59 protein-coding genes and 2 tRNA genes (1 of these 61 cut by a window edge) are annotated in these 49770 nt (G+C 39.3%); 10 read left to right on the forward strand and 51 right to left on the reverse strand.

All coding sequences use genetic code 11. The features are described from left to right. Nucleotides 1-188 carry the end of a galactose/methyl galactoside ABC transporter permease MglC gene (gene mglC, locus BKK47_RS02105; RefSeq protein WP_077493272.1) on the forward strand. The gene continues 823 nt to the left of window position 1, outside the view, so only the last 188 of its 1011 coding nucleotides appear in the window; its start codon lies off the left edge, out of view; it ends in the stop codon at nt 186-188. Nucleotides 189-263: 75 nt separating this feature from the next. On the opposite strand, the gene BKK47_RS02110 is transcribed toward mglC, so the two are convergent. The 12 genes from BKK47_RS02110 to ccmA all read right to left on the reverse strand — a co-directional run bounded on the left by BKK47_RS02110 (nt 264) and on the right by ccmA (nt 8389). Further along, nucleotides 264-557: a hypothetical protein gene (locus BKK47_RS02110; protein ID WP_077493273.1), complete on the reverse strand. Its 294-nt coding sequence runs from the start codon at nt 555-557 to the stop codon at nt 264-266. Beyond that, on the reverse strand, nt 554-1114 hold the full coding sequence (locus BKK47_RS02115; protein ID WP_077493274.1) for a DUF8095 domain-containing protein: 561 nt from the start codon (nt 1112-1114) through the stop codon (nt 554-556). The genes BKK47_RS02110 and BKK47_RS02115 overlap by 4 nt, the downstream gene beginning before the upstream one ends. Nucleotides 1115-1130: 16 nt before the next feature. Continuing rightward, the gene (gloA2, locus tag BKK47_RS02120; protein WP_077493275.1) at nt 1131-1523 is read right to left on the reverse strand and encodes an SMU1112c/YaeR family gloxylase I-like metalloprotein; all 393 of its coding nucleotides are present in this window, start codon (nt 1521-1523) and stop codon (nt 1131-1133) included. A 2-nt stretch (nt 1524-1525) separates the two neighbouring features. Continuing rightward, nucleotides 1526-2443: a c-type cytochrome biogenesis protein CcmI gene (gene ccmI / locus BKK47_RS02125; protein WP_077493276.1), complete on the reverse strand. Its 918-nt coding sequence runs from the start codon at nt 2441-2443 to the stop codon at nt 1526-1528. Continuing rightward, a complete protein-coding gene (locus BKK47_RS02130; RefSeq protein WP_077493277.1) occupies nt 2444-2908 on the reverse strand; it encodes a cytochrome c-type biogenesis protein in 465 nt (154 codons plus the stop codon). Continuing rightward, nucleotides 2905-3453, reverse strand: a complete 549-nt coding sequence (locus tag BKK47_RS02135; RefSeq protein WP_077493278.1) for a DsbE family thiol:disulfide interchange protein — start codon at nt 3451-3453, stop codon at nt 2905-2907. The genes BKK47_RS02130 and BKK47_RS02135 overlap by 4 nt, the downstream gene beginning before the upstream one ends. A 129-nt stretch (nt 3454-3582) precedes the next feature. Further along, nucleotides 3583-5529 carry a heme lyase CcmF/NrfE family subunit gene (locus BKK47_RS02140; protein ID WP_077493279.1) on the reverse strand — a complete coding sequence of 649 codons (1947 nt, stop codon included), beginning with the start codon at nt 5527-5529 and terminating at the stop codon, nt 3583-3585. Then, nucleotides 5526-6050, reverse strand: a complete 525-nt coding sequence (gene ccmE, locus BKK47_RS02145; protein WP_077493280.1) for a cytochrome c maturation protein CcmE — start codon at nt 6048-6050, stop codon at nt 5526-5528. Before ccmE ends, BKK47_RS02140 begins: the two co-directional genes overlap by 4 nt. Then, a complete protein-coding gene (gene ccmD / locus BKK47_RS02150; protein WP_077493281.1) occupies nt 6047-6253 on the reverse strand; it encodes a heme exporter protein CcmD in 207 nt (68 codons plus the stop codon). The genes ccmE and ccmD overlap by 4 nt, the downstream gene beginning before the upstream one ends. 26 nt (nt 6254-6279) lie before the next feature. Next, the gene (locus BKK47_RS02155; RefSeq protein WP_077493282.1) at nt 6280-7023 is read right to left on the reverse strand and encodes a heme ABC transporter permease; all 744 of its coding nucleotides are present in this window, start codon (nt 7021-7023) and stop codon (nt 6280-6282) included. Between the two features lie 57 nt (nt 7024-7080). Further along, nucleotides 7081-7746 (reverse strand): heme exporter protein CcmB, encoded by a 666-nt coding sequence (ccmB, locus tag BKK47_RS02160; RefSeq protein WP_077493283.1) that lies wholly within the window; start codon nt 7744-7746, stop codon nt 7081-7083. 4 nt (nt 7747-7750) lie between these two features. Further along, the gene (ccmA, locus tag BKK47_RS02165) at nt 7751-8389 is read right to left on the reverse strand and encodes a cytochrome c biogenesis heme-transporting ATPase CcmA (protein ID WP_077493284.1); all 639 of its coding nucleotides are present in this window, start codon (nt 8387-8389) and stop codon (nt 7751-7753) included. A gap of 294 nt (nt 8390-8683) precedes the next feature. On the opposite strand from ccmA, the gene sodA reads away from it, so the two are divergent. Continuing rightward, nucleotides 8684-9331 (forward strand): superoxide dismutase [Mn], encoded by a 648-nt coding sequence (gene sodA / locus BKK47_RS02170; RefSeq protein WP_077493285.1) that lies wholly within the window; start codon nt 8684-8686, stop codon nt 9329-9331. Between the two features lie 40 nt (nt 9332-9371). On the opposite strand, the gene BKK47_RS02175 is transcribed toward sodA, so the two are convergent. From BKK47_RS02175 to rlmN, 7 genes are all read right to left on the reverse strand, one after another. Continuing rightward, entirely contained in the window at nt 9372-9815 is a 444-nt protein-coding gene (locus tag BKK47_RS02175) for a methyltransferase family protein (RefSeq protein ID WP_143529568.1), read from the reverse strand. Between the two features lie 30 nt (nt 9816-9845). Continuing rightward, complete coding sequence (locus BKK47_RS02180) at nt 9846-10460, reverse strand: YfgM family protein (protein WP_077493287.1); 615 nt, start codon at nt 10458-10460, stop codon at nt 9846-9848. 18 nt (nt 10461-10478) lie between these two features. Beyond that, nucleotides 10479-11750 (reverse strand): histidine--tRNA ligase, encoded by a 1272-nt coding sequence (hisS, locus tag BKK47_RS02185; protein ID WP_077493288.1) that lies wholly within the window; start codon nt 11748-11750, stop codon nt 10479-10481. 9 nt (nt 11751-11759) lie between these two features. Then, a complete protein-coding gene (ispG, locus tag BKK47_RS02190; RefSeq protein ID WP_077493289.1) occupies nt 11760-12866 on the reverse strand; it encodes a flavodoxin-dependent (E)-4-hydroxy-3-methylbut-2-enyl-diphosphate synthase in 1107 nt (368 codons plus the stop codon). A gap of 12 nt (nt 12867-12878) precedes the next feature. Continuing rightward, nucleotides 12879-13868 carry a RodZ domain-containing protein gene (locus BKK47_RS02195; protein WP_077493331.1) on the reverse strand — a complete coding sequence of 330 codons (990 nt, stop codon included), beginning with the start codon at nt 13866-13868 and terminating at the stop codon, nt 12879-12881. Between the two features lie 70 nt (nt 13869-13938). Then, the gene (gene pilW / locus BKK47_RS02200; protein ID WP_077493290.1) at nt 13939-14484 is read right to left on the reverse strand and encodes a type IV pilus biogenesis/stability protein PilW; all 546 of its coding nucleotides are present in this window, start codon (nt 14482-14484) and stop codon (nt 13939-13941) included. A 24-nt stretch (nt 14485-14508) separates the two neighbouring features. Continuing rightward, nucleotides 14509-15663 (reverse strand): dual-specificity RNA methyltransferase RlmN, encoded by a 1155-nt coding sequence (gene rlmN, locus BKK47_RS02205; RefSeq protein ID WP_077493291.1) that lies wholly within the window; start codon nt 15661-15663, stop codon nt 14509-14511. A gap of 211 nt (nt 15664-15874) precedes the next feature. Between rlmN and BKK47_RS02210 the strand changes: the two genes are divergently transcribed. The 5 genes from BKK47_RS02210 (at nt 15875) to BKK47_RS02230 (ending at nt 20433) form a co-directional block, all read left to right on the forward strand. Further along, on the forward strand, nt 15875-16756 hold the full coding sequence (locus tag BKK47_RS02210) for a D-alanyl-D-alanine carboxypeptidase family protein (RefSeq protein WP_077493292.1): 882 nt from the start codon (nt 15875-15877) through the stop codon (nt 16754-16756). A 233-nt stretch (nt 16757-16989) separates the two neighbouring features. Next, nucleotides 16990-17871 carry a metal ABC transporter substrate-binding protein gene (locus BKK47_RS02215; protein ID WP_077493293.1) on the forward strand — a complete coding sequence of 294 codons (882 nt, stop codon included), beginning with the start codon at nt 16990-16992 and terminating at the stop codon, nt 17869-17871. Continuing rightward, the gene (locus BKK47_RS02220) at nt 17871-18776 is read left to right on the forward strand and encodes an ATP-binding cassette domain-containing protein (protein WP_077493294.1); all 906 of its coding nucleotides are present in this window, start codon (nt 17871-17873) and stop codon (nt 18774-18776) included. Before BKK47_RS02215 ends, BKK47_RS02220 begins: the two co-directional genes overlap by 1 nt. A gap of 3 nt (nt 18777-18779) precedes the next feature. Continuing rightward, nucleotides 18780-19628: a metal ABC transporter permease gene (locus BKK47_RS02225; protein ID WP_077493295.1), complete on the forward strand. Its 849-nt coding sequence runs from the start codon at nt 18780-18782 to the stop codon at nt 19626-19628. Continuing rightward, the gene (locus BKK47_RS02230) at nt 19621-20433 is read left to right on the forward strand and encodes a metal ABC transporter permease (protein WP_077493296.1); all 813 of its coding nucleotides are present in this window, start codon (nt 19621-19623) and stop codon (nt 20431-20433) included. Before BKK47_RS02225 ends, BKK47_RS02230 begins: the two co-directional genes overlap by 8 nt. Nucleotides 20434-20462: 29 nt before the next feature. Here BKK47_RS02230 and rlmC read toward each other — a convergent pair whose 3' ends face one another. From rlmC to rpmH, 11 genes are all read right to left on the reverse strand, one after another. Continuing rightward, nucleotides 20463-21635: a 23S rRNA (uracil(747)-C(5))-methyltransferase RlmC gene (gene rlmC / locus BKK47_RS02235; protein WP_077493297.1), complete on the reverse strand. Its 1173-nt coding sequence runs from the start codon at nt 21633-21635 to the stop codon at nt 20463-20465. Next, nucleotides 21632-22678 carry a beta-N-acetylhexosaminidase gene (nagZ, locus tag BKK47_RS02240; protein ID WP_077493298.1) on the reverse strand — a complete coding sequence of 349 codons (1047 nt, stop codon included), beginning with the start codon at nt 22676-22678 and terminating at the stop codon, nt 21632-21634. Before nagZ ends, rlmC begins: the two co-directional genes overlap by 4 nt. A gap of 3 nt (nt 22679-22681) precedes the next feature. Then, a complete protein-coding gene (locus BKK47_RS02245; RefSeq protein ID WP_077493299.1) occupies nt 22682-23032 on the reverse strand; it encodes a DUF1425 domain-containing protein in 351 nt (116 codons plus the stop codon). After that, nucleotides 23032-23382 carry a purine nucleoside phosphoramidase gene (gene hinT, locus BKK47_RS02250; protein WP_077493300.1) on the reverse strand — a complete coding sequence of 117 codons (351 nt, stop codon included), beginning with the start codon at nt 23380-23382 and terminating at the stop codon, nt 23032-23034. Before hinT ends, BKK47_RS02245 begins: the two co-directional genes overlap by 1 nt. Nucleotides 23383-23708: 326 nt before the next feature. Beyond that, nucleotides 23709-25571 (reverse strand): SurA N-terminal domain-containing protein, encoded by a 1863-nt coding sequence (locus BKK47_RS02255; RefSeq protein ID WP_077493301.1) that lies wholly within the window; start codon nt 25569-25571, stop codon nt 23709-23711. A gap of 62 nt (nt 25572-25633) precedes the next feature. Continuing rightward, on the reverse strand, nt 25634-26200 hold the full coding sequence (locus tag BKK47_RS02260; protein ID WP_077493302.1) for a manganese efflux pump MntP: 567 nt from the start codon (nt 26198-26200) through the stop codon (nt 25634-25636). Between the two features lie 12 nt (nt 26201-26212). Continuing rightward, nucleotides 26213-27571 (reverse strand): tRNA uridine-5-carboxymethylaminomethyl(34) synthesis GTPase MnmE, encoded by a 1359-nt coding sequence (gene mnmE, locus BKK47_RS02265; protein ID WP_077493303.1) that lies wholly within the window; start codon nt 27569-27571, stop codon nt 26213-26215. 140 nt (nt 27572-27711) lie between these two features. Beyond that, nucleotides 27712-29331: a membrane protein insertase YidC gene (gene yidC / locus BKK47_RS02270; protein ID WP_077493304.1), complete on the reverse strand. Its 1620-nt coding sequence runs from the start codon at nt 29329-29331 to the stop codon at nt 27712-27714. After that, nucleotides 29331-29591, reverse strand: a complete 261-nt coding sequence (gene yidD, locus BKK47_RS02275) for a membrane protein insertion efficiency factor YidD (protein WP_077493305.1) — start codon at nt 29589-29591, stop codon at nt 29331-29333. Before yidD ends, yidC begins: the two co-directional genes overlap by 1 nt. Then, on the reverse strand, nt 29555-29914 hold the full coding sequence (gene rnpA / locus BKK47_RS02280) for a ribonuclease P protein component (RefSeq protein ID WP_077493306.1): 360 nt from the start codon (nt 29912-29914) through the stop codon (nt 29555-29557). Before rnpA ends, yidD begins: the two co-directional genes overlap by 37 nt. A 12-nt stretch (nt 29915-29926) precedes the next feature. Then, nucleotides 29927-30061: a 50S ribosomal protein L34 gene (gene rpmH, locus BKK47_RS02285; protein WP_005539760.1), complete on the reverse strand. Its 135-nt coding sequence runs from the start codon at nt 30059-30061 to the stop codon at nt 29927-29929. 323 nt (nt 30062-30384) lie between these two features. On the opposite strand from rpmH, the gene dnaA reads away from it, so the two are divergent. Genes dnaA through recF form a run of 3 tightly spaced genes read left to right on the forward strand, consistent with a single transcriptional unit; the run spans nt 30385 to nt 33952 of the window. Then, nucleotides 30385-31749, forward strand: a complete 1365-nt coding sequence (gene dnaA / locus BKK47_RS02290; protein WP_077493307.1) for a chromosomal replication initiator protein DnaA — start codon at nt 30385-30387, stop codon at nt 31747-31749. Nucleotides 31750-31758: 9 nt separating this feature from the next. After that, nucleotides 31759-32859 carry a DNA polymerase III subunit beta gene (dnaN, locus tag BKK47_RS02295; protein WP_077493308.1) on the forward strand — a complete coding sequence of 367 codons (1101 nt, stop codon included), beginning with the start codon at nt 31759-31761 and terminating at the stop codon, nt 32857-32859. A 1-nt stretch (nt 32860) separates the two neighbouring features. After that, entirely contained in the window at nt 32861-33952 is a 1092-nt protein-coding gene (gene recF / locus BKK47_RS02300; RefSeq protein ID WP_077493309.1) for a DNA replication/repair protein RecF, read from the forward strand. A 121-nt stretch (nt 33953-34073) separates the two neighbouring features. Here the strand turns inward: recF and iscX are convergent, their stop codons facing one another. From iscX to BKK47_RS02405, 21 genes are all read right to left on the reverse strand, one after another. Further along, nucleotides 34074-34268 carry a Fe-S cluster assembly protein IscX gene (gene iscX, locus BKK47_RS02305; RefSeq protein ID WP_077493310.1) on the reverse strand — a complete coding sequence of 65 codons (195 nt, stop codon included), beginning with the start codon at nt 34266-34268 and terminating at the stop codon, nt 34074-34076. Beyond that, on the reverse strand, nt 34268-34609 hold the full coding sequence (gene fdx / locus BKK47_RS02310) for an ISC system 2Fe-2S type ferredoxin (RefSeq protein ID WP_077493311.1): 342 nt from the start codon (nt 34607-34609) through the stop codon (nt 34268-34270). The genes iscX and fdx overlap by 1 nt, the downstream gene beginning before the upstream one ends. 86 nt (nt 34610-34695) lie before the next feature. Next, a complete protein-coding gene (hscA, locus tag BKK47_RS02315; protein ID WP_077493312.1) occupies nt 34696-36555 on the reverse strand; it encodes a Fe-S protein assembly chaperone HscA in 1860 nt (619 codons plus the stop codon). A gap of 25 nt (nt 36556-36580) precedes the next feature. After that, a complete protein-coding gene (locus BKK47_RS02320; RefSeq protein ID WP_077493313.1) occupies nt 36581-37267 on the reverse strand; it encodes a DUF2625 domain-containing protein in 687 nt (228 codons plus the stop codon). A gap of 47 nt (nt 37268-37314) precedes the next feature. Next, complete coding sequence (hscB, locus tag BKK47_RS02325) at nt 37315-37833, reverse strand: Fe-S protein assembly co-chaperone HscB (RefSeq protein ID WP_077493314.1); 519 nt, start codon at nt 37831-37833, stop codon at nt 37315-37317. Nucleotides 37834-37850: 17 nt separating this feature from the next. Then, a complete protein-coding gene (gene iscA, locus BKK47_RS02330; protein ID WP_077493332.1) occupies nt 37851-38174 on the reverse strand; it encodes an iron-sulfur cluster assembly protein IscA in 324 nt (107 codons plus the stop codon). Between the two features lie 54 nt (nt 38175-38228). Further along, nucleotides 38229-38612 carry a Fe-S cluster assembly scaffold IscU gene (gene iscU, locus BKK47_RS02335; RefSeq protein ID WP_077415449.1) on the reverse strand — a complete coding sequence of 128 codons (384 nt, stop codon included), beginning with the start codon at nt 38610-38612 and terminating at the stop codon, nt 38229-38231. 65 nt (nt 38613-38677) lie between these two features. Next, entirely contained in the window at nt 38678-39892 is a 1215-nt protein-coding gene (locus BKK47_RS02340) for an IscS subfamily cysteine desulfurase (protein ID WP_077493315.1), read from the reverse strand. A 60-nt stretch (nt 39893-39952) separates the two neighbouring features. Then, nucleotides 39953-40408, reverse strand: a complete 456-nt coding sequence (iscR, locus tag BKK47_RS02345; protein WP_077493316.1) for a Fe-S cluster assembly transcriptional regulator IscR — start codon at nt 40406-40408, stop codon at nt 39953-39955. A 48-nt stretch (nt 40409-40456) separates the two neighbouring features. Further along, nucleotides 40457-41191 carry a tRNA (cytosine(32)/uridine(32)-2'-O)-methyltransferase TrmJ gene (gene trmJ, locus BKK47_RS02350; protein WP_077493317.1) on the reverse strand — a complete coding sequence of 245 codons (735 nt, stop codon included), beginning with the start codon at nt 41189-41191 and terminating at the stop codon, nt 40457-40459. A gap of 184 nt (nt 41192-41375) precedes the next feature. After that, nucleotides 41376-41451: transfer RNA gene (locus BKK47_RS02355), tRNA-Lys, on the reverse strand. A gap of 20 nt (nt 41452-41471) precedes the next feature. Then, nucleotides 41472-41547, reverse strand: a tRNA-Lys gene (locus BKK47_RS02360). Nucleotides 41548-41718: 171 nt separating this feature from the next. Next, a complete protein-coding gene (gene pal, locus BKK47_RS02365; RefSeq protein WP_018355289.1) occupies nt 41719-42189 on the reverse strand; it encodes a peptidoglycan-associated lipoprotein Pal in 471 nt (156 codons plus the stop codon). 22 nt (nt 42190-42211) lie between these two features. Beyond that, a complete protein-coding gene (tolB, locus tag BKK47_RS02370; RefSeq protein WP_077493318.1) occupies nt 42212-43495 on the reverse strand; it encodes a Tol-Pal system beta propeller repeat protein TolB in 1284 nt (427 codons plus the stop codon). Nucleotides 43496-43539: 44 nt separating this feature from the next. Beyond that, a complete protein-coding gene (gene tolA, locus BKK47_RS02375; RefSeq protein WP_077493319.1) occupies nt 43540-44658 on the reverse strand; it encodes a cell envelope integrity protein TolA in 1119 nt (372 codons plus the stop codon). A gap of 15 nt (nt 44659-44673) precedes the next feature. Beyond that, nucleotides 44674-45093: a colicin uptake protein TolR gene (gene tolR / locus BKK47_RS02380; protein ID WP_077493320.1), complete on the reverse strand. Its 420-nt coding sequence runs from the start codon at nt 45091-45093 to the stop codon at nt 44674-44676. 69 nt (nt 45094-45162) lie between these two features. Further along, the gene (gene tolQ, locus BKK47_RS02385) at nt 45163-45855 is read right to left on the reverse strand and encodes a protein TolQ (RefSeq protein WP_077493321.1); all 693 of its coding nucleotides are present in this window, start codon (nt 45853-45855) and stop codon (nt 45163-45165) included. Between the two features lie 4 nt (nt 45856-45859). Then, nucleotides 45860-46282: a tol-pal system-associated acyl-CoA thioesterase gene (gene ybgC, locus BKK47_RS02390; RefSeq protein ID WP_077493322.1), complete on the reverse strand. Its 423-nt coding sequence runs from the start codon at nt 46280-46282 to the stop codon at nt 45860-45862. 89 nt (nt 46283-46371) lie between these two features. Then, nucleotides 46372-46656, reverse strand: a complete 285-nt coding sequence (gene ybgE, locus BKK47_RS02395) for a cyd operon protein YbgE (protein ID WP_077493323.1) — start codon at nt 46654-46656, stop codon at nt 46372-46374. Nucleotides 46657-46766: 110 nt separating this feature from the next. Next, nucleotides 46767-47903, reverse strand: coding sequence for a cytochrome d ubiquinol oxidase subunit II (cydB, locus tag BKK47_RS02400; RefSeq protein ID WP_077493324.1), 1137 nt, complete (start codon nt 47901-47903; stop codon nt 46767-46769). A 14-nt stretch (nt 47904-47917) separates the two neighbouring features. Continuing rightward, complete coding sequence (locus BKK47_RS02405; protein ID WP_077493325.1) at nt 47918-49483, reverse strand: cytochrome ubiquinol oxidase subunit I; 1566 nt, start codon at nt 49481-49483, stop codon at nt 47918-47920. Between the last annotated feature and the right edge of the window lie 287 nt (nt 49484-49770).

A 49770-nucleotide genomic window follows, 5' to 3' on the forward strand; every position in this document is an offset into this window, starting at 1 on the left:
GCGGTGTATCATTTGCCGGAGGTGTGGGTACAGTAATTGGCGTAGTTACCGGTGTTATCATCTTTACCGTAATTAACTATGGTTTAACCTATATAGGCGTAAACCCTTATTGGCAATATATCATCAAAGGTAGCATCATTATTTTAGCCGTCGCAATAGATTCCTTAAAATACGCGAAGAAAAAATAACAAAACAATAATAAAACAAACCGCACTTTTAGTGCGGTTTGTTTTATTAAACTGAAGTAAGAAAGCCGTTTTTCATTACCAATGATGATAACCTCTGTAATAACCAAATCCGATGCTTGGCACAATAACAGGTGCACGTTGGTAAATAACTTTCTGACGACTATCACTAGCATTCATTTTAATCGGATCAGAAATATCCTTTGCCGCTCTCGCTTTTTGTTCGGCAGTTACCGTGTTACCACTGGCTACACGAGCCTGATATTCTTGTACGGTTTTCATATCATAGATGCCCGAATCCTGCTGTGCGGGGGGGTGAGAACTACAAGCGACAAGAAATAATGCTGAACATATCATTAATAATTTTTTCATTTTTTACCCTTTTTGCAGACCATTTTATCCAAAAGTTGTTTATTGCTATCCACCTTATCTTTAATAGTTTGCTTTGTTTGACTTTCTTCCCGCTCACGAATTTCCTTCTCTAATTGAGGGTTATTAATGACGTAAACAGGCACATACTGCACATTTTTAGGTTCATTTTTCCGATAAAGCGAGGCCGCCATAATTCCACCATAGTACTGGCTATCATCATTCGGTTTTATGTAATTATTCGTAGAGTTTGTAAAATCTACTCCATTATTTCCCTCAAAACCATTACATACCCCCTCACCTGATACAAAAACACTTCTGGAAGAAAAATCTTCATTTACCATATATACTTCAAACTCAACACTATTAGCTAAATTTTTTGCATCTTGCGCTGAAGTAGTCGGATCTAAAACTCCTCGTTCTTTAATATGAATATAACGAGTGAACTTTTTTTGAGCATCGCCTTCTTTTTCCCCTGCAATCGTTTTTGCACTAGAAAAAGCCGATAAAGGCAAGAAAGATAATATAGAAAAACATAAGAGATAAGTATAATATTTCATATTCATCCTTATATTATTAATAAGTTTGATAGAATTCTATAGGTAAACCGTCCGGATCTTTGCAGAAAGTATACTGCATTCTAGTTAATTTATCGACCCTGACAGATTCACAGGAAACACCCTTATTAGTTAAATAAGAAATACATGATTCCATATTTTTAACTTTAAACGCCAGATGGCGTAAACCACAAGCCTCCGGATAATTTAGCCTTTTGGGTGGATTTGGAAAGGAGAAAAGTTCAATTTTACTCCCATCAGGAAATTCTAAATCTAATTTATAACCGCCACGTTCAACCCGATAAGTTTCAGCAATAACTTTTGCCCCTAAAATTTCTGTATAAAACAGCTTAGAACGAATGTAATCTGAAACAATGATTGCAACATGATGAACACCTTCAATTTCAAACATAATTAATTTTTTTCCGGTGTAATACTTTTTGATTTTTCCTGTTCTTGAATTTCTAACGCATCACGTGCCGCCCGAATACTTTTTTCAATTAATACTACCCGCTCATCATCTTTCGGCATTAAACGTAACATCATCGCCCAAGTTACTGCCGCCATTTTATAATCTTCCGTTTCAAAATAACGAAATGCCAATAAACTTAATGCCTCAATATTGCTATGATCTTTGCGGATAACTTCTCGTAATAAATCACTGCCTTTTAGTTTATCCGTCGTGTCTTCTGAAAACATTAATACACGGGCATAGCCCAACTTATATTGCAAATTATCAGGCTCAAGTTTATTTGCTTTTTGATAGCTGTCGAATGCTAAACGGGCATCACCTAAATTCATACCAATTTGTCCCAACAACCACCATTTTTTTGCATCTTGCGGATTTTTCTGTAAATCTATACGAAGTGCGGTAGAAAATTGTTGCATTTCACTATCAGAAAGAGGATTCGTCTCTTCTTCTTTCATTCGATCATAAAAATAAGGCAATTTTGCATAAGTCTGCTCTAACATTGATTCTGCCTGCCAAGATCCAACCATAAAGTAACTTGTCCCTGCAATAATCCCGATTGCCAACACCCCTGAAGCAAACCAAATTTTGCCGTAGGACTTTTCACTTTGGATGTTTTTTTCTTCCTGATGGGGGACATCATCCAATAAGGTTTTCTGTAATTCTTGTTTAAGTAATTCTACATTTTCCACCAACCCTTGAGCATCATCTTGCTCAATTTCTTGCAGTCGTGAAAAATAAAGCGCCTTATTCAGTTCATCACGTTTTTGTTCATTTTTTGTTTTAAACTGGCGCAACAAAGGATAAAAACAAATTAACGCTACTAACAACGTAATTGCGACTAAACTTAATGCAAAACTCATCTATTCATCCTTTTGATTTAATAATTCCGCTAAACGTGCATTTTCTTCTTCCGTTAAAACAGAGTCGTTTCTGACCGCACTTTGCTTTTTAGGTTTTCGTTGCAATAGGAAAAAAATGCCGAATAATATGAGAAATAATGGGGCAATCCATAAAATTAAGGTGCTTGACGTCATCGGTGGTTCATAGGTCACAAAATTACCGTACCTTGCCACCATATATTCCACGATGTCATTTTTTGACTTCCCTTCTTGTAGCAACTCAAATACTTTGTTACGCATATCTACTGCTATCGTTGCATTAGAATCCGCAATATTGTTATTCTGGCATTGTGGGCAGCGCAAAGACTGTGCAAGCTGGTGGTAATCGCTTTCTTGCTGCTGCGAGCCAAAGTTCAGAGCATCAATGGCGGAAAATGCCACTGAGCTAAATAAAAGTGCGGTTAAAAAAAGCCCTAATTTTTTCATTGTGATTGCTCCGCGAGTTTGTCATAAATCGGTTTCAAAGTTTCCAACCACACTTTTTCGTTTACATCTCCGGCTAAACGATAATGAATAATGCCCTTACCATCCACAATAAAAGTTTCCGGCGCACCATATACCCCCAAATCCAAACCAAAAGATCCTTTATCATCTTTCAACACAACTTGATAGGGATTACCTAAATCCTTTAGCCACTTTATTGCTTTTGCCGAATCATCTTTATAGTTCAACCCAATAATACTCACGCCTTGTTGCGCAAGTTTATTTAAGTATTGATGCTCTGCGTAACAGGTTGGACACCAAGTCGCCCATACATTCAGCAAAATCGGTTTGCCTTGTCGGAATAACGCATCATCATAGGTCTTATTTTCAAAGAGTTCCGTTAACGTTTTCACTGGAATCGGTTTGCCAACCAATGCAGACTCCAAAGCTTTGATATCTTCACCTTGAGCATTACGGTTAAGTTGCACTAAAAAGGCAATAACCACCGCTAAAAAGAGAACAAGGGGAATCAATAATTTTTTTTTCATTTCTACCGCTCTTTTAAGTAAATACCGTTTCTTGTTGAAAAGCTAAAGAGAAGAGGTTAATTACGCCATCTTTTCCAAGTACTTCCATTTTCTTAAGGAAGATCAAAAAGAATCACTATTGGAAATAAATTATTTTTTTAATAATTTACTAAACCGATAACGTCTATCAAACATACACAACAAACCACCTAATGCCATAAACACGCCGCCAATCCAAATCCAGCGGATAAAAGGTTTGTAATACAAACGCAACGCCCACGAATTATCATCGAGTTTTTCACCGAGTGCCACATATAAATCACGGGTTAAACTACCATCGATGGCTGCCTCTGTCATTGACATACGACTCACCGTGTAAAAACGTTTTTCAGCGTACAGTGTCGCTTCCGGTTTTCCGTCTTTTGTAATATCAATCTGCGCTTTGCCTCCAATGTAGTTAGGACCATTGGCATCACTGATACCGGAAAATTTGAAATCGTAATGACCGATCTGCGCACTATCCCCCACCTGCATCCGCACATCACGTTCCACACTAAAATTTTGGCTAAAAGCAATGCCCCATACTGACATTGCTACGCCTAAATGTGCAAACAACATTCCCCAATGGGAACGGGACAATTTACGCACGCCGACAAAAAATGATTCACGGTGAGTTGCCCGTTGTTGCAATTCGTAAAGTGCAAGCAACAAGATGATTATCGTCATCATTGAACCAAGAACAGAACTTACCGTAATTTTATCTTGTAAGATATAAGGTAAAACAAACCCCATAACCAGCATGATAAGAACACTGATTACAACGGGCATTCTAATCGCCGAGAATTGATCCCGCCGCCATTTTACTAAGGGTCCAATACCAAGCAATAATGCAAACGGTGTCATAATGATCAAGAACATTTGATCAAAAAACGGCGCACCGATTGAAATTGTTCCTAAGCCCAACTGCTTATGCACCAACGGTAGTAATGTGCCTAAGAACACCACACAAAGTGCGGTCATTAATAGAATATTATTTAATAACAGCATACTTTCACGAGAATAACGTTCTGCATTATCACGTGAACGAATTTGGCTCCCCTTGTAGGCATAAAGCGCAAGAGATCCGCCAATAACAATAACAAGATACGCCAAAATATATAAACCGCGTGTCGGATCAGAAGCAAAAGCATGAACAGAGACCAAAATCCCCGAACGCACCAAGAACGTGCCAAGTAAACAAAGAGAAAAAGCTAAAATTGCGAGGAGTACCGTCCAAGCCTTAAATGAACCACGTTTTTCTGTCACTGAAAGAGAATGAATTAAAGCTGTGCCGGCTAACCAAGGCATAAAGGACGAATTTTCAACCGGATCCCAGAACCACCAACCGCCCCAACCGAGTTCATAATACGCCCACCAAGAACCGAGTACGATACCAAGCGTTAAGAATACCCATGCAGCAAGGGTCCAAGGTCGAGACCAACGAGCCCAAGCGGAATCAAGTTTACCGGTCATTAAAGAGGCAATCGCAAAGGCGAAGGCGACAGAGAAACCGACATACCCCATATAAAGTAGCGGCGGGTGGAAAATCAATCCCACATCTTGCAACATCGGGTTAAGTTCTTTTCCATCCACAGGAAAATCAGGGAAGGTACGTGTGAATGGATTTGACGTAAATAAAACAAATAATACGAAACCCACGCTGATAATTCCCATAATGCCAAGGACTCTCGCCGCAGCTTCTTGAGGTAAATGTTTACTCAACAGCGCCACCGCCGCAGACCAAAGGGCAAGCAACCAAATCCAAAGCAATAATGAACCTTCATGAGAACCCCAAACAGCGGATAAACGATAACAAATCGGCAAAGTACTGTTAGAATTGTTCACCACATATTGCACACTGAAATCATTGACGGCAAATAAATAAAATAGCGCAACAAAGGCAATAGTGAGACTGACAAACAATCCATAAGTCATTGGTCGAGCCAATGTCATTAATTGGGTACTCCCCTTCTCTGCCCCCCATAATGGAAAAATTGCGAGCATTAACGACACGGCTAGACTCAAAGCAAGTGCATAATTTCCGATTTCAGCGATCATTTGTTGCCTTCTTGTTTCTCTTGACGATCTCGTGTACTTTCGCCTTTCAAATCAGCTTCATCTACACCCATCGGTTTATGCACCTTTTGCATTTTTTCGCCTAATTCAGGCGGTACATAATTTTCGTCGTGCTTCGCCAACACTTCAGTGGCAGTCAATACCGTTGGTTCGGTTAATACCCCTTGTGCAACAATACCTTGTCCCTCACGGAAAAGATCAGGTAAAATCCCTTCATATTCAACAGAAATTGCAGGACCGATATCATTCAAATCAAAGCGCACTTTTAAACTTTTCGGATCACGTTCTACCGTACCTTCAACCACCATTCCACCAACTCGGATACGCTGACCGACTTCCGGTTTTTGATTCGGATTATTATCTTTACCCAAAATCACTTCCGATGGGGTGTAGAATAAATCAATATTCTGACGCAACGCATACAGTACCAAGCTACTTGCAATCGCAATACCAACTACAACAAAAATAACTAATTTAAGTCTGGATTTACGTCTCGGGTTCATAGTGTGTTTCCTTTATTATTAGCTTGTTGTAAGCGAGCTTCACGTTGGGTTTCACGCAACACATTTTGCAAAATAGTTTTACGTTGTTTGAAACTTTGTATGATCAGCGCAACAATCGACACCAAACTAATGCCATAAGATAGCCATACGTAAAAACCGTAGCCACCCATATCAAAAAAATCACTCCAAGTTTGGAAAAACATTTTTATTCCTCTTAAAAAATATAAAACTATTTACTACAATCCTTTGCTAACGCCTTAACCCACGGGCGTTTTGCATCTTCTCTTAATAATTCCACACGATAACGCACAAGAGTAAGCCAAATATATAAAGCTAAAAAACCAAAGATACATAAAATCAGTGGAATCAACATAGGGGTAGCAATAGAAGGTTTTTCAAATTTTGTAATACTTGCCCCTTGATGAAGCGTATTCCACCATTCCACAGAAAAATGGATGATCGGTAAAATAACTACCGTAGTAATACATAAAATACCCGATGCTTTCGCACCAATCGCCCGATCAGAAAAACTGGAATACAGAGCGAGAATACCAAGATACAGGAAGAAGAGGATTAATTCTGCTGTCAGACGCGCATCCCATACCCACCAAGTCCCCCACATCGGTTTACCCCAAATAGCACCGGTAATCAAGGCGAGAAAGGTGAATAATGCCCCAATAGGTGCCATAGCAATCATTGCCAAATGTGCTTGTTTGATTTGCCACACTAAAGCGACTACTGCTGCTACTGCCATTGAACCATACACGCCCATCGACCAGATTGCTGTTGGCACATGCACATACATAATCCTGAAACTGTTACCTTGTTGATAATCTGCCGGCGCATAAGCCAAGCCCCATACAATGCCGACACTTAACAGTAATAAACTCAACAATGCAAATACCGGGCTCAATTTACCACAGATTCGATATTGGGTTTCCGGTTTAGCGTAGGGATGTAACCAGTTCCACATAGAAAAACCTCTCAAAAAATAAAAAGAAAACAACCGCACTTTCGTACAGTTGCCAAATTAATTATCCAAACTAATACGCAAAGCTGCTGCCACCGCAAAAGGCGAAAGCGTGATTGCACAGACCATCATCGCCCCAAGAATCGCAAGTTGCCCCATATAAGGCAAATTTAAACCTGCGGCATCAAGTACCGAAGAAGCGAAAATCAGTACAGGAATAAACAACGGCACTACAAGTAAACTGAGTAGGACTCCGCCCTTGCGTAACCCCACAGTTAATGCGACACCAATCGCACCGATACAACTCAACACCGGTGTGCCGAGAAGTAAGGTTAGCACTAACGCCCACCAAAGATGTACTTCAAGAGACAGCAACAATGCTGCAATCGGTGAAAGTAAAATTAGTGGCAAACCGGTTAAAAGCCAATGAGCAACGACTTTAGACAACGCCGTTAATACTAAAGGTTGTTTGGTTAACATTAATTGTTCAAGCGAACCGTCAATAAAATCATCACGGAACAAACGTTCAAAAGAAAGCAACGCAGAAAGTAAAACCGCTACCCAAGCAATCCCGGGCGCAATGCGTGAAAGTAATTTAGGATCCGGTCCAATCACAAGTGGAAATAATGTAATGACAATCAAAAAAAACCATAGCGGATTTAAAATTTCTGAGCGTTTACGCATCGCAATTTTTAATTCACGTTTAATTATTTCTAGAAAAATCATTCGGTTATTCCGCTTTATACTGTGCTAAATTAAGTTTTTGCAAACGCATACTCGGCACATCTTGATGACTTGTTATTAATGCAATGCCACCTTGTTTTGTATGCTCATCAAAAAGTGCGGTCAAAATTTTCACGCCTTTCTTATCAATCGCCGTAAAAGGCTCATCTAAAATCCACAATGGCACCTGTGAAAGCCATAATCTTGCCAATGCAATGCGCCGTTGTTGTCCCGCTGAAAGTTGTGCTGCCGCTAGGTCTTCACGCCCCAGAAGTCCAACTTTTTCCAATGCTTCCCAAAGCGCATCATCACTCTGCTCTGCTTGGCTAATGCGTTGATAGAATTGTAAATTCTCCAATGCTGTCAGTTCCGGCTTTACACCTGAAAAATGCCCTAAATAAAGTAAATCCTGATAATAAACTTCCCGTTGTTTAAAAATAGATTCGGAATTCCACAGTATTTCACCTTCTAACGGTTGTGCAAGCCCTGCTAAAATGCGTAATAAACTGGTTTTTCCAATGCCGTTATGCCCCTCAATTTGCACAAAATCACCACTCGTAAAATTGTGCGATAAACCGCAAAAAAGCAAGCTCTCACCACGTTGGCAAGCAAGCTCTTTGATAGATAAATTATGGGATTTAAACATAAAGAAAAACACGAATACTAAATTGGCGTCATTCTATCATAAGTGAAAAATTTCACGAGATTTTAGTCGCCAAAATGATTAACCATTTGGTAGTAGATTGTAGGTTTTATTGATTTAGAACAAGCTTCATTTAAATGCTCAATTTCTATAAAAGGGAAAACATTTAATGATCTAAATCAAGTTTTCTGCTAGTATTTGGAATTTAGTACTTTTTGGTTAAAGCTTTTATATTCTTTATTAGCGAATAGCCAGATTGGCACTCAAATAAAAACTCATTTTATAGAAGGAATGATTATGGCTTACACTCTACCTGAATTAGGCTACGCTTATGACGCGTTAGAACCTCACTTTGATGCTCAAACGATGGAAATTCATCATAGTAAACATCACCAAGCCTATGTAAATAATGCAAATGCAGCATTAGAAGGCTTACCAGCTGAATTTACAGAAATTTGCGCAGGTCAATTAATTTCTCAGCTTGACAAACTTCCGGCGGAAAAACGTGGCGCACTACGCAACAATGCAGGCGGTCATGCAAACCACAGTTTATTCTGGAAATCCTTGAAAAAAGGGACGACTTTGCAAGGCGCGTTAAAAGATGCGATTTTACGCGATTTTGGTTCAGTCGAAGCTTTTCAAGCTGAATTTGAAAAAGCGGCGGCAAGCCGTTTTGGTTCTGGTTGGGCATGGTTAGTGTTAACTACTGAAGGAAAATTAGCGGTTGTTTCTACTGCAAACCAAGATAATCCATTAATGGGTAAAGAAATTGCAGGTTGTGAAGGTTTCCCACTTTTAGGCTTAGATGTTTGGGAACATGCTTACTACTTAAAATTCCAAAATCGCCGTCCAGACTACATTAAAGAATTTTGGAATGTTGTAAACTGGGATTATGTTGCAGAGCGTTTTGAAAAGAAAGCAGCTGATTGTAATCACGCAAAATAATCCATGAAACGTAAAGTGCGGTCAAAATTGACTGCATTTTTTATATCCAACGTCTAACTTTTGTTTTATATCGGCGATATTCATCGCCAAATTTCTTTTCTAAATAGGCTTCTTCCCGAGAAATTTGGAATCGATTCATTAACCACATAAAGACAATAATACCGCTCCAAGCCAATAAATGACTCAGCCACAATGCCCAAGCTACAAGAATCAATAATAAACTCAGATACATCGGATTACGTGTAATTTGAAAAATACCTGATGTAATAAGCCGCGTAGTTTTATCCAGCCGTTGAGGGTCAATAGATAGGTTATTACGATAAAATGGCCATACGCTCACAACTGCCACAAAAACGGATAATAAAACAAAGAACCAAATGGCATAGAGAAATCTGGAATACTGTCCTATTTGAGGCAATGCATACATCACTACGCCAATAGAGAAACAAAGGATAGGGGGAGGAAGTGGAAATAAAGAATGCATAAAAATAAACGCCCTCTCGGGCGCTTTATATTAAAGATTGTTTAATTTCATTTGAGCTGCTTGTTGTTCCAATGGGCTACCTGTTTGAAGAGCTTGCTCAAAACTACTTTTTGCAGCATTAGTATCGCCTTTTGCCAATTGAATGCTACCGGTTAAAAGAGCTTTACGTGCATTAAATCCCGTACTCTTTACCTGTGCAAGCGTTGATAACGCACTATCCAATTGACCTAGCTGAAATTGTATGGCACTTAGACGCAATGCAGCAAGTGATGTTAATAATTCATCTTGAGATTGTGTTAAAACTTGCTGTAACGCAACTTCAGCACCCGCAAAATCTTGTTTTGCCACTGCATTTTTTGCTTCATCAAATAATGCAAAGACTGCATAGCTGGTTTTACTGTTCGCTTGGACGAATTCTGCTAAATTCGTTTTTTGAGCAGCGGAGTCTTGCTCGGCTGCATAAATCAAAGAATCATACCCTGCCGATGCTTCAGCAATTTGATTTGCTTGGTAAGTCTGCCAATAACGCCAACCAAGCATACCGCTCACACCTAAAATAAAAGCGACAATGATTGTTTTGCCGTTTTCTTTCCACCATTCTTTTAACTGGTTAATCTCTTGTTCTTCTTCAATAGAATATGCCATATTCTTTTCCTTTATAAATTAAAATTGAGTCTGAATATAATCAACGACTTGTCCAATTTCAAAAGTCTGTTGCTCAACCCCACCGTGCAAGTGTTTCACTACAACCTGAGCATTTTGTACTTCGCTTTCCCCTATAACTAAGGCTAAAGTTGCACCGGATTTATCTGCTCGCTTAAATTGTTTTTTAAAATTACCGCCTGAGCAATGCAGCATAACCCGTAAGTGCGGTAATTCTGAACGAATTTTTTCAGCAAGCTGTAATGCAACTAAAGTCGTATTTTCCCCTTGATGAATCACATAAATATCGACCGCACTTTTTAATGGTATGTTTGAATTAACTTCTTGCACCAATAAAACCAAGCGTTCCAATCCCATGGCAAATCCTACACCCGATGTAGCATGTCCGCCAAGTTGTTCCACCAAACCGTCATAACGACCGCCACCACATACTGTGCCTTGCGCGCCTAATGCGGAAGTTACCCATTCAAATACGGTTTTGTTGTAATAGTCCAATCCACGTACAAGTTTTGGATTAATTTCATATTGGATTCCCACCGCATCCAATAAAGCACATAATTGAGCAAAATGCGTGCGGCTTTCATCATCCAAATAATCAAGTAATTTCGGTGCATTATCTAATACTTTTTGTAATTCTTGATTTTTCGTATCTAAAATACGTAGAGGATTCTTCACTAAACGTTCTTTTTCTTCCTCGCTCATTAATTCTTGATATTTTTCCAAGAATGCGACCAAGGCGGAACGATAATTTGCTCTCGCTTCTAATGAACCGATCGAGTTTAGTTGAAGAGAAACATGTTGATCAATGCCTAATTTTTTCCAAAGTCTTGCCGTTAGAATAATTAATTCGGCATCAATTTCCGGATTCGTAATACCAAAAACTTCTACACCTGCCTGGTGAAACTGGCGATAGCGCCCTTTTTGCGGACGCTCATGGCGAAACATCGGTCCCATATACCAAAGACGTTGTTCATTATTATAAATCCAGCCATGTTCAATCGCTGCACGCACACAACCTGCCGTCCCTTCAGGGCGGAGAGTTAATTGTTCATCATTGTCCCAAAATGTGTACATTTCTTTTGAAACGACATCTGTTACTTCGCCGATAGCACGAGCAAATAACGGTGTACTTTCAACAATCGGCATACGCACTTCAGAATATCCATAACTGTTTAGGACTTCACGTACTTGCATTTCAACCCATTGCCATAATGGGGACTCTGTCGGAGAGCAATCATTCATTCCACGAATTGCTTGAATTGTTTTTGCCACAAGTTTTCCTTAAATAATACGATTTTTTGGATCTTGCAATGCGACCTTTGCACGGATCTTTGCTTCTAATTGATTGATAATATCTTCGTTATCAAACCGCTCTTTTTGACGTTCTCCATTGATATAGTAACCGCTCTTTTTATTACCGCCGGTTACTCCAAGATCGGAGACTAATGCCTCTCCCGGTCCATTAACAACACAACCGATAATAGAGACATCCATTGGTGTAATAATATCTTCAAGACGTTGTTCCAAAGCGTTTACTGTACCTATCACATCAAATTCTTGGCGTGAACAAGTCGGGCAGGCAATAAAATTAATTCCTCGGGAACGAATACGCAATGATTTTAAAATATCAAAACCGACTTTGATTTCTTCCACAGGATCTGCTGCTAATGAAACACGTAATGTATCTCCTATTCCCTCGGCAAGTAACATTCCTAAACCTATTGCTGATTTAACGGCTCCAGCACGAGCACCACCCGCTTCAGTAATCCCCAGATGTAAGGGTTGTTTGATGGCTTTTGCCAATAAACGATAAGATTCTACCGCCAAAGACACATCAGATGCCTTCACACTCACTTTAAATTGATCAAAGTTAAGACGATCTAAAATTTCGACATGACGCAATGCGGATTCAAGCAATGCTTCAGGGGTAGGTTCACCGTACTTCTCTTGAAGATCTTTCTCTAAAGAACCGGCATTAATACCGATACGAATCGGGATATTTTTATCACGGGCACAATCTACAACCGCACGAATACGATCCTCCCGCCCTATATTACCGGGATTAATACGCAGACAATCTACTCCATACTCAGCGACTTTCAATGCAATACGGTAATCAAAGTGAATATCCGCGACCAATGGTACATTAACTTGTTGTTTAATAATTTTAAAGGCTTCGGCTGCATCCATAGTCGGCACGGAAACACGCACTATATCGGCACCTACACGCTCTAAAGATTTAATCTGAGCAATCGTAGATTCAACATCCGTAGTCCGTGTATTTGTCATAGATTGTACGGCAATTGGTGCATCTCCGCCAATCGGGACATTACCCACATAAATTTTAGTCGATTCACGACGCTTAATTATCGGTTGAAAAGCTGACATTACTATTCCTTATTAAGGTTGTGAAAGTTTAAATTTTGCGACACGCCCATCTACTTTTAGAGGATAATCCTGCCCCTTATAAGTAATACGAACATTACCGGGTGCTCCCACAATCAATGAAAACTCAGTACCGTTGAAAGTTAATACTTCACCTTGCTTATATTCTTTTTGAGCAAGTACTTTTCGATTCTTATCTTTTACGCTTAACCAACTGGTATTTTTTAATACTTCCACGACTAAATCACCTTGAGCAGCAGGTGGTGGCGGAGAAACAGTTGGATTTTCGACCGCACTTTGCGTATCGGGAATAGTAACTTCGTTCTGAGTTGTATCCTCAAGAGAGGTCATTGATTTAGGCAATACATTTTGCTCAGAAACGATTTCTTGCCCTGTTTTTACCTCAACCATTGAACCCGAACTATTAGCTTGAGCCTCTTCGGTCTGAACCACTGGCTGAACAGGTTGATCCGTTTGTATTTCAGCCGGTAAGACCGATGAGTTTTCAGACGCTACTTGGGCTGTATCAGTACTTGAAACATAACTTTGCACTAAAGTATCGCGCTCTTCATTAGACTGTTGATAGTTTTGCCACCACCATAACCCCGTCATACTTAATGCAACCAAAAGTACTAATGCGGTTAGATAGCCTACCCAGCGACTGTGAGAAGAATATTGATTGACCGATCGGGTCGCGCGGGCATTTTTTCCTAAATCATTTTGTTCATCTTCGCCAAAAGAAAGATCAGACCAAAGACTTTCAGGTAAACGCAAAAATTTTCCATAATTGCGTACATACCCTTTCATGAAAGCCGCAGGCACATTTTTTTGGATAAATTGATTATTTTCGATTTGAGCTAAAATCGCTGGCCGTAGTGTAATTTTCTTATAAACATCTTCAAGAGAAAGATTTAAGGCTTCACGGGCCTCACGGAATCTATTCCCCAAAGATATCTGTTGATCTGCTTGCGTTTTCGTTTCCATTTGTTCAGCCTGAGCATTCATAATGTTTATTAATTTATGAGACATAATTAAAGGCTGAATTTTAAAGTCCAAAGCCATTTTTGGCAATGTTTTATTTGACTGGATTCAGTTTTTCCGCACGATTCACATCTATTTGCCGTAATTTATTGATTGCTTTTTGATAAGCATCCTGTTGATTGAACGCCTGTGAACAGAGTGCCATATTTTCATAAGTATCTGCTTGATGATAATAATTAGGTGAAACTAGGGCAAGCTCAAATTGTGTATTCGCTTGTTCAAATTCACCTTGCCTACATAAAAACGTGCCAAAATTATTATGTACATCACCTTGTTTTTCATCAAGTTTTATGGCTTGGAGGTAGGACTTTCTCGCTTCATTCACATCGCCTTGTAATTGATAGAAATGGGCAAATGCAGAATGAACAAGATAATAATTTCTATCATGTATTAAAGCTTTATCAAGATTTTGTTTAGCTTGAATAAAATTATTTTGCTGCAAATAACCAAGAGCTAATTCAACTCGAGCTTTTGCAGCCTGCTGTTTATTAAAATCTGAAGATGGCTCTTGTGAAACACAAGCTGAAAAAACAAGAGGAAAAATGACCGCACTTAGAAATTGAATAAAGAAAGACTTCATTTTTCCTCCAACTATATTGCTTAACTAATTAACTTGAGTTATTCCTATATTCTGCCCAAATTGACGCTTCATTGCGGTACGTTTGGTACGATCAATAACATCACCTGCAAGTTGTCCGCAAGCAGCATCAATATCATCACCTCGAGTTTTACGCACGATGACAGTAAAACCATATTCCATCAATGTTTTTTGGAAACGGTCAATGCGGGTATTTGAGCTTTTTGCATAAGGTGCTTCCGGAAACGGATTCCACGGAATTAAATTAATTTTACAAGGTGTATTTTTCAGCACTTCCGCAAGCTGATGAGCATGCTCCGTACTGTCATTTACATGGTCGAGCATTACATATTCAATCGTTACTTTGCCATGATTAGCATTGGAAACACTTAGATAACGATTTACAGAATCAATCAGCATTTTAATATTATATTTTTTATTAATAGGCACAATTTCATCACGCAATTCATCATTCGGTGCATGTAAAGAAATAGCTAATGCAACATCAATCATTTTACTTAGGTTATCCAATGCCGGTACAACTCCTGAAGTAGAAAGCGTTACACGGCGTTTAGACAAACCGTAAGCAAAATCGTCCAACATAATTTCCATTGCAGGAACAACATTTGCCACATTTAATAGCGGCTCGCCCATTCCCATCATCACCACATTGGTAATCGGGCGAACACTAGTCACACCGAAGTTACCAATAATTTTTGAGGCACGCCATACTTGACCTATAATTTCAGATACTGTCAAATTACGGTTAAAACCTTGTTGGGCGGTAGAACAAAAAGTACAAGCCAATGCACAACCAACCTGAGAAGAAACACAAAGCGTGGCTCGATCCGATTCCGGAATATAGACGGTTTCTACTTGCTGATCCCCTACTTGCATTGCCCATTTAATTGTGCCGTCTGCAGAACGTTGCTCTACAGCCACCTCAGGCACTTTAATTTCTGCAACGGATTTTAACTTTTCACGTAATTTCTTATTGATATTTGTCATATTGTCGAAATTATCTTCGCCAAAATGATAAATCCATTTTACTAACTGATCGGCTCGAAACGGTTTTTCTCCAAGTTCTTGAAAAAATTCACGCATTTGTTGGCGCGTCAAATCCATTAAATTGATTTTTTTGTTTGATATTTGTTCTAACATTAAAGCCTCGTTGCTACACATTACGGCAATAAAAATTGTAGTAATTTACTACAAAAAAGCCTGGTATAAAAATGAGCAGCGATTTTACAGATTTGTTAGAAGATAAGCTAGCAGATTTCAAAAACAAGAACATTTCTGACCGCACTTTTTACGATTCAGATCACAAAAATAAGCGTTCTTTTAGAAAAAAGTGCGGTAAAATGCGTCTCTGTTTTATTTATCGGTACTAAAAATGTTTAAAAAATGCTTTTCAGTTCTGTGTCTATGTATCCCTACAATATCAATGGCGCAATCCTATGTCGTTTACGATTTCACTCATGATAAAGTATTGGAAAGTAGCTCGCCCAACCGTGTTCAACCGATTGCATCGGTAACAAAACTAATGACTGCAAATGTATTTTTAGAAAATAATAAAAATCCTCACTGCACAACTTCTATTACAGATGATGATCATGACTATATCAAAGGTACCCGCACAAAATTACCGACGTATACACCTATTTCCTGTAATGAATTACTAAAAGCAATGCTGGTTCATTCCGATAACTATGCCGCTCATGCACTTTCCCGTTCAGCCGGAATGAGCCGTCTCCAATTTATTCAAAAAATGAATGAAAAGGCTCGTGAACTTGGTATGCGCTCTACCCGATTCACTGATAGCTCCGGTTTGTCGGACAGTAATATTTCAAGCGTGATGGATTTGGTTAAACTGACTAAATATTCCTTGAATAATCCGCAAATTAAGAATTTTTCTAATATGCCAAGTGCTTATATTCAAGCCGGCGGGCGTCAGGTATTTGTGAGAAATACCAACAAATTGGTACGAGAAGAAGTATTCGATGCCGCAATTAATAAAACCGGCTATATTCGTGAATCAGGCTACAATCTAGTATTTGTTAATAAGCACCTTTGCCGAAATTCAGCCATTGGCGTGATTAGTCTAAATAATAGTTCCTCCCAATTCCGCACTAATTTCACCAAGAACAAATTAGAAAAATACGGCTGTATTGCGGGACACCGACTCAATAATTTCACACCTGCTGATGCACAATATGAAGAAGGTTACGATGAAGAAGGGTTAAGCAATCTGATTGAACAACTTTCAAAACAATAAGTTTCTCTGTTCTACCAGCAATATGCCGGTATATTTTTATTCCTACAGCCATAAACATTTAAAAGCATAGAAAAAATCTATCGTCCTTTTTGATATGCTAATCACTATAAAATAAAATCTTAGAAGTTGATAATCATTTTTATTTGAAATCTCTACAAAAAGTAGTACTATTGTCCCTGTGAATGTAAACTCTTGTGTATTCACCTATAAATTCTACTTTATACGGAGATCTTATGCGAATTTCATTAAAAATTATGACCGCACTTGCCTTAGGTTTATTTACGATGCAAGCTAATGCAAAATTTAAAGTCGTTACTACTTTTACTGTTATCCAAGATATTGCACAAAATGTAGCCGGCGACGCAGCAACCGTAGAATCTATCACAAAGCCTGGAGCGGAAATTCATGAATACGAACCGACACCAAAAGACATCGTAAAGGCACAATCTGCCGATTTGATTTTATGGAACGGTTTAAATTTAGAGCGTTGGTTTGAACGTTTTTTCCAAAATATTAAGGATAAACCAGCCGTAGTGGTGACAGAAGGTATTACACCTCTTTCTATTTATGAAGGCCCTTACAAAGACGCGCCTAATCCGCACGCTTGGATGTCACCTTCTAATGCATTGATTTATATTGAAAATATTAAAAATGCGCTGATAAAACATGATCCTCAAAATGCCGCGGTATATGAAAAAAATGCGGCAGACTACACACAAAAAATTAAACAATTAGATGAACCACTTCGTGCTAAACTTGCACAAATTCCGGAATCTAAACGTTGGCTGGTCACCAGCGAAGGAGCTTTCAGCTATTTGGCGAAAGATTACAACTTAAAAGAAGGTTATTTATGGCCAATTAATGCCGAACAGCAAGGAACGCCTCAACAAGTTCGTAAAGTCATTGATTTGGTTCGTAAAAATAATATTCCGGTAGTGTTCAGTGAAAGTACTATTTCACCTAAACCGGCACAACAAGTGGCGAAAGAAAGCGGGGCAAAATATGGGGGAGTATTGTATGTAGATTCTCTTTCAACCAAAGAAGGGCCTGTACCAACCTATATTGACCTATTGAATACTACAGTATCTACCATCGTTAAAGGATTTGAAAAATAATGGACTCATTTTCGACATCAATTTGGGTGAATGACGTAACTGTTCGTTACAACAACGGGCATACTGCGATTCACGATATGACCTTTTCACTCAATGACGGTACGATTTGCGCACTGGTTGGCGTGAACGGTAGTGGAAAATCAACCTTGTTTAGAAGCCTAATGGGGTTGGTGAAACCACAAAAAGGTGAAATAAAACTATGCAACCTACCGATCTCTCAAGCTCTAAAACGTAATCTGATTGCTTATGTTCCGCAATCGGAAGAAGTGGACTGGCAATTCCCTGTTTCCGTTTATGATGTCGTAATGATGGGGCGTTATGGATATATGAATCTTTTACGTATCCCAAAAGCTATTGATAAACAGAAAGTGCAAGAGGCTATGCAACGTGTAAACATTGAGCATCTTGCACATCGCCAAATTGGCGAACTGTCCGGCGGGCAAAAAAAACGAGTGTTTTTAGCTCGGGCACTGGCACAACAAAGTCCAATAATTTTATTGGATGAGCCTTTCACTGGGGTAGATGTTAAAACGGAAAACGCTATTGTAGATTTATTGCAGCAACTTCGTAGTGAAGGGCATCTAATTTTAGTTTCGACTCACAATCTGGGTTCTGTGCCTGATTTTTGTGATCAGGTTGTGATGATCAATCGCACGGTCATTGCTGCCGGCAAAACCGAAGATACCTTTAACCAACACAATTTAGAGATCGTCTTTGGTGGTGTGTTGCGCCATATTAGATTACAAGGTGAAGACTTACATAATGATGAAGACAAACGCGCAGTAACAGTCCTGACCGATGATGAAAAAGCAGTAGTATTCTATGGTGAAACTAAACAAGATCCTCCCGCCACGACACAAGATTGCTATTCTGATACGTCCGCTAATAAAAAAGAGAAGGAATAACCTATGCTAGATTTACTACTCGAGCCCTTCTCTTATGACTATATGCTGAAAGCAATGATTTTGAGTACGGTTGTCGGTGGAATTTGTGCTTTTTTATCCTCCTATTTAATGCTCAAGGGCTGGTCATTAATTGGTGATGCCTTATCACACTCCGTTGTACCGGGTGTTGCCATTGCTTATGCGTTTTCCTTGCCTTATGCGCTTGGTGCATTTTTTTCAGGTATTTTAGCCGCAATTTCTATTTTATGGATTAAATCTATTTCGAAGCTAAAGGAAGATGCCGTTATCGGCTTTATTTTCAGTACATTTTTTGCGTTCGGGTTATTGATTATTTCCTTAAATCCAACTGCCGTAAATGTGCAAAGTATTATTTTAGGTAATATTTTGGGAATTGCAGATGAGGACATCTACCAAGTTTCGATCATTATCGGTATTTGTTTAGTCTTGCTTTTATTATTCTGGAAAGATCTACTACTGATTTTTTTCGATGAAACTCAAGCGATTACCGTAGGACTTTCACCACTTTTCTATAAAACCTTATTTTTTACCTTATTAAGTGCTTGTGTCGTCGCTGCATTACAGACCGTAGGAGCAATTCTTGTGATCGCAATGGTCATTACACCGGGCGCCACGGCTTACTTACTGACAGACAAATTTAAAACCCTAGCGATCATTGCCGTTATACTAGGTTCAATCACCAGTTTTGTGGGCGTTTATATTAGCTATTATTTAGACGGTGCAAGCGGGGGAATAATTGTTACACTGCAAACTTTACTTTTCTTGCTTGCGTTTTTATTTTCCCCAAAATACGGCTTACTTACTCGCAATAAAAAGGCGGTACCCAATGTTTGATTGGTTTTTCGAGCCTCTCCAATTTGCTTTTATGCAGAATGCGTTGCTCACAGCATTAATTGTCTCTACTATCTGTGCCCTACTGTCCTGTTATTTAGTATTAAAGGGTTGGTCGCTAATGGGTGACGCGATTTCTCATGCCGTGCTACCCGGAATTGTATTAGCCTATCTAGTAGGTATTCCTCTTGCTATCGGCGCATTCCTATCCGGCATTTTTTGTGCCTTCGGCGTGGGATATTTAAAAGAAAACAGTCGAATTAAAGAAGATACCGCCATGGGTATTGTGTTTTCAGGAATGTTTGCCATCGGATTGGTGATGTTTACCAAAATTCAAACCGAGCAACATTTAACCCATATTTTGTTTGGCAACGTATTAGGGGTCAGCAATATTGAATTAATACAAACTGCGGTCATTTCTACCTTTGTTTTTGTTGTTATTCTCTTTAAGCGCCGTGATTTACTACTTTATTGTTTTGATGCAAGCCACGCTCGAGTCGCCGGTCTCTCACCACAAGTTTTGCATTATAGCTTGCTTATTCTAACTGCGCTTACTATTGTCAGCACCATGCAGGTGGTTGGCGTAATTTTAGTGGTTGCCATGTTGATAGCACCGGGAATTACTGCGCTTACATTGACGAAATCCTTTGATAAAATGCTATGGGTTGCCGTCATAACCTCTGTCATTTCAAGCCTTATGGGTGTGATTTTAAGCTATCACTTTGATGCCTCAACGGGCGCTTGTATCATTTTATTGCAGGCGGCAATTTTTGTCCTTGCATTAGCCTATAGCAAAATTAAACAATAATTCAAGGCGGATATTATCCGCCTGAATCATTAATTGGTGACACGCTCTAATAATGTCAGCACCTCATAATGTGCCGTATGCGGAAACATATCAAAAAGCTGAATTTTGATAGGCTTATAATGTGTCAGATAGCGTAAATCTTTCCCCATAGAAATCGCGTTACAACTGGAATATAAAATAAAGTGCGGTCGGATTTGATTGAGAAATTCACTCAATTCCCGCCCGATTCCACGACGTGGGGGATTTACGATAACCAAATCCGGTTTTTCCCCATTTCCATTCAATGCAAAATTTGCCGCATCTAAAGATTGAAATTTCACGTTCTGTAACGCTAACTTTTGATCGGACATTTTTGCCGCCAAAATTGCCGATGGCGAAATTTCAATGCCTGTTAACTCAACGTTCTGCCCTTGTTTTTGTAATCCATAGGCACAATGCAAACCAAAACCGCCCACACCACAAAATAAATCCCATAACTTTGTGATAGGCAAACCTTTTATCCATTGTTGTGCCGTTTTATATAATCTTGCAGCAACCTGAGGATTCGTTTGGAAAAACCCTTGGGGACGGATAAAAAGCGGAATATCATTAAAATTTTCCGCCAGAAACTGTTTTTCTGTTAGAAAAATTTCTTGCTCCCCTTCCAAAATCGCAGCGTGTTGGGATTGCAAATTCACACTAACCACCTCTAATTGGGGCAATTTGCTGAGAAGCCCTGCCAGTTCCCGATAAATTAATGCCAATTTATTTTCAGAACGCAACACAAAACGTAACATTAATTTTCCTGTTGATATGCTTTCTGTCAGCAAAATATATTTAAGTTCGCCTTTCTTCTTGGCAACGTTGTACGGCACTAAACCGGCACGCCCGATAAAATCTTTCAGAATAGAAAAAATTGCGCCAAAATGCGTGGGATAAAGAGGACAATCAGACAAATCAATCGCACTATTCGGATCATTAGACTCTTGTAAAATGCCAAGAATCGGGCGTTCCACCGAACCGCTGACAACCATTTTGGCTTTATTGCGAAATCCCGACAGGCGGGATTGGAAAGGTGGCAACCAAACCAAATCATCGCAATTCAAATGGGAAAGTTGTATTTTAAGATGAGTGATTTTCTCAGAAAGTTGTTGTTCGTAGGGCATTTCAAGCCATTGACATGAACGACAATTTCCCGCTTGATAATGGTGGCAGTCAATCATGCTTTGCTCGCCAGCCATTCTTGTTGCAGTACCGCTAACTTTTTATGATTTTCCAGCCAGCGTGCTGTTTCGATTAATTCAGACCAGTTATATGATTTTTTCTTAAATAAACTTTTTAAGCGAGTTTGACGTTGAATAAAGTGCGGTTGATTTTCCGAGAGTTTTAATTGATCTAACACTTGAACCACACCTTCCCGTTCATTACAAAGTAACAATAAATCACAACCGGCATTTAATGCTTTTTCACTACGCGCGACAAAATCTCCCATAAATCCGGCACCTTTCATACCTAGATCATCGGAGAAAATTGCTCCATTGAAATTCAGTTTTTCACGTAAAATACGCTTTAACCAATATTCTGAACCACTTGCCGGCTGGCTATCACATTGGCTATAAATAACATGAGCAGGCATAATGGCATCTAATTTTTGCCGAGCAATTAATTGTTGGAAAGGTTGAATATCTTGACTAAAAATCTCAGTCTGAGGACGTTCATCATAAGGCGTTTCTAAATGAGAATCTGCCAATACCTGTCCATGACCGGGAAAATGTTTACCCGTTGTTGCCATGCCGGCCTCATGCATTCCATCAATAAAAACGCTTGCTAAATTGACTGCACTTTTCACATTAGCACTAAAGCTACGATCCCCAATAGCACGGCATTCATGCCCCAAATCCAACACTGGAGCAAAACTTAAATCAATATCAAGAGCAGCTATTTCCGTCGCCATTTGCCAGCCGGCTTCCCTTGCCCAACATTGTTGCTGCTGCAAATCATCGGACAATGAGGCAAAAGCTTGCATTGCCGGTAATTGCGTAAAGCCTTCACGGAAACGTTGCACTCGACCGCCTTCTTGATCCACTGTAATGAGTAAAGGCTTCTTCACACGCTCACGCACGGATTTCACCAATGCCTGAATCTGTTCTCGATCATAAAAATTTCGTGTAAACAAAATTAAACCGGCAACCAGAGGATGTTCCAACAGCTCGATTTCTTCTTGGCTTAATTCGTAGCCTTCAAGATCAATTAATAAAGTAGACATAATTTACTGTAAATAAAGACGATAATTGGTACTTTCTGATGTCGGTTTCATCAGCTCAATGGCTTTACTTTCTTGAGCTTGTAAGCGCAACTTTCCAACAACGCTCTCTCGTTGATCCGTCCAAACTTGAGTAATACCCTGTGCGTTATACCAAAAAAGATGATAATTCACATTAATAGGTTGGGCGCTTTTATTTTTTACCCATGCAGAATCTGCCGACACTTTCACTTCAACAACAGGAGCAAGCTCCGCTGTTATATTCAAAATTGGGTTATTTGTATGAACTAAATTCGGTCCTGAAACGGAACAAGCCGAAAGTACAATACTCGAAAAAATAATCAGTGATTTCTTCATTATTTTCCCAACATTTTGCCAAGCGGTTCGCCCCCGAGCAGGTGCATATGAATATGGAATACTTCCTGCCCGCCATGCTTGTTACAGTTAATAATTAAACGATAACCATCTTCCGCAATACCCTCTTGTTTGGCTAATTTTGCCGCCACAGTGAACAAACGACCAAGTGAAACTTCATCTTGTTCGGTTACATCATTTATGGTTGGAATTAATTTATTTGGAATAATTAAAATATGGGTTTTGGCTTGCGGTGCAATATCACGAAATGCGGTAACCAACTCATCTTGATAAACAATATTAGCGGGAATTTCTTTGCGAATAATTTTACTGAAAATGGTTTCTTCTGCCATGGGATTTTCCTTTCATCAATGAAAAAAGTGCGGTTGAAAATTATGACATTATGTCGCAGTTGCACAAATTTGATTATGGTTTATTCAGTAGGGACACACTACGTGTATCCTCTATAAAAACAAACAATTTCAATGGGTTATTAAGTGAACGCACTCAGTGCGTCCCTACATTTCATTGACATTTCTGTTTTGTGCATTCTCTGAATAATGCTAGAAAATTACCGCACTTTTTATCAGAAATCAGGCTTGATTGCAATTTACCTTTATTCTCTCAAGAAAAAAGCCTATGTTCCCTTCCCATAGGCTTCTAGGTCAGAACTCACAAATTAGTTTTCATCTTCTTGTTTGATAAAGGCTTCATTAATTTCAATTTTTGCCTTATCACGCAATGCTTGTAAAAGTTGTGTACGTAATTCAAGTTGCTGCGTTTGACGGAGTTGCTCTCCGAATTGAGCTAATTCTTGCTCATTCAGTTCGCCTTGCTCCACTTTACTCAGCGCTGCGACTATCACATCACCTTTACTATTACGCACCATTTTATACACTGTTGCGCCATTTGCCGGTTTTTCCATGGAGAAAATACCATTGGTTAAAATCGGATCTTGATTTTCAGTAAAGGCAAAAGTTTGTTCCGTACCGAAAGAAATACCCTCCGGCAATTTATTTGGATCTGTCGAAAGATCATTAACCGATTGTGTAGCCTTCGTAATCAACATTTTTTCCGCTTTTTCACGTTTTAAAAAGTTTTCAATATCCGATTTTGCTTCATCTAATGTTTTTATGCCTTCAGCTTTATGATCTAACACACGTACCAAAACAATATTTTGTTCCCCTATATTTAACGGTTCGGAATTTGCTCCTCCATTTGAAATATCGGAATCAAACATCGCAGAAACCACATTAGGTGAATTTAACGCTTCCGGTACATTTTCACGAGAAAAATAACCGCTTTCTTGCACTTTTACGCCGGCTACGTTTGCTGCACTCTCTAAAGATTTAGAGTCTTCAAAAGCTTTTTCACGTACATTTTTTTCGACTGTGTAAAAGCGGTTTTCCAATAAGTTTTTACCCACTAAATCTGTGATTTGTGTTTTCACTTCATCTAGCGGTTTTTCTTTACGCTCCTCGACTAAAATAATGTGAAAACTCCCCTCAACATTGACCGGTTCGCTAAATTTTCCGACCTGAAGCATAATTGCAGCATCTTCAAAAGCCTTTGGTAATTCATTGATATTTACCCAACCTAATTCGCCCCCCTTCTCACCTGAAACTTTATCTAGCGAACGTGTTTTAGCTAACTCGGCAAAACTTGCGCCATTCTGTAATTCTTGATAAGCAGTTTGCGCATCTTGTTCATTGGAAAATTGAATATGCGCTAATTTCTGAGTCATAAACTGTGCTTTATTATCTTGATAATATTGCGCAATTTCCACATCACTTACTTGAATATCTTTTGCTACATCGGCGCCTGAAACTTGGATATATTGTACTTTTACTTGTTCAGGTTGCACAAAAGCTTTTTGATTGGCTTCATAGTAAGTTTTTACTTCATCTTCAGTGATATTCTGTTTTGCCATTTCATCAGCAAGGGATAATGTCGCTAAACGAGCAATACGTTTTTGAAAGAAAAGTTGAGCACTATCTTTTACTTGAACAGGCACTACAAATTCACTATTTGCAATACCGTTTTGCATTTGTTCAAGTGTCAGTGCACCACGCAAAATATTCGCATAGGTATCCGAACTTAAGCCATTTTGTGCAAGAATTTGTTGATATAATCCATTGTCAAATTTTCCATTAGATTGAAAATTCGGATCAACCACAATGGCTCGTTTGATCATTTCATCGCTTACACCTAATTTCAATTCTTTCGCATATTGACGAAGCAATTCTTGATCAACCAAACGATTAATAATTCCCTGACGCAAAGTATTGACAAATTCAGGCGAATCGGACTGAGTTAAAAATGCCTCCCCTTCTTGTGCCGCACGAGCTTCAAATTCTTGGTTATAACGATTCATAAACTCTTGCTGGGAAATGGTTTCGCCATTGACCTTTGCGGCATAAGAATCATAGCTACTAAATAAATAACCGGACATCCCCCCTACTAAGAATGAAATGGTAATCAGTCCGAGAATAAATTTAGCAATTTTGGTATTTGCCATACCATTCATTTTTTCAATAAACATATTTACCCTTTTTAAAAGACAAAATTTTTCGAATTATAATCGAAAGCGAGGAAATTCGCACCTTAAAATACGAAAACATCGTGCTCAAATAAAATTTTAATCCCGATAATAATGATGACTAAACCGCCAAAAATTTCGGCTTTATTTTTAAATTTTCTTCCTAAAAAATGACCGCTCTTTATGCCGATAAAAGAAATCACAAAAGTAGTAAAACCAATAGTCCATACTGCCTCAATAATATCCACATACAAAAAAGCAAATGAAATACCGACCGCCAGCGCATCAACACTCGTCGCCAAACCTAAAGTAAGTAGTCGTTTAATATTGATTAAATCTGAAATCTGCTCTTGTTCTTCTTCGGAGAACCCCTCACGGATCATATTTGCCCCAATTAATAGTAAGAGAATAAACGCAATCCAGTGATCCCATTCCTGAATAACTTTGCTAAATTGCGCCCCTAACACATAACCGATAAGTGGCATTATTGCTTGGAAACAACCAAAGCAAAGGGCTATCATCACTGCCTGTTTCCATCTAAAAGAGAGCATAGCAAGTCCTTTAGAAATCGAAACGGCAAAGGCATCCATCGATAGTCCCAGTGCAATAATCCACAGTATATAAAATGCCATGGTTATCTGCCTTTATTTGCCAATACAAAATGAGCTGAAAATATTACTGAGTAAATCATCCGAGGTAAATTGTCCGGTAATTTCACTTAATTGCGCTTGCACCAGACGTAATTCTTCCGCCAATAATTCTCCTGCATGAAATTCCGTTAATTGAACTAAACCAATTTGCAAATGCTCCGCCGCTTTTTCTAATGCTTCTAAATGGCGACGACGGGCTAAAAATCCGCCTTCAATACCGGTTTGGAATCCCATGGCTTGTTTTAAATGATCACGGAGTAACTGCACGCCTTTGTGTGTTTGAGCTGACAAGCGAATGATTTGATAACCGTTTTCTTCACTCAATCCTTCTTGTTCATCAGTTAAATCAATTTTATTACGCACAATCGTCACAGGAATATTTGTCGGTAATTTCGCTAAAAATTCTGACCGCACTTTTTCAAGATTTTGGCTCTCCGTATCACTACTGTCGAGCATTAAAATAATACGATCCGCTTGTTCTATTTCTGTCCAAGCACGAGAAATACCGATTCGCTCCACTTCATCAGTAGCCTCACGAAGCCCTGCCGTATCAATAATATGGAGCGGCATACCATCAATGTGAATATGCTCACGTAAAACATCACGTGTGGTTCCTGCAATATCGGTTACAATCGCGGCTTCACGACCGGCAAGGGCATTCAATAGACTGGATTTCCCCGCATTCGGACGACCTGCAATCACGACCTTCATCCCCTCACGCAAAATCGCACCTTGCTTTGCTTCACGGCGTACATCATCCAGTTGGGTAATAATTCCACGTAAATTCGCTTCAATTTTGCCATCCGCTAAGAAATCAATTTCTTCATCAGGGAAATCGATCGCCGCTTCCACATAGGTTCTCAAATAAATAACCGAATCGACCAAGGCATTGACTTTATGTGAAAATTCACCTTGTAAAGACTTCAACGCCGAACGGGCTGCCTGTTCGGAAGTGGCATCAATTAAATCGGCGATAGCCTCCGCTTGCGCCAAATCCAATTTATCATTTAAAAAAGCTTGTTCGGAAAACTCCCCCGGACGAGCTAAACGAATACCATCAATTTGCAAAATACGTTTCAGTAATAAATCAAGTACAATCTGTCCGCCATGCCCTTGCAATTCCAATACATCTTCACCGGTAAAAGAATTCGGTGCTTTAAAATAAAGGGCAATGCCTTGGTCTAATACCGTTCCATCAACATCTTTGAAAGGTAAATAGTCCGCCATACGCGGTTTCGGGCATTTACCCAATACGTTGTTCGCAACTTCGCCCGCTAAAGGTCCGGAAATCCTTAAAATACCAATGCCACCCCGCCCCGGTGCTGTGGCTTGTGCAACGATTGTTTCTTTCATAAAAAACTCTTTTAAAAATGACCGCACTTGGATGCGCTAAAAAATACAATAGGGTGTATGCTATACACCCTCAGAGATATCATCAATACCCTATGATAGAAAAAGGCACCTTTCGATGCCTTTTTCCACATAATTACGAATTATTTTTTCCGAGAATGTAACCCTTTTTTCTCTAATCCACGGTAAATCAGCTGTTGCTGTACAATAGTGATTAAGTTAGACACTAACCAGTATAATACCAAACCTGCCGGGAACCAGAGGAAAAAGAACATAAAGATCAATGGCATAAAATTCATCACTTTTTGCTGCATTGGATCAGCCACCGGTGTCGGAGACATTTTTTGCAGCAAATACATCGAAATACCCATCAAAATCGGCAGAATGTAATATGGATCTTGTGCGGATAAATCTTGAATCCAACCAAAGAATGGTGCGTGACGAAGCTCAACGGCTTCCATAAATGTCCAATATAGCGCAATGAAAATCGGCATTTGCAGAAGAATCGGCAAACAACCGCCTAACGGATTAACTTTTTCCTCTTTATAGAGTTTCATCATTTCTTGGCTCATACGCTGACGATCATCACCAAAACGCTCACGCATTTCTTGCATTTTTGGCTGTAACATACGCATTTTTGCCATTGAGGTATATTGTGCTTTTGTGAGTGGATATAGAATCGCTTTAACAACAATAGTTACACAAATAATCGCCACACCCCAGTTAGAAACGATTCCTTGGATGAAAGTGAGTAACCAGAATAACGGTTTCGCAATAAACCATGCCCAACCATAATCAACAGTCAAGTCTAAGTTATTTGCCACTTTTGCCATATCATTTTGAAGTTTAGGACCTGTCCATAATGAGCTGGAAATTGTTTCTTGTGCACCTGCAGGAATTGTCACGACTGGTCCGCGATAACCAATTGAAGCCACATTATTTTTTGTATCAGTGAGGGTATAAAGTTGATTATCCACATCTTGATTCGGAATCCATGCAGAAACAAAGTAATGCTGTAATACGGCAACCCAACCGGCTTTGGTATTGATAGAAAGATTCGCATCTTTCATATCAGCGAAACTGTATTTCTTATAATTGGTTTCTGATGAAGAATAAGCACCACCGGTATAAGTTGGCATTGCTACATTGCCACTACTTTCCACTAATGTATGTTTTAATTGACCATAAGGCTCTACTTCAATGGTTTCACCGCTTTGGTTATTGATTTTATAATCTACACCAAGATCATAACTACCGCGTTTTAACACAAACACTTTTTGATAGGTTACCCCATCTTTTTCAAAAATTAATGGAATAGAAAGGGAATCTTGTCCTTCGGCTAATTTGAAATGATCACCTTCAATTTGATATTGTGCGCGACCGGATTTGGTATCAATCCCATTTTTACCAATCAAGCCACTTTGTGCGATATAAATATGTTCCGGAGAATCTTTTAGCAGCACAAATGGTGTTTTAGAATCTAACTCTGCATCATATTTTAAGAGTTCAGAACTCACTACATCACCACCTAGAATATCTACTTTTAGACGTAGAACATCATTTTCAAGGGTGATAATACGACCTTTAACCGCTGAATCAGGAGCAATTTGTGTTGATGAAGAGGAACTTGCAGGTACATCTGAAGTAATTGAAGTTGTTTGTTCAGCTGCCGGAGGTGGATTTTTATCCATTTGCCACTGCTGATAAACAAGGAAAGAAATAAACATTAGCGCTAACACTAACAGGCTACGTCTTGAGTCCATTATTTTTTCTCATCGTTATTATTGGTTTTTGGTGGAACCGGATCGAATCCACCCTCGTTCAAAGGGTGACATTTTAATACACGTTTTAGTGTAAGCCAACCACCTTTTAACAATCCGTGTGTTTTTAACGCTTCAATGCCATAACATGAACAAGTAGGAACAAATCGACAACGCGGACCGAGCAAAGGACTGATCGTCATTTGATAAATTCGGATTAAACCAATTAAGATTTTTGAGCCAAACGAATGTGTCGCTGCCATAATTTTTCTAACGTTTGACGAAATGTAACCTTATCAAGCTTCGCAATTCCACCTTTTGCGACAAAAACAAAATCACTAGCAGGTAACTGATGCTGATACAAACGAAAACTTTCACGCACTAAGCGCTTAATTCGATTGCGATCATGCGCGCGTTTCAAATGTTTTTTTGCGACAGTTAAACCTAAGCGGGGATGTTCAAGATTATTTTTTCTTGCGAGGATACTCAGTTCAGGCGTGCTAGCTCGAAACGGTTGTTCAAAGACATTTTTGAATTGAAGGGGAGTCAGCAAACGTAACTCCCTAGAAAAGTTTAGCTTAACCACTAAGAATAGCGATTATGCAGATAAACTTTTACGACCTTTAGCACGACGACGGGCTAAAACTTGACGGCCGTTTTTAGTTGCCATACGAGCACGAAAACCGTGAGTACGGCTACGTTTTAATACAGAAGGTTGGAATGTACGTTTCATTTTAATTTACCTAAATCTCAAATGTTTACTGTTTTGAATCCAAAACAAATAAGGGTTATAAAAAATAGGACGTAATTCTAATCATAAATCAGGTGTTCGTCAAACTAAGAAAGGAAATTTTTAAAAAACAATCTTGCCTCTCTCCAAAATCATCGCAATCACACATAATTCAAATAAAATATAGAATCACCTTTTTAGCTTTTTCCCGTTTCTTAAGAAGATTTTTTGCCAAGATTATTGTAGAATCTCTAAAATTTTTGATTGTACTTATATCGTATATCCAATTTATTATAAGTGGAAAGCAGCATTAAGGATAGTTTATAGTGAGCCTCTCTAATCTTTGGCAAGATTGCCTTTCTCAATTACAAGATCAAGTTTCCGCTACCGATTTAAGCACTTGGCTTCGTCCATTACAAGCTGATACGGTCTCTCAAGATAAAATCGTACTTTATGCTTCAAATATGTTTGTAAAAGGTTGGGTTGAAACCCATTACCTCAAACAAATTCATCAAATTTGCCAAACACTTTCACAAAATCCAAATTTACAAATTATCCTTAAGGAAGGGGTAAAACCAACTCCAAAAGCCATTATTAAACCTACGATACAATCGGCTGAAAGTGCGGTCAATTCCGATGATAAAACTGAAATAGAAAAATCGTTGAAATTCGACTCACATCTAAATACCAAGCATGTGTTTGAAAACTTTGTCGAAGGTAAATCAAACCAATTAGCCCGCGCAGTCGGACAAAAATTGGCACAAGCGCCCGGAGAGGCTACTGCAAATCCGTTCTTCTTATATGGAGGAACAGGGCTAGGAAAAACCCACTTATTGCACGCTATTGGTAACGGTATCTTGGCAAATAAGCCCAATGCTCGGGTACTTTATATTCACGCCAACAATTTTATGCAACACATGGTAAAAGCAATGCGTGACAATAATATGGATCAATTCAAAAAGTTCTATCGTTCACTTGATGCCCTTTTAGTGGATGATATTCAGTTTTTTGCCGAAAAAGAAAAAACTCAAGAGGAATTTTTCCATATTTTCAATAACTTATTTGAAACCGGTCGCCAAATCATTTTAACCTCTGATCGCTACCCGAAAGAAATTGAGAAAATTGAAGAGCGTTTAAAATCCCGTTTTGGTTGGGGATTAACTACCGCCATTGAGCCACCTGACTTAGAAACCCGTGTGGCAATATTATTGAAAAAAGCGGAAGAACATCAAATGCATCTACCGGAAGAGGTGGCATTTTTTATCGCTCAACGTTTACGCACGAATGTACGCGAACTGGAAGGCGCTCTCAATCGCGTGAAAGCAATGCAAGATTTTAAAGGCGGTGAGATTAATATTGATTTTGTCCGTGACACCCTGAAAGATATTCTTGCTTTACAAGAGCGTTTGGTAACCATTGATAACATTCAGAAAACAGTAGCTGAATACTATCGAATCAAGGTATCGGATTTAAAATCCAAAAGCCGTCAGCGCTCGGTAACACGTCCCCGCCAAATCGCTATGGCACTGGCAAAAGAATTAACAAATCGCAGTTTGCCGGAAATCGGTCGGGCCTTTGATCGGGATCACACCACCGTGCTGAACGCTTGCCGTGAAGTGCCAAAATTTCGTGAAAAAGATAACAGCATTCAAGAAGATTGGGCGAATTTAATTCGTACCTTATCCGCATAAGGAGCCACTATGCAATTCAGTATTTCTAGAGAAAACCTTTTAAAACCGTTACAACAAGTTTGTGGCGTATTGAGCAGTCGCCCAAATATTCCCGTATTAAATAATGTTTTGCTACAGATTAAAGACAATCGTTTAACCATTACCGGTACTGATTTAGAAGTTGAGCTTTCAACTCAAACTCAGCTTTCCTCCTCTTCCTCTAACGGTAACTTTACTATTCCGGCAAAAAAGTTCTTAGATATTTGCCGTACTTTATCCGATGAATTTGAAATTACCGTCACATTTGAAGAAGATCGCGCCATCGTACAATCAGGAAGAAGTAAATTTAACCTTGCTACTCTCCCAGCAGAAGAATATCCAAATCTAACAGACTGGCAATCAGAAGTGGATTTTGCTTTACCACAAAACACCTTACGCCGTTTAATAGAGGCGACACAATTTTCTATGGCAAACCAAGATGCCCGTTACTTCTTAAACGGAATGAAATTTGAAACGGAAGGTAATTTACTCCGCACCGTTGCAACCGATGGTCATCGCCTTGCAGTTTGTACTATTGCCCTCGAACAAGAACTGCAAAATCACGCGGTAATTTTGCCACGAAAAGGAGTATTAGAACTCAATCGACTGTTGGAAAACACAGAGGAAACGGCCCGTTTACAAATTGGTACCAATAACCTGCGCATCCATTTAAATCATATTATCTTTACATCAAAATTGATTGATGGGCGTTTCCCTGATTATCGTCGCGTACTACCACGTAATGCGGATAAAATTGTAGAAGGTAGCTGGGAAGCCTTAAAACAGGCTTTTGTTCGTGCATCAATTCTTTCTAATGAACGTGTACGTAGCGTACGTTTGAATTTAACCGAAAACCAACTCAAAATTACTGCCTCCAATCCGGAACACGAAGTAGCGGAGGAAATTGTGGACGTTATGTATTCCGGCGAAGAATTAGAAGTCGGTTTTAATGTAACTTATATTTTGGATGTATTAAATACCCTAAAATGTCAACAAGTCCGTATCCGCTTAACGGATGCCTCATCCAGCTGTCTTATTGAAAATTGTGAAGACAACAGTAGCGAATATGTGATTATGCCGATGCGTCTATAAGATGGCAATTTCCCGTTTACTGATTGAAAAATTTAGAAATTTAAATGCCGTAGATCTTGAATTAGATCGCGGCTTTAACTTTTTGATCGGCAATAACGGGAGTGGGAAAACCAGCCTGTTAGAGGCAATTTTCTATTTAGGTCACGGGCGCTCCTTTAAAAGTGCGGTCACAAATCGCATCATTTCTTATGACGAACCACATTTTACTTTGTTTGGAAATATTCAAGAAAAGCAACATCAGTGGTCAATAGGATTACAAAAACTTCGTCAAGGCAACACAATTGTAAAAATCAACGGTGAAGATGGAAACAAAATTTCCGATCTTGCTCACCTCCTTCCTATGCAACTTATCACCCCGGAAGGCTTAACTTTACTCAATGGCGGTCCAAGCTATAGGCGAGCATTTTTAGATTGGGGTTTATTCCATCATCACACTCATTTTCATTCTGCTTGGCGCAACCTAAATCGCCTATTAAAACAACGCAATGCGGCACTCAATCAGCATCAACCTTATTCTGCAATAAAAATTTGGGATATTGAATTATCAAAACTTGCTCACGATGTCAGTGATTGGCGCACAGAATATGCGGAAGCTTTACGTACAGATATTGAAAAAACCTGCCAACTTTTTTTACCTGAATTAGACATTAGCGTCAGTTTCCATCAGGGTTGGGATAAAGATACCGAATATAGCGATTTACTGGAACAAAATTTTGATCGAGATAAAGCCCTTGGCTATACTTTTTCCGGTCCGCAAAAAGCAGATTTTCGTTTCAAAGCGAATGGATTGCCTGTCGAAGATGTACTTTCTCGCGGACAATTAAAATTACTCATGTGTGCTTTACGCCTCGCCCAAGGGGAACATTTAATGAAAGAAAAGCAACGCCATTGTATTTTTTTAGTTGATGATTTCGCCTCGGAATTGGATCCGTTTAAACGCACATTACTCGCCGAACGTTTACAACAAAGCGGATCGCAAGTATTTGTGACGGCAATTACACAGAAACAGTTAAAAGAAATGAAAGCAGAAACTGGAAGATTATTTGAAGTAAAAGATGGTGTTATTTCTCCACTTGAAAAACAAATCAATTAGTAACTTAGCAAGATCTAAACAACCAATGATGAGATTACCCATCACATCAGTTCAAGAAGTTAAGTAAAAAAACGAAAGAATTTAATCTTTATAAAAAAGCCCGCAAAAGTGCGGGCATTTTTTACTCATATTCCTCTAACCACTTCAATAAAATGGCTTCAAGAATCGTCTCGTTAGATTTTTGTGGATCATCATCAAAATCTTCTAATTCACAAATCCACTGATGTAAATCCGTAAAACGGACAGTTTTAGGATCAAGATCAGGGTTGCGATCATACAATTCTTCCGCAATAAGTTGTGAATCCGTCCATTTCATTAGTGTGCCGCCTCATTTGCATGATTAAGATTATATTTTGGGATTTCCACTACTAAATCATCATTCCCCACCACACACTGACAAGAAAGACGGCTATCCATTTCCAAACCCCAGGCTTTATCCAGCATATCTTCTTCTTGATCGCTGGTTTCATTTAAAGAATCAAATCCTTCACGAATAATCACATGACAGGTCGTGCAAGCGCAAGAACCGTCACAAGCATGATGAATCTCTACCCCGGCATTATGAGCCACTTCTAATAAGTTATCACCGGCAGCCGCATCCACGACCATACCTTCTGGGCAAAATTCTTCATTTGGTAAAAAAATCACTTTTGGCATAATACTTTCCTTAAATCACAATGATTAAAAAACAGCTTACGTTAAACAATAGGTTAAAACTCACCTCAATTTAACCGCACTTTTATTTACAGTTTTTCCATATCCGATACATTCTTACCGGTTAAAGCACGATTAATACTGACATTCATTCGTCTTGCGGCAAACTCTTGTGTGGCAGCATCTAAGGCTTTAATGCCTTGTGCAATGGCATGACGATCACTCCCCAGTTTCACCTCCATCAATTGTTTCAACACTGCTTCAATATGATGAAATTCTTCAGTGCTAAGCAATGCGGAACCATCTGCCTGTAATGCCACAATCACACTCTCAATCACACGATCAGCTTCCACACGTTGCTCTGCCAACTCACGGGCCTGCAAATCTTCTTGTGCATGATCAAAGGAAGATTTGATCATCGCCGTCACTTCCTCATCGGTTAAACCATAAGATGGCTTAATTTGAATTGATGCTTGCACTTTGGTGGATTTTTCCATCGCTGTAACACTTAATAAACCATCGGCATCCACTTGGTAAGTCACACGAATATGCGCCGCACCGGCTGCCATTGGCGGAATACCGCGTAAAGTGAAGCGTCCAAGTGAACGGCAATCCGCCACTAATTCACGCTCACCTTGCACCACATGCACGGTCATTGCTGTTTGACCGTCTTTAAAGGTGGTAAATTCTTGTGCTCGAGCAACAGGAATGGTGGTATTGCGTGGAATAATTTTTTCCACCAAGCCGCCCATGGTTTCAATACCGAGTGAAAGTGGTACCACATCAAGCAATAGCATATTGGCATCGGTTTTATTGCCGACTAAAATGTCCGCTTGAATCGCCGCCCCAAGTGCCACCACTTTATCCGGATCGATAGAAGTGAGTGGGTTTTTGCCAAAAAATTCGCCTACTTGCTCACGAACATAAGGCACACGTGTTGAACCGCCCACCATCACCACTTCTTGGATTTCATTTGCATCGATATTGGCATCTTTTAATGCTCGGCGACAAGTGAGTAACGAGTGTTTTACAAGTGGATGAATTAATTCATTAAATTGATCACGCGTCATTGTAATGGAAAAATCTTGCCAAGAAATGACCGCACTTTCCGCCTGACTCAAGGCAACTTTCGCTTGAGCAGCAAGGATTAACAGCTCTCGTTGTTGATTGACATTTTGTGGTTGGAACTGCGTTTGTGTTACGACCCAATCAGCAATGCAATGGTCAAAATCATCGCCCCCCAATGCCGTATCACCACCTGTTGCTAATACCTCAAACACGCCTTTAGATAAACGCAGGATGGAAATATCAAAGGTTCCGCCGCCTAAATCATAAACTGCAACAATCCCTTCTTGGCCACTATCCAAGCCGTACGCCACCGCGGCGGCTGTGGGTTCATTCAATAAGCGTAATACGTTCAAACCCGCCAAACGTGCCGCATCTTTCGTACTTTGGCGTTGCGCATCGTCAAAATAGGCAGGAACCGTAATAACAACGCCTGATAGTTCCCCTCCAAGACGTTGTTCTGCGATATGATTCAAATGTGCCAAAATATCGGCAGACACTTCCACAGGGCTTTTTTTCCCTTGGTTTGTAAGGATCAATGGCAAGCCATTTTCACTCGCCACAAAATCATAAGGCATATTCAGATAACGTGCCTGCACATCGGTTAAGCTTCGTCCTATTAAGCGTTTTGCAGAAACTATCGTATTTTTAGGATCAGTTGCTGCTTGAGCAAAAGCCTCTACCCCGACTTGTTTTTCCTTTTTTCCATAATGCACCACGGAAGGAACGAGGCTACGCTCCTGCTCATCATTTAAAATTACGGCTTGACCGCTTCTAACCGAAGCAATCAAGGAATTGGTTGTCCCTAAATCAATCCCTACCGCTAAACGATGCTGATGAGGCGCTGCGGTCTGTCCGGGTTCTGAAATCTGTAATAATGCCATAATATTTCTTTTCTATTTCAATAAGTTATCCCACAGAATAAGCCATTTCAAATTTATCTTTTTCAACGAAACAGGCATTATAATGGGTTTCAATATTCACTTCACGTTTTTGGCGTTGATCTATTGCTATGACTTTATCTTCATTTAAATCCGGGGTGAATACAAACACTTGGTTACCGTCAAGTTGTTTCACTTCTTCTTGCCAATTTTGCCAAAATAAGCCTTGGTAGAAAGCCTCCAGATCGCCATTTAACGCCCAAGCTAAGAATTCGGTATAAGTAAAATTCAAATTATGCCAAACTAAATCCTTTGGTGAAAAATAGTAAATTTTACCGAGATTTTCCCCTAAAGAACCGCCATTTAACGCAAAATACCCCCCAATCACATCATCTGCAACCAATAAATACTGAGGTTTTTCCCCTGATTCTTTGAAAGATTTACTAAAATTCCAATCCATCAGCCCACGTGGTAATTGAAAACTACCCGAGCCTAAAATACGCAACCAACCATAACGAATGAGAATACCACCAGTTTCATAAATCACTGCCCCCATAGGGGATGAAGTGGGCATTTGCATAGTAAACAATTCACGTTCGGCACTGGGTTGATCTTTCTTAATCATTAGACAATGATTGCGAGCCTGTTCAATCCATTTTAAAAGTGTGGGCCAAGCAGAAGCTTCTGGGGAAATCAATTGTTCGAGAGTTTGCATAATAGGATTACATCATTAAAAGTGCGTTCAATTCTCAGCACGCTTTATCATTCAAAAAAGCGTTCTTCCACACGCTCAACTTCTTCTGTAAGTTTGCGTGTAAAGCGTAATTTATCACAAAGTTGTGTAGTCTGAGCCCACTGTTGAGTTTGGATACTATAAGAAAGTGCGGTCAATAATTGCTGTGTTTCTTGACGGATTTCGGCTGCCAATGCATTCAATGCTTGTTCATCTTTTTGGCTTTCTACATTTTCCAATAGCTCACGCCATTGTAACTGCTGCATTAAAAACGCCACATCTTGCGTGCTTTTTTGTTCAATATCTTGTTGTTCACACAGATTAAGCGCAACAATCGCTTCCGCTCGAAGAATCGGATCTTTTAACGTTTTTAAGGCATCATTCACTTCCGTTGATTTTTGCATTGCTATTCTCTGCTCTGTGGCACTTGCGGAAACGAAATTATCAGGATGCAAAGCTTTTTGTAATTCCAAATAACGCACATTTAACACTTGCGTATCCAATTGGAAATCAACGGGTAAATCAAAAATTTCAAAGGGATTTAACATTATCTTTCAACTCAACATTAAACGTGGAAACTTTCACCACAACCACAGGATTCTTTCACATTCGGGTTGTTATATTTAAAGCCTTCGTTCAAGCCTTCTTTGACATAATCCAATTCAATACCATTGAGATAAACTAAACTTTTCGGATCCACAATCACCTTCACACCATGTTGTTCAAAGACTTGATCTTCCTCATTTAATACATCGACAAATTCCAATACATACGCTAAACCTGAACATCCTGATGTTTTCACGCCCAGACGCAAACCGATACCTTTTCCGCGATTATCCAAAAAAGCTTTTACACGTTGTGCTGCTTTTTCTGTTAATATAATACTCAATTCTTCCCCCAAGAGAGCAGTAAAAGTGCGGTCAAAAACAACCGCACTTTTTATTTATTCACCTTGCTTTGCTTTATAATCGGCAATTGCTGCTTTTATCGCATCCTCAGCTAAAATTGAACAGTGAACTTTCACCGGTGGCAATTCTAATTCTTCCGCAATTTGACTATTTTTAATTGCCCCAGCTTCCTCTAAAGATTTGCCTTTCACCCATTCGGTAATTAATGAGCTTGATGCAATGGCGGATCCACAACCATAGGTTTTAAATTTTGCATCTTCAATAATGCCGTTATCATTCACTTTAATTTGTAACTGCATCACATCACCACAGGCCGGCGCGCCCACCATTCCGGTACCGACAGAACTATCTTTTTTATCCATTGAACCCACATTACGTGGATTTTCGTAATGGTCGATTACTTTTTCGCTATAAGCCATCTTAACTTTCCTTTTTTAAATTCTGATAAATACCGCCTTTCATACACTTCAGGCAGCGATAGATATTAATGGGCAGACCATTCAATCGTATTGAGATCAATGCCTTCTTTAAACATATCCCATAATGGGGATAATGCACGTAATTTTTCAACCGCATTTTTTACTAAATTAACGGTGTAATCAATTTCTTCCTCGGTAGTGTAGCGACCTAGGGTAAAACGAATCGAGCTGTGTGCCAATTCATCATTCAAACCTAATGCTCTTAATACATAAGACGGTTCAAGACTCGCTGAAGTACAAGCAGAACCGGATGAGACCGCAATGTCACGCAATGACATCATTAGTGATTCACCTTCTACATAGTTAAAACTGATGTTTAAATTATTATCGAGGCGATGTTCCATAGAACCATTGACATAGGTCTCCTCAATATCTTTCAAGCCGTTATACAAACGGTCACGAAGCGCTTTTAAACGTGGCATTTCTGTTGCCATTTCTTCTTTCGCAATACGATAAGCTTCCCCCATACCCACAATTTGATGAACCGGTAACGTACCGGAACGCATCCCACGTTCGTGACCACCACCGTGAATAATCGCTTCTAAACGTACACGAGGTTTACGACGAACATATAATGCACCAATACCTTTTGGTCCATAAAGTTTATGGCTAGACATTGACATTAGATCCACCGCTAATTCGGCAAGATTAATTGCTACTTTCCCCACACTTTGTGTAGCATCAACATGGAAAAGGGTTTTATTTGCACGGCAAAGTTCACCAATCGCCTTAATATCTTGAATCACACCAATTTCATTATTTGCGTGCATAATGGAAACCAAAATCGTATCCGGACGAAGTGCCGCTTTGAATTTTTCTAAATCAATTAAGCCATCAGATTCCGGCGATAAATAAGTGACTTCAAACCCCTCACGCTCCAATTGACGACAAGTATCTAATACTGCCTTGTGTTCGGTTTTGCAGGTAATAATATGTTTACCTTTGGTTTGATAGAAATAGGCTGCGCCTTTAATCGCCAGATTGTCAGATTCCGTTGCGCCGGAAGTGAATACAATCTCACGGGAATCAGCACCAATTAAATCGGCAATTTGATTACGTGCAATATCCACAGCTTCCTCTGCTTGCCAACCAAATTTATGCGAGCGTGAAGCCGGATTTCCGAACGTGCCCTCGATGGTTAAAAATCCCATCATTTTTTTAGCGACTCGTTCATCTACCGGACAGGTTGCTGCATAATCCAAATAAATAGGTAATTTCATTTTCACTCCTAAAAATCATTCCAAATTTGACCGCACATTCAAATGTGCGACTACTTTCCTTTATGGATTCATTAATACTAAATTTTCAAAATCATGATGCGACGAATTCTTTTGGCAACGCTTACTGACAAGTTCTGCTAACGTAATTTCATTTAAGAAACTTTCAATACGATTACTTAGATCCTCCCAAAGAGTATGAGTTAAGCATTCTTTTCCATTTTGACAGTTTCCTCGACCTAAACATTTAGTCACATGGATATTTTCATTTACTGCAGAAATAATCATTCCCACGGAAATTTGATCACTTGATAATCCAAGCCTATACCCCCCACCAGGTCCACGGACACTTTTCACTAATCCGTCACGACGCAATTTAGCAAAAAGTTGTTCTAGATAAGATAATGAAATATTTTGACGTTCAGAAATATCAGCAAGACTCACCGGGCCAGATTCTGCATTTAATGCGATATCTAGCACCGCGGTCACCGCATAACGTCCCTTTGAGGTAAGTTTCATAAAGTTTCCTTAAAATTGCGCTAATGTTTACATATCCGACCAAAATAATCAACTATCTATCTTGGGCAAATCTAACCCTTTTTCAACCGCACTTAGCATGCCACGCAGAATATTTAGTTCATTTTTTTCCATATTTGCACGATTATATAAACGTCTCAGTTTCTGCATTACTCCTTGATTTTGAATAAATCCGAGAGATTGATACAGCTGTTCAGTATGATTAAAAAAATACTCCATCTCTTGAACCGTCACTGATTGGCTTTCTATCGTTTTTTCTGAAAAAGTCTGAGCAGCATTGCCATTTTTCATCAAATTTGCCATACGCAATTCATAACTAATAAGCTGGACTGCCATTGCCAAATTTAATGAAGAATAGTCAGGATTAGCCGGAATCGTTAAGTGATAATGGCATTTAATTAATTCATCATTGTACAAACCGACACGTTCTCTACCAAAAACGATAGCTACTTTACCTTGGTGCTTTGTCACTTTTTCTGCACAATCCCTCGGTTCAATTAATGTGCTCTGTAAGTGACGCAAACGTGCACTTGTTCCAATCACTAAAGAACAATCGGCCACAGCTTCATCAAAACTCGATACTATTTTAGCATTCTTGACAATATCAGCTGCTCCTGCGGCAAGTGCAATAGATTGCTCATCAACGGCTTTAGGAGAAACAAGACATAACTGAGAAAGCCCCATTGTTTTCATTGCCCTTGCTGAGGAGCCAATATTCCCGCTATGCGAGGTTTCAATGAGAACAATTCGGACGCGATCAAACATTATGCTTTATTACCTAATTAAATACTTGAGCCATTTTATCATAATAACCTTTAATTTAAGTCAAGAATTTCCTTATTTTAAAAATAAAGATTACTTATCAATAAATAACAAAAGCAGGTGTTGCTTGGAAAGAATTCAAATTCTAGCTACAACATAGGACTAAGAGATAAATTATAGAATTAGATGGTGGGTCGTGAAGGATTCGAACCTTCGACCAACGGATTAAAAGTCCGCTGCTCTACCGACTGAGCTAACGACCCATAGTGAGATCTGTATGAAGTGGTGGGTCGTGAAGGATTCGAACCTTCGACCAACGGATTAAAAGTCCGCTGCTCTACCGACTGAGCTAACGACCCACATCGCTGTAACAGAGGCGTATATTACTGATTTTATTTTTCTGTGCAAGAAAATTTTTTCTATTTTGTGCTAATTGACGGAATAGTCACCAATTTTTATAAATATAAGGGACAAAAATGCAAAAGGTAGAGATTAAATCTCTACCTTTAGAAAATCAAACTGATCTAAAATTAGTATGATAATACAGCGCGACGGTTTTTAGAGTATGCAGCTTCGTCGTGACCTAATACTGCAGGTTTTTCTTCGCCATAAGAAACAGTTGAAACTTTGCTACCTTCTACGCCTTTACCGGCTAAGAAAGATTTAACTGCATCAGCACGACGTTGACCTAAAGCAATATTGTACTCCGGCGTACCGCGCTCATCGGTGTTACCTTCAACAATGACTTTTGATGCAGGCGTTGCATTTAAGTATGCAGCGTGCGCATCTAAGATTTGAACATACTCACCTTCGATATTATATTTGTCAAAACCGAAATATACTGTGTTGTAACGTTGTTGAAGATCTTCGACAGAATAACCACCGAAAGTTTGACCGTTTGTTGCAGCACCGTTGCCAGCCGCATCGTTGCTAGAGGAACTACATGCTGCTAATGCAGCTACAGAACCTGCAACTAATAAGGATTTAACAAATTTGTTCATTAAATTCTCCTAATCACATTTTTTATTTAGTTAAATATGGAGACCAAGCTGGAAATTTTACTTGGCCGTTACTTCCTGGAAGACTCGCTTTAAAACGACCATCTGCAGAAACTAATTGTAGCACCTTTCCTAATCCTTGGGTAGAACTATAGATAATCATAATACCATTAGGTGAAATACTCGGGCTTTCACCTAGGAAAGATGTACTTAAAACTTCAGAAACACCGGTTGTAAGATCCTGTTTAACCACATTGTTGTTACCATTGATCATAACAAGCGTTTTCCCGTCAGCACTAATTTGAGCACTACCACGACCACCAACTAATGCAGCGCCACCACCGTTTGCATTCATACGATAAACTTGAGGTGAACCGCCTCTATCCGAAGTAAATAAAATTGAACTGCCATCCGGCGACCATGATGGCTCAGTGTTATTACCTGCCCCACGTGTTAATTGTGTCGGCGTTCCACCGTTTGAATTCATCACATAAATATTTAAATTTCCGTCTTGTGATGAAGCAAAAGCTAAACGAGAACCATCAGGTGAAAATGCCGGTGCCCCATTATGGCCGGAAAATGAGGCAACAACTTTACGCGCACCAGAACCTAAATCCTGAACCACCAGCTGTGATTTTCTGTTTTCAAATGAAACATATGCCAAACGCTTACCATCCGGTGACCATGCAGGAGACATAATTGGTTGAGAACTACGATTTACTACAAACTGATTATAACCATCGTAGTCTGCTACACGTACTTCATAAGGTTGTGAACCACCATTTTTTTGCACCACGTAGGCAATACGTGTTCTGAAAGCCCCACGAATAGCAGTCAATTTCTCAAACACTTCATCACTGACAGTATGTGCACCATAACGTAACCACTTATTTGTCACAGTATAGCTGTTTTGGGCAAGTACTGAACCCGCATTACCAGATGCTCCAACCGTATCAACAAGCTGATAAGAAATATTATAACCACTACCGGTCGCTGTTACTTGTCCTACAACAACCGCATCAATACCTAAAGCACTCCAAGCTTCCGGATTGACTTCAGATGCTGAAGTCGGTTTTTGAGGCATTTGAGCCACGGGAATCGGATTAAATTTACCACTATTACGTAAATCGTCCGCAACAATTTTACCAATATCTTCAGGTGCGGATCCTGCAAATGGCACGACTGCAATTGGACGAGCGCCATCAACACCTTCATCAATCACAATACGAACTTCATCTTCTGCGACAGCATTACCTACGAAAGCAAGAACGATTGCAAACACGCCTACAAGCTTTTTAATTAATTTCATTTTGTTACCCTTGAGTAAACTGATTAATACTTTCCAAAAATTAATTACTTAATATCAAAATCAATAATTGGTGCTTTATATTTATTATACACAGCATCAGACGGTGCAGCAGGAACTTTTTTTGTTCTTGCAACAGCACTTAACGCAGCTGTACAAATATCTTCTGGACCTGATACTTTTTGATACCCCAAAATCGTACCATCTCTGCCTAACTGAATTTTGATACGGCAAACTTTACCGGCAAAACTAGGATCTTTTAAGAAACGACGCTGAATTTCTCTTTTAATGACACCGGCATACTGATCACCCACTTTTCCTCCATCACCGGCACCTAGTCCTGCTCCACTGCCTTGCGTTCCCCCTTTATTGGCGTTGCCGCCTTTAGAAGCGCTACCGCCACCAACATTACCGCCATTCATAAAATCATCTAAAACAGCCTGATCTGCCTTACGTCTTGCAGCAGCTTCAGCAGCTGCCTTTGCTTTAGCATCTGCTGCGGCCTTCGCTTTGGCTTCAGCATCGGCTTTTGCTTTTGCCTCGGCTGCCGCCTTAGTTTTGGCTTTTAACTCGGCTTTTTGTTTTTCCTCTGCTTGTTTTTTTGCTTTTTCTGCAGCAGCCTGCTCGGCTTTAGCTTCTTCTTCCGCCTGCTTTGCCGCGGCAGCCAAACGTTTTGCTTCTGCCTCCGCTTTTAACTTAGCAGCTTCAGCCATCTGCTTTGCCTTGGTCTCTTCCGCCTGCTTTTTTAAAGTTTCCTGACGGGCTATTTCTAGCTGTTTTTGTTTTTCCGCTGCTTCTTGTTTCTGACGCTCAATTTCCCTTTGATGCTGAATTTCCTGTTGGCGTTTTAGCTCTTCTTGTTTAGCAATTTCTTGTTGACGAACGTCTTCTTGTTCCACTGTCGGTTTCTCCTCAACAACAGGCTCAGGCTTTTTTTGTTTATCGGCTTGACCTTTTTTATGTTGTTGGATACGCCCCCACTCTTGCGCAGCATTTCCGGTATCAACCATAACTGCACCCAGCACTTCGCCATCACCTTCACCACCGCCCATAATTTCAACAGTTTGATAGAAAGAACTCCAAATCAAAAGCCCAAATAAAGCAAGGTGCATAAGAATCGAAATGACAAACGCATTCGCTCCTTTTTTTTGTCGATTATTCTGCACGTTTTACCTACTCGATTAAATTGGATTTGTCATTAAACCAACAGATTTAATACCTGCCAAATGAAGTAAATTCAATGCTTTAATGACTTCCTCATAAGGCACTTCTTTTGCACCTCCAACAAGAAACATCGTATTATTATCTTTATCAAATTCTTGTTTTGATAGTTGTGTTACCATTTCTTCTGTCAGTCCTTCTTGACGGTCTCCACCAATAGAAAGGGCATACTGACCTATGCCGGAAACTTCCAAAATAACGGGCGTTTTATCTTCATTTGACACATTTTGACTTTGAACCGAATCAGGAAGTTCAACTTGGACACTTTGGCTAATGATCGGTGCTGTTGCCATGAAAATTAGCACAAGTACAAGTAATACATCCAAAAACGGAACAATATTAATTTCAGATTTAATCTCTTTACGTGAGCGACGAGCCATATTTTCCTCTAAAACTTCATTAAAATGACCGCACTTGTTTGTTAAAGTGCGGTTGATTTCCCTGTTATTTTAATGGGAATGTAGTGCTTTACCAAAGGCTTGACGATGTAAAATTGTAGTAAATTCATCAATAAAGTTACCATAATTTTGTTCAATCGCACTCACACGCAGACTTAAACGGTTATATGCCATAACAGCAGGGATTGCAGCAAATAAACCGATTGCTGTCGCAATTAAAGCTTCTGCGATCCCCGGTGCAACCATTTGTAAAGTCGCTTGTTTTGCACCACTTAATGCCATAAATGCGTGCATGATACCCCATACGGTCCCAAACAAACCGATATAAGGGCTTACAGAAGCAACGGTTGCCAAAAATGGAACGCGACTTTCAAGCGTTTCAACTTCGCGATTCATCGCTAAATTCATTGCTCGGGTTGTTCCTTTAATAATGGCTTCAGGTGCATCTGCATTCACTTGCTTTAAACGTGAAAACTCTTTAAACCCAACAAAGAAAATTTGTTCGCTGCCGGTTAATAAATCGCGACGATTAGATAAGCCTTCATACAATTTATTAAGATCTTCACCAGACCAAAATCTATCTTCAAAAGCATTGGCTTCCTTTAAAGCATTTCCCAATATACGGCTACGTTGAATAATAATTGCCCAAGAAATAATTGAAAATAAAATTAAAATCACAATGACAAGTTGTACAACGATACTTGCTTTTAGAAAAAGATCTAAAAAATTCAATTCTGCAGTCATCACCCTACTCCGAGAAGGTTATATTGTTTGAAAAGGCAGCTTTTATTTCAGTTGGAATTGCCGCCGGTTTCATTTTGCCAAGATCAACATAGGCTACTTTTACAGTAGCCTTTGATAGAATTACTGTTTCTCTCATCAGTCGCTGCTCAAAAAGGATTGTTGCACCTTTTATTGCCATAACTTCTGTTTCAACAATAAGATAATCATCCAGTTTTGCCGGAATACAATAGTCAATCGCCATTGATTTGACAACGAACACTGCTTGTTGTTCCTGCAATAATATTTGTTGAGAAAAATTTTGTTTTCTTAAATATTCTGTTCTCGCACGTTCAAAAAAATGCAAGTAACGTGCATGGTAAACCACTCCACCAGCATCCGTATCTTCATAATACACCCGAACTGGGAAACGAAAGATCCTTGAATCCACACGATTTTCCTTATTCAACAACCTAAGGTTGCGTATTTTAGAGTCAGATCCTACTATTCGCAAGTACTTTCAAATAGGCAAGATCGAATTTATGAATAATGTAAAACTATTAAGGATAAAAACGAGAAATAGCCAAAATAAGGGGAAAATATCGCTTTCCAAAAAGTGTGCTTAATCTCAAAGCCAATTCCGTGAATCCATGCGCAAACTCCCCCCCATAGAATGAAAAGAACTAGGAACGGGTTAGCAGTTCTTAATTGAGTAGAAAACTGATTGAAATTAAACAGAAAGACAAGCGTCAAGATAATCGCTAAGATAAATGAAAGGGTTCTAAACGAACCCTTGTTAACATATTGATAGAGAAACTGAATCATTATTCGTCAAATTGCCCTAAATTTTCTTTGTTTTTTGTGACTTTAACGCTTGCAAAAATTGCCGCTAAAATACCCACTACCCAAATTATATATAACATCTCATATCTCCTTTAGTATAATGAGTTTGTGTTTTCTTCCACAAAACGCTCATCCAAACGACCAAACATTTTAATGTATGACCAAATGGTATAAGCAAGGGAAATAACCACAAATACTAGCGCTAAGAAAAGCATCCAAGTAAGCGTTAATTCGCTAGATGTCGCATCCCACATTAACAAACTTTGTTCAGGATGTGAGCTTGAAGGCATCACAAATGGGAACATAGAAACTGCGGCAGTGATAATCACGCCAGCCATGGTTAATGAGGAGAATAAAAATGCAAATCCACAACGATTCGCTTTTGAGAAAACCACATTCAATAATGCACTTGCCACGGCTAATGCAGGGAAAATCCATAAAATAGGCATCTCATTAAAGTTTCTGAACCATGCTCCAGTTTCAACTGCAACTTCTTTACCTATAGGAGAAGATGGTGCAAAGTGATCAACTGTACTGGTGACAACATAACCCTCTTTGAAGTATAGCCACACCCCAGCAAGAACAAACGCGATTAAAGTGACAAATGCACCAATTTGGGTTATCGCACGAGCTCGATCTCTTAATTCTGAGGTCGTTTTCATTTGTAGCCAATTTGCGCCGTGTGTTACAAGCATCGCTAAGCTAATCACACCGCATAGCAAGGCAAATGGATTTAATAATGCAAAGAACGAACCGGTATAAGTTACCTGTGCGATTTCGTTAAATTCAAATGGAACACCTTGTAGTAAGTTACCAAATGCCACACCGAAAACTAACGCTGGGACAAAACCTCCGGCAAACAAGCCCCAATCCCATACTGTACGCCATGTCGGGTTATCAATTTTTGCACGATATTCAAACCCGATTGGACGGAAGAAAAGTGCAGCTAACACCAACACGAGTGCAATATAGAAACCAGAGAATGATACCGCATAGACAATTGGCCATGCTGCGAACACCGCACCACCAGCTGTTAATAACCAAACTTGGTTACCATCCCAGTGAGGGGCAATTGAGTTTATCATAATACGGCGTTCCACTTCTTTTTTACCGGCAACAGGTAAAAGTGCGGTCACCCCCATATCAAATCCGTCAGTTACAGAGAAACCGATCAGCAATACAACAACTAACACCCACCAAATAAAACGTAGAAATTCATAATCAATCATAATTCGTCTCCTGCTTATTTAGATGATTGTTCAAAGTAGTATTTACCGGTTTTCAATGCACTCGGACCTAAACGTGCATATTTAAACATTAAATACATCTCAACAATGATAAACGCCATATAAAGAGCACAGATTAAACCAATAGAGAACCAAAGATCTCCTACACCTAAATTTGAAGCGGATACCCCTACCGGTAACACTTCATAAATTGCCCACGGTTGACGACCATACTCGGCTAAGAACCAACCACATTCAATGGCAATCCAAGGTAAAGGTAAGCTCCATAACAATGCTCTTAGTAATAATGGACTTTGTGTCACTTTGTTACGTAGATTTTGAACAAACGCACCAAATGCTAATAATGCGAGTAAACCACCAACAGCAAGCATTGCACGGAATGCCCAGAAGTTAGGACCGACATTTGGAATGGTATCACGAGCAGCTTGTTTAATTTGTTCTTCTGTCGCATCCACTACTTTATCGGTATAGCGTTTTAGCAATAAACCAAATCCAAGATCTTTTTTCACTTCTTCAAATTTTGCTTTCGTTTCAGGATTAACTTGACCCGATGCTTTTTTCTCTGCTTTTAATTGAGTGAAAAGATCATAAGCCATGATACCACTGCGTACTCTTTGCTCATTTAAAGCTTGGAGTTCTTTTAAACCTGTGATTTCTTTATCAAAAGAACGGGTTGCAACAATACCGCCAATCATTGGTACACTAATTTCGAAATCATTTTTCATTTCAGCCGAGTTAGGAATGGCTGCGATATGAAATGCGGCCGGTGCAGGTTGGGTCTCAAACTCAGCTTCCATTGCTGCCAGTTTCACCGGTTGTGCTTTACCAATATCATAACCGGACTCATCACCAAGAATTAATACGGAAATAGAAGCAATAAAACCAAAGGTTGCAGCGATAGAGAAAGAACGTTTTGCAAATCCAAGATCACGACCTTTTAATAAATAGTATGCGCTAATTCCTAACACGAAGAATGCACCCGTTACATAACCGGCAGAAAGCGTATGTAAGAATTTACTTTGTGCAACCGGATTTAACCATAAATCCATAAAGCTGGTCATTTCCATACGTACAGTTTCAAAATTGAATTCTGATGCAACCGGATTTTGCATCCAACCATTTGCAACAAGAATCCACATAGCGGAGAGATTTGAACCAAACGCAACACAGTATGTGGTCAGTAAGTGTTTACCTTTAGATAAACGATCCCAACCGAAGAAGAATAAACCAACAAATGTTGATTCTAAGAAGAATGCAAGTAATGCCTCAATCGCCAACGGCGCACCGAAAATATCACCCACATAGTGAGAATAGTATGACCAGTTAGTACCAAATTGGAATTCCATAATGATACCTGTAGTCACCCCAAGGGCAAAGTTAATACCAAATAACTTACCCCAGAATTTTGTCATATCTTTATAAACTTCTTTGCCTGTTACAACATAGGTGGTTTCCATAATTACCAATACGAAAGTCAAACCTAATGTTAAAGGGACAAAAATGAAGTGATATAACGCAGTTAAAGCAAACTGCAAGCGAGAAAGTTCAACAACGTCTAACATCTCAACCTCTTGTAAAAATTACAAGTCATTCACTATGATTAATAAAGACCATCCTTTAAATAATCACCCCAAATACCTAATTAAACTACTTAATCCAATTAAGCAAATACTAAATCACCACACATAATAAATCTTTTTGAGAATTACACTAATACAATAAAATGATGAATTATGAAGCAGATAACTCAGAACGGGTATCATTTTACTACTAATCATAAGGATAAAAAACAGCTAAAATGTTAGCTCGCTCACATTTTTGATATAAACTAGAAAAAATTTTGGTGATT

Source organism: Rodentibacter mrazii, from assembly GCF_001998825.1.
Taxonomy (GTDB): domain Bacteria; phylum Pseudomonadota; class Gammaproteobacteria; order Enterobacterales; family Pasteurellaceae; genus Rodentibacter; species Rodentibacter mrazii.

What these genes read in the sequence shown, in the direction of transcription:
- BKK47_RS02110 (WP_077493273.1), bottom strand. Translation starts at nt 557, where the DNA reads ATGAAAAAATTATTAATGATATGTTCAGCATTATTTCTTGTCGCTTGT.
- BKK47_RS02115 (WP_077493274.1), bottom strand. Translation starts at nt 1,114, where the DNA reads ATGAAATATTATACTTATCTCTTATGTTTTTCTATATTATCTTTCTTG.
- gloA2 (WP_077493275.1), bottom strand. Translation starts at nt 1,523, where the DNA reads ATGTTTGAAATTGAAGGTGTTCATCATGTTGCAATCATTGTTTCAGAT.
- ccmI (WP_077493276.1), bottom strand. Translation starts at nt 2,443, where the DNA reads ATGAGTTTTGCATTAAGTTTAGTCGCAATTACGTTGTTAGTAGCGTTA.
- BKK47_RS02130 (WP_077493277.1), bottom strand. Translation starts at nt 2,908, where the DNA reads ATGAAAAAATTAGGGCTTTTTTTAACCGCACTTTTATTTAGCTCAGTG.
- BKK47_RS02135 (WP_077493278.1), bottom strand. Translation starts at nt 3,453, where the DNA reads ATGAAAAAAAAATTATTGATTCCCCTTGTTCTCTTTTTAGCGGTGGTT.
- BKK47_RS02140 (WP_077493279.1), bottom strand. Translation starts at nt 5,529, where the DNA reads ATGATCGCTGAAATCGGAAATTATGCACTTGCTTTGAGTCTAGCCGTG.
- ccmE (WP_077493280.1), bottom strand. Translation starts at nt 6,050, where the DNA reads ATGAACCCGAGACGTAAATCCAGACTTAAATTAGTTATTTTTGTTGTA.
- ccmD (WP_077493281.1), bottom strand. Translation starts at nt 6,253, where the DNA reads ATGTTTTTCCAAACTTGGAGTGATTTTTTTGATATGGGTGGCTACGGT.
- BKK47_RS02155 (WP_077493282.1), bottom strand. Translation starts at nt 7,023, where the DNA reads ATGTGGAACTGGTTACATCCCTACGCTAAACCGGAAACCCAATATCGA.
- ccmB (WP_077493283.1), bottom strand. Translation starts at nt 7,746, where the DNA reads ATGATTTTTCTAGAAATAATTAAACGTGAATTAAAAATTGCGATGCGT.
- ccmA (WP_077493284.1), bottom strand. Translation starts at nt 8,389, where the DNA reads ATGTTTAAATCCCATAATTTATCTATCAAAGAGCTTGCTTGCCAACGT.
- sodA (WP_077493285.1), top strand. Translation starts at nt 8,684, where the DNA reads ATGGCTTACACTCTACCTGAATTAGGCTACGCTTATGACGCGTTAGAA.
- BKK47_RS02175 (WP_143529568.1), bottom strand. Translation starts at nt 9,815, where the DNA reads ATGCATTCTTTATTTCCACTTCCTCCCCCTATCCTTTGTTTCTCTATT.
- BKK47_RS02180 (WP_077493287.1), bottom strand. Translation starts at nt 10,460, where the DNA reads ATGGCATATTCTATTGAAGAAGAACAAGAGATTAACCAGTTAAAAGAA.
- ispG (WP_077493289.1), bottom strand. Translation starts at nt 12,866, where the DNA reads ATGTCAGCTTTTCAACCGATAATTAAGCGTCGTGAATCGACTAAAATT.
- BKK47_RS02195 (WP_077493331.1), bottom strand. Translation starts at nt 13,868, where the DNA reads ATGAATGCTCAGGCTGAACAAATGGAAACGAAAACGCAAGCAGATCAA.
- pilW (WP_077493290.1), bottom strand. Translation starts at nt 14,484, where the DNA reads ATGAAGTCTTTCTTTATTCAATTTCTAAGTGCGGTCATTTTTCCTCTT.
- rlmN (WP_077493291.1), bottom strand. Translation starts at nt 15,663, where the DNA reads ATGTGTAGCAACGAGGCTTTAATGTTAGAACAAATATCAAACAAAAAA.
- BKK47_RS02210 (WP_077493292.1), top strand. Translation starts at nt 15,875, where the DNA reads ATGTTTAAAAAATGCTTTTCAGTTCTGTGTCTATGTATCCCTACAATA.
- BKK47_RS02215 (WP_077493293.1), top strand. Translation starts at nt 16,990, where the DNA reads ATGCGAATTTCATTAAAAATTATGACCGCACTTGCCTTAGGTTTATTT.
- BKK47_RS02220 (WP_077493294.1), top strand. Translation starts at nt 17,871, where the DNA reads ATGGACTCATTTTCGACATCAATTTGGGTGAATGACGTAACTGTTCGT.
- BKK47_RS02225 (WP_077493295.1), top strand. Translation starts at nt 18,780, where the DNA reads ATGCTAGATTTACTACTCGAGCCCTTCTCTTATGACTATATGCTGAAA.
- BKK47_RS02230 (WP_077493296.1), top strand. Translation starts at nt 19,621, where the DNA reads ATGTTTGATTGGTTTTTCGAGCCTCTCCAATTTGCTTTTATGCAGAAT.
- rlmC (WP_077493297.1), bottom strand. Translation starts at nt 21,635, where the DNA reads ATGATTGACTGCCACCATTATCAAGCGGGAAATTGTCGTTCATGTCAA.
- nagZ (WP_077493298.1), bottom strand. Translation starts at nt 22,678, where the DNA reads ATGTCTACTTTATTAATTGATCTTGAAGGCTACGAATTAAGCCAAGAA.
- BKK47_RS02245 (WP_077493299.1), bottom strand. Translation starts at nt 23,032, where the DNA reads ATGAAGAAATCACTGATTATTTTTTCGAGTATTGTACTTTCGGCTTGT.
- hinT (WP_077493300.1), bottom strand. Translation starts at nt 23,382, where the DNA reads ATGGCAGAAGAAACCATTTTCAGTAAAATTATTCGCAAAGAAATTCCC.
- BKK47_RS02255 (WP_077493301.1), bottom strand. Translation starts at nt 25,571, where the DNA reads ATGTTTATTGAAAAAATGAATGGTATGGCAAATACCAAAATTGCTAAA.
- BKK47_RS02260 (WP_077493302.1), bottom strand. Translation starts at nt 26,200, where the DNA reads ATGGCATTTTATATACTGTGGATTATTGCACTGGGACTATCGATGGAT.
- mnmE (WP_077493303.1), bottom strand. Translation starts at nt 27,571, where the DNA reads ATGAAAGAAACAATCGTTGCACAAGCCACAGCACCGGGGCGGGGTGGC.
- yidC (WP_077493304.1), bottom strand. Translation starts at nt 29,331, where the DNA reads ATGGACTCAAGACGTAGCCTGTTAGTGTTAGCGCTAATGTTTATTTCT.
- yidD (WP_077493305.1), bottom strand. Translation starts at nt 29,591, where the DNA reads ATGGCAGCGACACATTCGTTTGGCTCAAAAATCTTAATTGGTTTAATC.
- rpmH (WP_005539760.1), bottom strand. Translation starts at nt 30,061, where the DNA reads ATGAAACGTACATTCCAACCTTCTGTATTAAAACGTAGCCGTACTCAC.
- dnaN (WP_077493308.1), top strand. Translation starts at nt 31,759, where the DNA reads ATGCAATTCAGTATTTCTAGAGAAAACCTTTTAAAACCGTTACAACAA.
- recF (WP_077493309.1), top strand. Translation starts at nt 32,861, where the DNA reads ATGGCAATTTCCCGTTTACTGATTGAAAAATTTAGAAATTTAAATGCC.
- iscX (WP_077493310.1), bottom strand. Translation starts at nt 34,268, where the DNA reads ATGAAATGGACGGATTCACAACTTATTGCGGAAGAATTGTATGATCGC.
- fdx (WP_077493311.1), bottom strand. Translation starts at nt 34,609, where the DNA reads ATGCCAAAAGTGATTTTTTTACCAAATGAAGAATTTTGCCCAGAAGGT.
- hscA (WP_077493312.1), bottom strand. Translation starts at nt 36,555, where the DNA reads ATGGCATTATTACAGATTTCAGAACCCGGACAGACCGCAGCGCCTCAT.
- BKK47_RS02320 (WP_077493313.1), bottom strand. Translation starts at nt 37,267, where the DNA reads ATGCAAACTCTCGAACAATTGATTTCCCCAGAAGCTTCTGCTTGGCCC.
- hscB (WP_077493314.1), bottom strand. Translation starts at nt 37,833, where the DNA reads ATGTTAAATCCCTTTGAAATTTTTGATTTACCCGTTGATTTCCAATTG.
- iscU (WP_077415449.1), bottom strand. Translation starts at nt 38,612, where the DNA reads ATGGCTTATAGCGAAAAAGTAATCGACCATTACGAAAATCCACGTAAT.
- BKK47_RS02340 (WP_077493315.1), bottom strand. Translation starts at nt 39,892, where the DNA reads ATGAAATTACCTATTTATTTGGATTATGCAGCAACCTGTCCGGTAGAT.
- iscR (WP_077493316.1), bottom strand. Translation starts at nt 40,408, where the DNA reads ATGAAACTTACCTCAAAGGGACGTTATGCGGTGACCGCGGTGCTAGAT.
- trmJ (WP_077493317.1), bottom strand. Translation starts at nt 41,191, where the DNA reads ATGTTTGATCGCGTCCGAATTGTTCTCATTGAAACCTCGCATAGCGGG.
- pal (WP_018355289.1), bottom strand. Translation starts at nt 42,189, where the DNA reads ATGAACAAATTTGTTAAATCCTTATTAGTTGCAGGTTCTGTAGCTGCA.
- tolB (WP_077493318.1), bottom strand. Translation starts at nt 43,495, where the DNA reads ATGAAATTAATTAAAAAGCTTGTAGGCGTGTTTGCAATCGTTCTTGCT.
- tolR (WP_077493320.1), bottom strand. Translation starts at nt 45,093, where the DNA reads ATGGCTCGTCGCTCACGTAAAGAGATTAAATCTGAAATTAATATTGTT.
- tolQ (WP_077493321.1), bottom strand. Translation starts at nt 45,855, where the DNA reads ATGACTGCAGAATTGAATTTTTTAGATCTTTTTCTAAAAGCAAGTATC.
- ybgE (WP_077493323.1), bottom strand. Translation starts at nt 46,656, where the DNA reads ATGATTCAGTTTCTCTATCAATATGTTAACAAGGGTTCGTTTAGAACC.
- cydB (WP_077493324.1), bottom strand. Translation starts at nt 47,903, where the DNA reads ATGATTGATTATGAATTTCTACGTTTTATTTGGTGGGTGTTAGTTGTT.
- BKK47_RS02405 (WP_077493325.1), bottom strand. Translation starts at nt 49,483, where the DNA reads ATGTTAGACGTTGTTGAACTTTCTCGCTTGCAGTTTGCTTTAACTGCG.